The sequence below is a fragment of the Parabacteroides sp. PF5-6 genome, assembly GCF_029504695.1.
Taxonomy (GTDB): domain Bacteria; phylum Bacteroidota; class Bacteroidia; order Bacteroidales; family Tannerellaceae; genus QVMG01.
Genome location: NZ_JAQFIN010000002.1, coordinates 230,687 through 288,357, shown reverse-complemented (window position 1 = coordinate 288,357; position 57,671 = coordinate 230,687). Strand labels below are relative to the sequence as shown.

Sequence of the window (57,671 nt, the reverse complement as noted above, 5' to 3'; positions counted from 1 at the left end):
TCCACTTTGCCATTTTGTGTTGCTTCGAATGGAACTCGGGCAATACAGGGAATATCATCGTTTAATATAGAACACCTATCTAAAAGCATCTCCAGAACTTGCTTTTCCATTTCATTACACTCTCTAAAAAAACTCAAATCATGGCGTTTGCTTATCAAGAAAGCGGTAAACTTATCGTAGATATCAAGTTTGTTTTTGTGGGTTATTTCAAATTGTGCAAATCCCCTATACTTTGCCAACAAAAAATCCAATGAATATATTAAATTGTTATAGTATAGAGTTATTTGTTTTATTGGAATACCTTCATTTACAATGCTTTGTATCTCCTTCTTCTTCCGAATCAATATGCTTATCGCAATAGCCAATGGAGAACCTTGAATTTGAGCCTCAATGCTCTTGATAAAATCACATCTTTTCTCGTCTAATATGAGGTAATGCTTCTCTAAAAAGCCATTTAGCGCATTAATCAGCAGCGCTCTATCCTCGTCATTTGTTGAGAAAAGCAAAGTAGACATTCGTTCAATTGGATATAACCCAAACAAATCAGATAAAAAATCAGATTCATTTTCCAATTCTCCTTTGGAAAAAAGAACAAGACTGCTCTTAATCGTTTCTTCAAATGAGGTATACTTCATAACTTATCCCAAGTATTTTCCATTTGCTTTTTTACTTCCTTTTCGGCTATTTTGACATAGCGATTAAATGAAGAATCTCGCTTATGTCCAGTTACGCTCTTCACAAAACGTTCACTCATTCCCAATATAAGAGAGACTGTCGCAAATGTTTTTCGTGCAGTATGACTTGTTATTAGCTCGTATTTAGGCAAAGTACTATCAACTCTCTGGCTACCGACATATCTTGTAGTTGTGACAGGAGTATCAAGTCCTATCTCTTTACAGCATTCTTTGATATACTTATTCAGCTTTTGTGAAGATATAGAGGGAATGGGTTCTAATGGAGTATCTTTATATTTATCAAGTATCCCTTTGCTGAATTTATTCAGAGGAACAACATGGTCTGTCTGTTTTGTTTTCTTGATGTGGAGCTTAATATAATCCTTATAGATATTTGACGGTTTTAAATTTTGAATATCGGAAAAGCGTAGTCCCGTAAAACAGCCAAAGCAATAGAAATCACGTACTTTAGACAGTCTTTCCGACTTAAAATCAAAATTATATAAAGTCATCAGTTCTTCTGTATTTAGAAAGATTACTTCTATTTCTTCTTCTGATGCTTTAAATTTAGAATATTGTGTATTGGCATGATAATTCCGTTCCTCAGCCCATGACATGAAACGTTTGATGATGGATACTATCTTTGAGAAATAATTGTTCCGGACTCCTTTCTCTTCAAAAGCGAATTCCCGCAGCTCTTCGTAAAACTGGTTGTTGATACTATCCAATATGATTTGAGTTCCTCGATGCTCCGCAAAGTCCTTTAAGAAGTTCAGTATGGTTACACGCCCTTTAGTCGTGTTTTGGGAAGATATAGGGCGGTTTGTCTCTATAAACTCATGGAAAGTATCGAAGAAGTCATGCTCTACATTAATTTTCTGTTTTTGCTCCAACTTATCAAGAATAAACTCTTTCGTCAACTCTATCTTATTAAGTAACGCATAGCGTTCTATATCTCTGATACGCTCTTCGAGTTCATCCAGTATCTGATTATATTCAACATGGAAATTATATTCTTCTGTTTTGTAGTTGGCACGTATCCGCATCTTCTTCTCTTTCCATTGCTCCGGCTTGACAGAAACACCCTTGATGGATTTCTTTATCAGCTGTCCGTTAAACGTAATATGTAACCGTATTGGAGCAAGACCACTCTTGTTTAACAGTTCTTTTCTCAAATAAAACGATGCTTCCATGTTCCCTTAAATTTTTTCAGGGATAAAAATAGGGATAATATTTCGATTATATACAATTAAAAGAGATGAAAATTAGTTTTCATAACAATCTGATATTGAGAATCAATGAATTAAAAGTGGTCAAAAATAGTTTTGATAATAATCCACTCCCGCTCCGAGTACTAGAAATTTCGAACGGTGACTGATTATCAATCGGTTATCGTTTTTTTTCTTTTTATGGCTGGCACCACATTTGCACAACTTCGGTTCGGGGTGATCCGTGATCCTGATCTTCGAAGTGACGGGTAATTCTGGTTTTCTAACCTGTTGGAAATGAGGTGTTAATATTTCCCTTAAAAACTACCGGTAGTTTGTCGACAAACTACCGGTAGTTCGTTGACAAAGTACCGGTATTTTGTGCGCAAACTACCGGTAGTTGAAAAAAGGGGGGTTGGATGAGGTTTAGCGCTCCCTTTCTCTACAGCTTTTTCTCCGGGTAAAGCGCTTCCCACCAGGCCGGATCGTCCTTCAGCCATTTGAAGAACCAGGCGTAGATCGTATGGTTCCAGCGAAGGCGTTTGTCGTAATCGAAGATCTGATGGTTTTCGCCGTCGACCTGCACCAGGGCGGTGGGTTTGCCTAATAGTTTCAGGGCGGTAAACATCTGGATACTCTCGCCGACCGGCACATTGGTATCTTCCGCGCCATGCAGGAACAGGATCGGTGTGTTGATTTTATCGGCATGGAACAATGGACTTTGCTCGACATAGATCTCCCGCGCGTTCCAGGGATATTTATCCGTTGTCGCCAGCGCGCTATAAGAATACCCCCAATAGCCTTCGCCCCAGTAGCTGGTGATATCGCTGATGCCGGCATGCGACATGGCGGCGGCGAAGATATCGGTCTTCGTCTGTAAGAGCATCGTGGTGAAACCGCCGTACGAAGCGCCCATACAGCCGATCTTTTCGCGGTTGACAAACGTATGTTCATCGCAGAACTTCTTCGTACCTTCGATAATCTCATCACAGGTCTGCATACCCCAGGTGTTCACATGACGGGCGGAGAACTCCTGTCCGAAACCGGTCGCCCCACTGGGCTGGATGATATAGACCACAAAGCCCAGACCGGCGTACACATGCGAAGGATAACGCCCTTCCAACACCCGTGCCGTCGGTGTGGTACCACCGTAGTAGTTCACGATCATCGGGTATTTCTTCGCCGGATCGAAATGGGGCGGCAGGTAATAGCGTCCGTAGATCGTATCGCCGGCGGCGGAGACGAAGCTCCAATCCTTCACCTCGCCCAGGGTAATATTCTTCAACACCTCTTCGCCCATATCCGCCAGGCAGACGGTCGTGCCTTTCTTCAGGTCGCGGCTGTAGAGGCGCTGGGAATTGGAATCGCTCAGTCCATAATAAAGCATCACCGGCGCAGCGGTTGCCAGACTCAGATCCGACACCACATCTTCTTCCGACGGGAGCTGACGGATGGCATGCTTCACCGGATCGATCGTGTACATCCGTACCCGGTCGCGGTCTTTGGCCAAGAGATAGATCTGATTGTCGTGCGCGTTCCACATTGCCCGGTCGACCGACGGGTCAAAATCTTTTGTCAGGGGAGTCACCTTCCGGTCTGCCGGATTATAGAGGAACAGCTGTCCGTCGCTCGAGTTCGACCATTGTCCCGGAAGGACTTTTAAGCCTACGCCCTCGAATGCCGCGCCGGAGCCGGAGAAAAGGATCTGTCGGCCGTCGGGCGAGAACTGTCCGCGGTTGACAAACTTCGCCTCTTCCAATATCGTTTCGACCTGCAAGGTTTGCATATCCATCCGGTAGAAGTTATTCCGGCTGAACGGCTGTTCGGTCAGTATGGGCCGGCTGATACTGAATAAGAGGTAACGCCCGTCACGGGAGATATCCTGCATCATCGTACTCTGCGTGCCATAGGTCAGTCGCTGCAGAAGTCCGGTGCGCAGGTCATAGCGGTGGATAAAGCTGCGGTTGCGCCATCCCGGCTGGCGGTCGTCGGGCACCAATACCTCGTAAACATCTTTGCGTTCCGTCGGACCTTTTTCCTGCATCATAAACAATAGGTAGTCTTCCGTGGGCGCGATGCGGAAAGGCCCCTCGGGCAACGATGAAGCCAACACCGTTTCTTCCCCTTTCGCCGGATCGAAGACCACCAGTTCACGGCCATCCATACCCTGACGGGTGTACCAGGCACGGCTCGTTTGCGGCATCCACTGCAGGCGATTCTTGCCGCTCTGTAACAGTTTGCCTGTCGCCCGTTCGGTCAGTTCCGTCCAACTGTCTTGTTTGCCTCCCGGATAAGTCATCGCGTATGATACAAGCATAAAACGTCCATCCGGAGAGACCGACGCCCCCTGGATCCGCTTGCCGTCGAACACATCCGCCAGCGTATAGGTGCGCTCGGCAGAGGCAGAGGCCGTCACTACGGCATCCCCTTCCGCTTTCCAGGCGATCTGCCAGGCGGGCGCTTCGGCGTCTTTGGTCAGGTATTTCACCACCACTTCATAACTGCGCGGTTCCAGGGTCAGGCTCGCTTTGCGTGCGTCTGCCTTCACCGGCTTACCGTCGACATAAAGCTCCGCCAGCTCCGGCATACCGTCCAGCGACAGCTTGCCTTTCACATAACGATCGCTATGCAGATAAAAAGAAATCAGATGTAAGTTATAACCCGAAGCGCCCACCGGCAACCCCGCCAGTTCGCGCACTTCCCCCGCTTCCCAGACCCGGGAAAAAGGAACAGACGTTTTTAACAGTTCTTTCTCACTGAAAGCCTTGCCTTCCACATTCAGGGGATCCCCCTGATATGGCTGCCCCACGGCATAAGGCCCGGCATAATTCACCTGCTTCACCACCACCTCTTCGGCAGCGAAACTCAACGATCCGCACAGGATCGACAAAACCAAGACATACAGTACTCTCATGGTGTATAGATTTAGTACGGGCAAAGATATAAAATACCCACAATTGGGTATTGTCTACAGTAAACAATTTGAGGAAATTTGAGGTTCTAATTAAAAAGAGAAAACATGAAACATATCGTTTTGCTCCGCCACGGTGAGAGCACCTGGAACAAAGAAAACCGGTTCACCGGATGGACCGATGTCGATCTGACTGAAAAAGGCATAGAAGAAGCCTATCAGGCAGGTGAGTACCTGAAAAAGGAAGGGTTCGCTTTCCAGAAAGCCTACACTTCCTACCTCAAACGGGCAGTCAAAACATTAAACAATGTATTGGATCGGCTGGATCAGGACTGGATCCCGGTAGAGAAATCCTGGCGCCTGAACGAGAAACATTACGGCGATCTGCAGGGCTTGAACAAGAGTGAGACTGCCGCGAAATACGGGGACGAACAGGTACTGATCTGGCGCCGCAGCTTCGACGTCGCCCCCAACGCGCTTGCCGAAGATGATCCGCGTAATCCCCGCCTCGATCCTCGCTATGCCGGCGTGCCCGACAACGAACTGCCCCGTACCGAATCCCTCAAAGATACGATCGATCGGATCCTGCCCTACTGGAAAGAGGTGATCTTCCCCAGCCTACACAGTGTTGACAATCTACTGGTCGTCGCCCATGGCAACAGCCTGCGCGGCATCATCAAATACCTGCGTGGCATCAGCGACGAAGACATCGTCAACCTCAACCTGCCGACAGCCGTGCCCTACGTCTTCGCCTTCGACGACAACCTCCGCCTGGTCGACAACTACTTCCTCGGCGACCCCGAAGAAATCAAAAAACTGATGGATGCCGTAGCCAATCAAGGAAAGAGAAAATAAAGTTTGAACCACAAAGTTTTGCGAAGTTTCACAAAGTTCTTTCTTTTTCGGTGGAGTTAAAGAAAATAGGTTTATCTTGTGCATCAATTAAATACAATTGAATCGCATCATGAAAAAACGCTTTACCTTATGGATCACTATCCTGTTTGTATTAACAGGATGCACCGAACGCAAAACATCCGAGATGCAAAGCGACGGCTTTATCACCATCGATGTAACAGCGAAGTACCCAAAAAAAGAACTGCTGCTTCAGGACTTAGCGGATGTCAGCTATGTGACCTTGCAAACCAAAGAAGAATATCTTTTCAATTATCCATCAGCAACAATAACAAATGATTTTATCATTGTGAAAAATGAGAACGGCCAAGGGTTTCTCTTTTTTGATAAATCAGGGAAGGCGATCAGCAAAGTAAATCGAAAAGGAGAAGGGCCGGAAGAGTATGTCAGAACAGAGCATTTTGTGTATGTCGATGAGGAAGATAAACTTTATATTACAGTATGGATCAATTCAAAGATAAAGGTTTACAATAAAGAAGGCCGGTTCGAAAAAGAGTATTCTACTCCAAAAGACATGCGAATAGAAGGCATGTACAACTATGACGACGAGCATCTTTTACTCTATTTCGCAGAACAACAGGTGCCTTTCGCCTTATTCTCCAAAGCGGATGGTAATATTTCTTTTCTCACGGATATTTTCATTGAAGAGCCAAAAGATATGCTGGTTAGATTTGATCAAATCCAGATGGCTGATGGTTCATTTATGCATAATGGGTTCTTCTATTTTCCAGGATATTATGTGGTAAAGAATGATAAGGATTTTTTACTCACCGAATATGGGTCGGACACTACTGCCTATCGGATAAGTCCGGATAAAACCCTTACGCCGGCATTGGTAAGAAAGCCTTCCTTTGAAGAGACAGATCCCAAAATTGCATTACACAGTTTTATAGAGACATCCAAATCTCTCTTTCTTTCGAGCGTTCGGTTGGAATATGACCAAAAGACTTTCAAGGCTCATCCCAAAACCGCATATATCATTGACAAAAAGGATAAACAGATCTATACGCAACACATCATAAACTCTGATTTTGAAGATAAAGAGTTCGTTATTGATCCTTCCACGGTAAACACCTTTGTTTCTCCTTATGCAGGTATAGTTCATTACTCGAAGGATGAATTGGCCCAGGCAGATAAACAGAACAAATTAAAAGGGGAGTTGAAAGAAGCTTTCGAGCAAATGGGTGATGAAGATGAATATCTGTTTATGCTATTTACAATAAACTAAAAACATTCACTACGTCAATAGAATCAAACTCGCCGCCATAATGCCCATGCCGGTGATCAAGCCGTAGATGGAGACATGGTGTTCGCCGTATTCGCGGGCGGCGGGTAATAATTCGTCGAGGGAGATAAAGACCATAATGCCGGCCACGGCGGCAAAGACACAGCCCATCATCGTGGGTGACAGGAAAGGCATCAGGACGGCCCAGGCCAAAAGGGCGCCGATCGGTTCGGCCAGGCCGGAGAGCAAAGAGTATAAAAAGGCCTTTTTACGGTTGCCGGTGGCGTAGTAGATCGGCACGGACACGGCGATGCCTTCGGGAATATTATGGATCGCGATAGCCACGGCAATAGCAATACCCAATGCCGGACTCTCCAAAGCAGCCATAAACGTGGCAATCCCTTCAGGGAAGTTATGGATACCGATCGCCAGGGCGGTCAGAATACCCATCCGGTGCAACCGGACATTGACCGACGCGGAAGGTTTCTCCTGCATACTTTCGACCGAACGTACCTCATGCGGGTTCTCGAACGACGGCACCAGACGGTCGATAATCGCAATGATCGCAATGCCCAGAAAGAAACTGAGTACCGTCACCACCCGACCGGGCGTATCGCCCCATTCCACCGTCAGTGTATCTTCCGCGCTGCGCAACAACTCCACAAAAGAAACATAGATCATCACGCCCGCCGATAGGCCCAGCGAAAAAGAAAGGAAACGCTTATTCGTCTGCTTGGCAAAGAAAGCGATCAAGCTACCGATCCCCGTTGCCAGACCGGCAAAGAGAGTGAATAGAAGAGGAATTAATATATTCTGATCGGTCATTTGATAATTATTTCTCTTGTATAAAAACAGTCGAATAAGAAGAAAAGTTTTGCGTCTTACTACTTTCCGCGCATACTGAATTCGCAGCCGCAATAGAGCTGGTTATAGAACTGATGTTCCTGCAATAGCTGCCGGCGGCGTTCGCTTAGGCCACCCTTGCGCCAGTTTTGCTCCCAGAAAGTGACATCAGGGTAAGGAGACACGGCATAACGTCCGGCGGCATTGATCTGCTCGAGACTTTTCCAGCGGGAGGAGGCCAGGGTCGTTGTAAACACTTTCAAGCCATTCTCCGACGCGTAACGGGCCGAAGCCATCAGCCGCAGCTTGAAACAACGCAGGCAACGGCCACCTCTTTCGGGTTCGTTTTCCATTCCCGCCATCTCCCGCAACCAACCGGCATGATCGTAATCACCATCGACAATCGTCAAACCCAACGACTGGGCATAACGCGTACATTCCGCCTTGCGGATCTCATATTCTTCCAACGGATAGATGTTCGGATTGAAATAATAGATCAACGGCCGTATCCCATTCTCCAGCAGACATTCAATGATTGCTGAAGAACAAGGCGCACAACAGGTATGCAACAAGATTTCTTTTGCTCTAACAGGAGGCTCTACATGCATTTTAATTATGAATTATGAATTATGAATTATGAGAGAAGAATTACGAGAAGGTGGGAGCCCCCCTGTTCTCATAATTCATAATTCATAATTCATAATTTTCTATTAATCATTACTTAACACCGCCCCACACCCCTCGTGGCAAGGAGCTGTTGGCAGTTCAAATTCAAGTGTCGCATGTTGCACGCCGACATGAACGAGGTGGTGTTTGATCTCTTCTTTGATTTCTTCCATACGGGAGAGATCCGAAAGCACGATATGGGCTGTCAATGCCGTTTCCGTCGTACTGATCGCCCAGACATGCAGGTGATGCACGCTCTCCACCCCATCGACCGTAGTCATCACCTCCTCGATCTCCGACAGATCGGTGCCCACCGGCACGCCATCCAGGGAGAGACGCAGACTGTCGCGCAACAAGCCCCAGGTGGAATATACGATCACCAGAGCAATCACGATGCCGATAACCGGGTCAATAACATACCAGCCGGTGTGCATAATGATAATGCCGGAGACGACTACCCCGACTGACACCAAGGCATCCGCCGCCATGTGCAGGTAAGCCCCCTTGACATTCAGATCTTTGTCCTTATCTTTCAGAAAGAGCCAGGCCGTAAAGCCATTGATCAACACCCCGATCCCGGCCACCCAGGCAATCGCTCCGCCTTCCACCGGCTGCGGATGAAGGAACTTCTCGATACTTTCCGCCAGGATAATGCCAACAGCAATCAACAAGATCACCGCGTTCAGCAGAGAGACCAAGACGGTACTCTTTTTCAAACCGTAGGTATATTTCGATGTCGGGCTGACCTTCGCCAGCCGGAAAGCCAGCATCGCCAGGATCAGGCTCGCCACATCGCTCAGGTTATGCCCCGCGTCGGAGAGCAAGCCCAGTGAGTTAAACCAAAAGCCGGCGCCGAACTCTGCCAATACGAAGCCGATATTCAACACAATCCCGATGATAAACGCCCGGTTCAACGAGCTGATCTGATGATGGTGATGATCATGATGCCCATGGCTATCCGCATGCGAATGTGTATGTCCCATATCACTAATTCCTTTTATGTTAGGACAAAGCTACGACTTTTTTCTATCGTTCTTTATCCCTATCAGTAGGTATTTTGCCTACCTTTGCCCCGTTTTAACGCGCCTATGAATACAGATATCCAACATATACGAATCGAAAATTACGACTATCCCCTGCCGGATGAGCGGATAGCCAAGTTTCCATTGGAGAAACGGGACGAGTCGAAGCTTTTGTTATACAAAGAGGGAGAGATCGGGGAGAGTCGGTTCAAACACCTGACAGAATACCTTCCGGAAGGGGCTCTGTTGGTCTTTAACAATACCCGCGTGATCCGGGCGCGCCTATTGTTTCACAAAGATACCGGCGCGCGGATCGAGATCTTCTGCCTCGAACCGGCCGAGCCGAGAGACTATGCGCAGATCTTCCAGCAAAGGGAACGCTGCAGTTGGATCTGTATGATCGGAAACCTGAAAAAATGGAAAGAAGGCAAGCTCACCCGAATGGTCGAAATAGCCGGTGAATCCGTCGTTTTTTGCGCTGAGAAGAAAGAGAGTTTCGGCGATACGCATCGGATCGAATTCAGCTGGGATCAGTCGAAATATACCTTCGCCGAGCTTATCGAAGCGGCAGGTGTGCTTCCTATCCCGCCTTATCTCCACCGGGAAACGGAAGAGAGCGACCTGCAAACCTACCAAACGGTTTATTCCAAAGTCAAAGGATCGGTTGCCGCTCCGACCGCCGGATTGCATTTTACCGATGACGTATTCAAGCAATTGAAAGAAAAAGGTTTCGAAACGGAAGAGCTGACACTGCATGTCGGTGCCGGTACGTTCAAGCCTGTCAAGAGCGAAACGATCGAAGGACATGAGATGCATACGGAATATATCTCCGTACCCCGTTCCGTGATCCGGCATATCCGGGAGAAAGCCGGGAATATCATTGCCGTGGGCACGACATCCGTCCGTACGCTGGAGAGCCTTTATTATATCGGTGTGCGGCTGGCGTCCACGCCTGATGCCTCTTCCGAAGAACTGGTGGTTGATCAATGGATGCCCTACCAGCCCGAGAACAACCGGCTGCCGGTAGAAGAAGCCTTGCAAAACATCCTGGATTACCTGGACCGTCACAACGCCGACCGTCTCTTGACCGCCACCCAGATCCTAATTGCCCCGGGTTATACCTTCAAAGTCGTGCGAGGTATCATCACTAATTTTCACCAGCCCAAGAGCACGTTGCTCCTATTGATCTCCGCCTTTGTCAAAGGCGGCTGGAGACCCCTATACGACTATGCCCTCGCCCATGATTTTCGCTTTCTGAGTTATGGGGATAGTTCGTTATTGCTCTGACACAAAAGAGAGATTCCGCTCATCGCGTGTCGTATGATCAACTTTGTCTTACCACATAAAAGTTTTCACCCCGGTCTTCACCTTTCACCCGGTCACCAGACCCTGTATTGATCAGCGTTTTGGGTGAAAGCTTGGGGAAGATCCGCGTGATCTGCGTATTTTATTATCATCAAAGATGGAGTCCTCCCAAAAGGCCGCCGGAGTTTTCCAAAAGGCCGGCAGGGTTTTCCAAAAGGCCGGCAGGGTTTTTTCAAAGGCCGGCGGCCTTTTTCGAGAAGCTTCCAGGTCTGTCGTTTTTTAAGATATTCCTTCACCCGAAATGCTGATCAATACAGGGATCTGGCGATCGGGTGGAAGGTGAAAGGGGGGTGTAAAACTTTTATGTGTAGGCTGCCCAAAATAAACATCGCACTTTGGTCGACCAAAGCGCAATGTTTTTTTTACCAAAGTGCAATGTTTTGTCGGCCAAAGCGCAATGTTTTGAAAAGGAGGCTGTGGCGGGGTTCAAATCGTGTGAATACTTTTTACCCAATAAAACAATAACGGCTGCCGGGCTACGTTATTATTCTGATGTTTGCTTTATATCAAAAGATGAGAACGCGTTACATTATATATATACTTTTTCTCTTTATAGCCACCGGGCTATTCTCTTCCTGCAAGTCGGCCAAGCTGAGTGATGCGGAAGAGAAGCAGCGGATCGGAGAATACTACGAAGCGGCGAATATCTACCGCAAAGTGTACCAGAAGACGCCGGCACAGAAAAGGGATCTGCGGGGATATATCGCTTTCCGCATGGCGGAATGCAGCCGGTTGATCAATAGTACGCCGCGTGCGACCGGTGCCTACATGAACGCGTTACGTTATAACTACCCCGACAGCATTGTCTACCTGCGTCTGGGGCAGACCTACCAGAAAGAAGGCAAATACAACGACGCCATCAGATACTACCGGGAGTACCTTACGACTTACCCCGACAACCTCCTGGCGGCAAACGGGCTGGCAGGCAGTGAGATGGCTGCTGAGATGAAAAACAACCCTACGCGGTATATCGTGCGCCGGATGGATAAGTTCAACTCCCGCAAAGGCGAGTTCAGCCCGATCTTGGGCGGCGAAGATTACAACCAGCTTTATTTCTCATCCTCCCGCACCAAAGACAAAGAGGCGAAGATCAGCGCCATCACCGGCCAGAACACCAACGATATCTACGTCGTCACCCAGGATGAAAACAAAAACTGGATCGCTCCGATCCTTGTCGACGGTGGCCTGAACACCGAATTCGACGAAGGCACGCCTTCTATCTCCGGCGACGGCTCCACGATGTATTATACCTACTGCGCCCAAGATCCGGAAGGCCCGCGCACGGCGGAGATCTACCGTTCGCGCCGCAGCAACGCCCAGTGGGGCAAAGGTGAAAAGGTGGCGATCGTCAAAGACTCGATCACCCCATTGGGCCATCCTTCGATCTCGCCGGATGGTAAATACCTCTATTTCGTATCCGATGCCGTGGGTGGCTTCGGCGGCAAGGATATTTTTCGCGCCCGTGCCGTAGGCAATGATTTCGGGCCGATGGAGAATCTGGGAGAAGCGATCAATACCGCGGGAGACGAGATGTTTCCGTACGCCCGCGACTCCGTCACCCTCTATTTCGCCTCCAACGGTCATCCGGGCATGGGCGGATTGGATATCTTCAAGGCAACGCTCGACAGTACCGGCCACTGGAACGTTGAAAATATGGGTGCGCCCATCAATTCCATGGGCGATGACTTCGGCATCACCTTTGCCGGCAGCCAGGAATGGGGCTTCTTCAGCTCCAACCGGAACGATGCCCGCGGCTACGACCACCTCTATTCCTTTGAATATCCGACTGTCAATATCTTTATCGAAGGCTTCGTGTCTGATCTGGATGAATACCCGATCGAAGAGGCGACGATCCGCATCGTCGGGCGCGATGGCTTGAACGTTAGGGTGCCCGTGCGCAAAGACGGGAGTTACCGCGTCGAGTTGGAGCGCGACATCAGCTACGTCATGATGGCCAGTGCCCGGGGATACCTCAACCAGAACTTCGAATTGAAGACCGGTCCCGAAGAGGCCAACGAGACCTACACGGTCGATTTCTTCCTCTCCCCGATCCATGAGCCGGTGGTGGTCGAGAATATCTTCTACGACTTCGACAAAGCGACCTTGCGTCCCGAATCCAAAGAAGCTTTGGATCAGATGATCAAGATGCTGAACGATAACCCGAACGTCACGATCGAACTGGGTGCCCATACCGACCGCAAAGGGACCGACGCATACAACGAACGCCTGGCCCAACGCCGTGCCCAGTCGGTGGTCGACTACCTGATCGCCGGCGGAATCGCCACCGATCGTCTCGAAGCCAAAGGCTATGGCGAGAGCGCACCTAAAGTGATCAACAAACGTATGGCCGAACGGATCGACTTCCTGAACGAGGGCGATGTGTTGACCGAAGCGTTTATCCTCGAATTGACCCCCGAGCAACAGGAGATTGCCGACCAGATCAACCGGCGAACAGAATTTAAAGTGTTACGAACGAATTATAATTTATTCTGACCTTGCCCGATTTCTTTTTTCTACCGAACTTGCGTCCCCAACAAAAGGATCACATGAGAAGATTTCTACTTTTTTTCTTCTTTATCTTCTTTCTTTCCGTCTCCCTCTTTGCCCGTGAAGAAGAGCCGAAGGATACGGTCACCCTGAAAAAGAAGAGCCCCACCTTCTTAGCGATCAATACCGCGGCCGGCTTGGTCCTTCCCACCAACGACTATATCCGGGAAGGTAAAAACATGCCTTTCTCTTCTTCCCTGACACTGAAATACGGGATCTACTCGCGCGGGGATACCTGGCAGGATGTCGCCTACGGGATGCCTTATTTCGGCGTGGGCCTCTATTCGGCCCGCTTCTTCAACAAAAAAGCATTGGGCTACCCATTCTCACTCTTTCTTTTTCAAGGAGCTGAGATCAAACGCATAAGCCATAGGACTTCCCTCTATTACGAATTGGATCTGGGCATGTCGTTCAACTGGAAACCCTATGATGTATTCGACAACCCCGACAATATCGCGTTGGGCTCTTCGGCGAATGTGCATGTCGGAGCAGTTATCTACTTCAGGACACCGCTATCCGACCGCTGGGATATCCACTACGGGCTGAATCTCTCGCATTTCTCCAACGGCGCGCAGCAACTGCCCAACAAAGGCATAAATATCGCTTCGCCTTTCATCGAATTGGTCTACAATTTCAACGGTAACCCCACCACCGCAGCGCATACCGACCTGCCTGTGGCCCCCCTATTGGAAGAACGGTTCGATTACGACCTGACTTTTACCAGCAGCACCCGCCAGATCCGGGTGGATACCGTCGGCACCGGCCTGCCCAGCCGCCTGTTGGATAAGAATTTCCGGGTGTTGGGCCTTAGCGCTTCCGCGATGCGGACGAAAGGTTACAAATACCGCTGGGGACCTAGCTTGGAACTGGTGTACGACGAGAGTTCGGGCGTCAAAGCCTGGCGCGAACGGCATCCGGAAGACGGCGAGTTCTACGATCGCGTCAAACTGGGCGACTTCCATCAGCGCTTCTCCCTCGGCCTCTCCGTCAAAGGGGAGATCACCTACCCGCATCATACCTTCTTCGCCCATATCGGCTACAACCTGATCCATGGCAACGACTACGATTACCGGTTGTACCAGATCATCGGGCTCAAAGCCTACCTCAAAGACAACCTTTTCGGCACATTCGGCATTCGCGCCGCCCGATTCAGCAAAGCCCAGTACCTCTACTGGAGCATCGGCTACACCATCCCCGGCAGACCTCTAAAGAAGAAAGCGAAGAACTAACTCTTCCTGCGCTATTTTTGTCTTTTCCCCGGTCAAAACAAACTAAAACGAGCGCATCCCGACTATAGTTTCCCTGTTTTATTCCTTATTAACACTATCTTTACATACTTTTACCTCCCATTTGTATCTATAAGGGAAAGAGAATTGTTTTAACAGTAAAGATTATACAAGTATGAAAACGAAAACGACCGTCAGGGGGATTGGCATTGCCTTCGGATTAGCACTGATCCTCAACGCGTGCGGTGCAGCCCACTCCCCAAAGGAACAGAAAGAAACGATGGATAATCCAATAAGTTATACCCAACCGGAAGAGATCAAAGCATTCATTACCCGGATGAAAAGTGAGTTGGAAACGGATACCGACCGGTTTGTCGACCTGATCGGCGAGGTGGAATCCAAAGTATCCGGCCTGCCGGAAGGTAGCGACCGGGCGGTCTTGTATTCCATGCTGGCGGAGATGTACGACCAATACCTGCAACAAAACCGTTGGCAGATCGGTCGGCGCACGGCCATTAGCGGATATACGCCTACCGACATCCGCGAATGGAGTACGAACCTCTTCGAAGAGAAGATCGAACAGCATCTCGCCGCCTCACTTCAGCCCGCCGGGATCTTGCAGGCCACGCCTATCGCCCATTACGAGGTGATTCTCGAGAAGGGTGAACCGGCTACAGCCTTACGCCCGACCTTATACGACTTCCTCGCCGGGCGGGCCACGACGATCCGCCCTTCGGAAGCCATCTATACCGACTGGGTTAACTTCCGCGACGGACAGGACAACAGGGAAGCGGCTTTGACTGTCAAGCTCGCCGCCTTACAATATAAATATATGTCCAACCGCTCGGACCTCGCCCGGCAGACCTATCAACAGGCATTGGAAGAACTCTTGAAAGCCTACAAAGACGAGGCGATCTCCACCCATATCCGCCTTGCACTGGTCGGCATTCTCGGACATACCCCCAGCTCCGAAAGCAACCCGGACTCAATCCGCACGATCAAATACAACCTCTTACAGGAAGGAATCCGTTTGTATCCGAACTACGGTGAAACAGCCGCATTGAAGAACCATCTGGCCGAGATGGAAGCCCCGTATATCCGGACCCAGCTCGCGCAGACGGCTTATCCGGGCAAAGAAATCGCCTTATCGGTTCATTATACGAATGTGAACGAGATCAACGTGCGCCTGTATGAGAGCTTACAGACCGCGGTCGACCTTACGCCGTATCAGACGGCCAAAGAGAAAGGCAAAGGGAAACTCGTTCGGGAGATTCGCTACGCGCTGACGACACCCAACACCTATACGTCACAGGACACGACGCTCTTTATCCCTGCGGCCGACCTGGGTTTGTACGAATGTGTGATCACCGTGCCCGGGAAAGAGATCCACAACGAGCATACGGTGGGCATCAGCCGGATCGCTTCCGTCTTCCGCCAGGTGGGCGGAACCCGCGAAATATTAGTCACCGATCGATCCAGCGGTAAACCCAGTCCGAACGCCACCGTCACGTACTACGGCGGGAAAAGACGGGCGTTGAAAGTATTGGGAACGGTCCGGACCGACAAAGACGGCCTGGCCATTCTTCCCGCCGCCAAGCAGTCTGAGATCCTGGCGTTCCAGGCTACGCTGCCCGGAGATACGGCCAGCCGACTGGCAACGCTCTATCCCGAATACAGTGCCGACCCCACCGAAAAGCAACCGACGGAGATCGCCCTCTTTACCGACAGGGGATTGTATCGTCCGGGACAAACCCTCTATTTCAAAGGCATTGCTTACCAACTGACGAAGACGCAACCCCAGGTCGTCCCCAACCAGACCTATACGGTCGTCTTACGGGATGCCAACTACAAAGAAATATCAACACAGAAGCTGAAGACCAACGCTTTCGGCTCGTTCAACGGCGAATTCGTCCTGCCCCGGCAGACACTGACCGGCAGTTTCTCACTCGCGGTCGAGAATGCCTCTACGCATTTCAACGTTGAAGAATACAAACGGCCGACCTTCGCCGTGGAGTTCCAGCCGATCAAAGAAGAGGTGGCTTTTGGCGACCGGGTCAGCATCCGTGGGAAGGCGCAGACCTTCTCCGGCGTAGCGCTGCAGGAGGGGAATGTGGAATGGCGCATCGTTCGCCGCCCGTATCTCCTGCGTACCTATTACGGTTCTTTCCGTGAGGAACAAGTAGCCGGTGGAACCACTGCGATAGCCAACGACGGTAGTTTCACGTTCTCTTTCCGACCGGAAAAGGTTGCTTCCTCTTTCTACCCGACCCAATACTACAATTATGAAGTGGTGGCAACGGTGACCGACAGCCGAGGCGAATCGCAAGAGGCGTACTTTGCCTTCCCGGTAGGCGATACCGGCATTCTGTTGCAGACCGATATCCCGGATAAGGCCGACAAATCGAAACTCAAAGCCATGCCGAGCGCCCAACTGTTGAACGGGGAGCCGACGCGCGCCACGGGGCATTATCGGATCGTCTCGTTGATCGACCAAAAAGAAGCGCAAGTGATTATTCCCACTTACACCGAAGATAAACAAATGGCTTCCGGTAGTTTCACCTCCGGCGAAGCCCTGCCCGACGGCCTCTTCAATAACTTGCCTTCGGGCGCTTACCGCATCTTTCTCGAAGCAAAAGACCAGAAAGGGCGGGAGATCAAACACCAGCAGGATTTTATCCTTTACGGGGAAGACGACAAACGCCCGCCGGTCTTCACGACCGAATGGCTGATCGCCGGAAAGACTTCTTGCCTGCCGGGCGAAGAGGCGGAATGGGTGTTCGGTACCTCGTTCGAGGATACCTATATATTATATGAAGTCTACCGGAACGACAAACAGATCACGCGCCAGCGCATCCGGTTGAACAATGAGAACCGGACGTTCTGCCTGCCTTTCAAAGAAGCGTATGGCGACGGGGTGATGGTCAGCTTTACCTATATTAAAGAGGGACGACTCTATGTTTCGCAGTTGCCCATCACCCGGAAACAGCCGGATCGGAAACTGACGATCCGCCCGGAGACCTTCCGCGACCGTTTGTTGCCGGGAGAAAAGGAGACCTGGAAGTTTCGCATCACCGATGCCGACTCGCTGGCCGTAAACGCGGAGGTTTTAGCCGGGTTGTACGATATGTCGCTCGACAAGATCTTACCGTTCAGTTGGTACTTCACGCCCGAACGGTCGATCTACGTGCAAGGCCCCCGTTTCGTGATGGGTGATGGCTTCGGGCAGACCAATCGCTTCGGGAAGGTCTATCCCCAGCACCTGAAAACGCAAGGATATACGTTCGATCAGCTCGATTGGCAGGGAGCCTTACAGCTCTTGTACGGACAGAATATGGTCTTCCATTCGCGGGCTGGTGGATCGGCGGATCAACGGATGATGAAGTCCGAAGCCTATGTCGAAGAGGCGGAAGATGCCGTATACGCTCCTACGCCCGAGATGAATCTCACGGGCTCGCTTGTCGAACAGGAGGTGGAGACCAACGGGGACACCGGCACCGGCACGGGACAAGACACGGCGCCTGCCGTACGGACCAACTTCAATGAGACCGCTTTCTTCTTCCCCGCCCTGCAGACCGATCGCGAGGGGAATCTGATCCTCAGCTTTACCCTGCCGGAAAGCACCACCACGTGGAAACTGCAACTGCTCGCGCATACGAAAGAGTTGAAATACGGACAAGATACCCGCGAGATGATCACCAGCAAACCGCTGATGGTCGTGCCCAACCTGCCGCGTTACCTGCGCCAGGGCGATAAAGTCACCTTATCGGCAGCCTTGATCAATCAATCGGAGAAAGCGATAACCGGGAAGGTACGCCTGGAATGGTTCGATCCGGCAACGGATAAACCCCTGACGGGTATGGACACACAAACGACCGCATTCAACCTGTCCGCCCAGGGGCAGACGACGGTGCAATGGGCCGTCGCCGTTCCCAACGGCAGAGAGCTTATGGGTTGCCGGATCGTTGCCGATGCCGATGCGGGCAGTGATGGCGAACAACATCTGCTGCCGGTACTCTCCGATCAGATCCTGGTCACCGAAAGTACGCCGTTCTACCTCTTGAACAGCGGAGAACATAAGATAGACCTCAAGCAGCCCAACGCCGGCCGGCCTTTCCGCCTGACATTCGAAGTGAGTGCCAATCCGGTTTGGTATGCCGTGCAGGCATTGCCGACATTGACTAATCCGGCAAACGACAATATCCTCTCGTGGTTTGCTTCCTACTACGGAAACACCCTGGCGACATCGATCGCCCGGAGCTATCCGCGCCTGCAAAAGGTGATCGACCAATGGATGATGCAGGGAGGAGATGCGACGACACTCTTGTCGAACCTGGAGAAGAACGAAGAGCTGAAGAACGTATTACTCGAAGAAACACCCTGGGTGATGGAAGCACAGAACGAAACGGAACGCAAACAGCGCCTGTCGCTCCTGTTCGATCTGAACCGGGCAGACAATATGCGGCAGACAGCCCTGCGTCAACTCCTGGATCAGCAGAAAGAAGACGGCGGATGGGGATGGTTCAAAGGCTTTTATCCCGATCGCACGATCACACTTTCGATCATGAAAGGAATGGCGCAGCTGGTGCAGTTGAGCGCGACGCAGTACGGACAGGAAGAGAAAGAGATGCAGATGCGCGCGCTTCGTTACCTGGACAGTACCATGCGGAAAGATTATGAAGCCTTGAAGAAGTCCAAAATGAATCCGGAAGAAACTGTTCCTTCGGTGGAACAGATTGAATTCCTCTACGTCCGTTCCTGGTACAGAGACATCCCGGAATTGGGAGAAGCCCGCGAAGCGATCCGCTTCTATACCCACCAGGCGGAAAAACACTGGGACAAACTTTCTTTATACGGCAAAGGACAGGTAGCGCTGTTGATGCACCGCAACGGAAAGAAAGAGGTGGCCGCGGAGATCCTGGCCTGGCTGCGCAAGACCGTAACGACCTCGGAAGAGATGGGCATGTATTGGGCAAACAACCGCAGAGGTTTCAACTTCTTCACTTCACCCATCGAGGTACATACCCAGTTGATGGCCGCCTTCCGCGAAATCGCGCCGGACAAAGACGATACCGACCGGATGAAGCAATGGCTATTGAACCAGAAACGAACACAGGACTGGGAATCGGTGCCGGCAACGCTTAACGCGATCCATGCACTGCTGCTGACCGGAAGCGATTGGCTGAATGAAGAGAACACGATCACCGTAACATGGGCCGGCAAGAGCTACCGTTCGGCCGACGGCGAAGTGGCAACCGGATATATCAAAGAGACCCTGACCGGCGACGCGATAAACACGCAGGCACAGACACTCACGATTCGCAAGGAAGGGGAAGCGCCCGCCTGGGGTGCGGTCTACCAGCAATACTTCGCGCCGATCGACCAGGTGACCGCCCATAAAGGAGTCTTGAATGTCGAAAAGAAACTCTTTGTGGAGACAAACAATGGCAAAGAGCGGCAAATCCGTCCGGTGACGGAAAGCAACCCCTTGAAGGTAGGTGATAAGGTGATCGTACGTCTGACCATCCGCTCCGACCGGGAGATGGATTACGTCTTCCTCAAAGACCTGCGCAGCGGAGCCTTCGAACCCGCCGGGCAGGTTTCGGGTGCGACCTACCGGGATGGTCTTTGGTTCTATCAGGCGCCTAAGGACGTATCGGAAAACTTCTACTTCCAACGCCTGCCCAAAGGCACGTTTGTGATCGAATACCCCGTATACGTTTCACGCAGCGGAGAATACGCCGGAGGAATCAGCACCATCCAATGCCTCTACGCCCCGGAATTCGTCTCCCATACGGAAGGAAGTAAGATAAATGTGAAATAATTTGTTATATTTGCAACATCTTTATTATAGAAAAGAAAAGATATGAAACAGATCCTTTTTATTTGTATAGCTATTTTGCTGGCTACCGGCTCGGCTTCGGCACAAGCGGTGATCGCGGCAGACCAAGCCACGCACGACTTCGGTGAGATAAAAGAAGTAGACGGGAAAGTATCCCATGCTTTCGTCATTAAGAATACAGGCGACCAACCTTTGGTGATCACTCGCGTGATCGCATCCTGCGGATGTACGACGCCGGAATGGACCAAAGAACCGATTGCCCCCGGAAAGACCGGTACGATTCAAGTCACATTCGATCCGGCTCACCGACCCGGCACCTTTGCCAAGACTATGTCGGTCTATAGCAACGGGAAGACCGGAAGTTTCATTCTCACCATCCGGGGAGACGTGAAGTAACGCTATCTGAATTCAAAAACCACCGGCGATGATCTTTAACCTGCAACGTTTTCTACTTCTTTGTTTCGGACTTGTATTGTTTACAACGGCCGGAGCACAGAACGGTGCGCAGTTGAAGGTCGACGAGATCACCTATAACTTCGGGAACATTAACGAAGCAGACGGACCGGCGACGCATACCTTTACCGTAAGCAATACCGGCACCGGCCCTTTGGTGATCACCCGCGTGACGGCTTCCTGCGGTTGCGCCAAGCCGGATTGGACCAAAGAACCGATCGCTCCGGGAGCAACCGGGGAATTGACAGTCACCTTCGACCCCAAAGGTCGTCCGGGTCCTTTCCACAAAACCGTTTCGATCTACAGCAACGGCAATAAAGGAAGCTACACCCTGGCGATCAAAGGCAATGTGAAACCCAAATCACTGCAACCGGTCTTCACCTATCCCTATTCGATCGGTGAATTGAAGTTACATTCGAAAACAATCCTGTACAGTACGATCCGCCCGGAAGAGACGCTGGGCGAACGCATCAACCTGTTGAACGACACACAGCAGGCGCTCACCGTGCACCTGGGGAAATTACCCCATTACTTCACGGCAGAGGTCAAACCGGCGACGCTTCAACCGGGCGAAACGGGTGAAATCACCATCCTATTGGACGGTAAAGCCGTGAAACGCAAAGGACGCATCACAGCCGAGCTGCCGGTGACCGTCGTCAGCAACGACCAGAAAGAGGTCAACGGACAGATCAAGATCGCCGCCAATATCATCGATAACTTCAACAAACTCTCCGCCTCCGAAAAGGCTCAGGCACCTGTTGCCCAGCTTTCCGGAACCCTTCTTGAGTTCGGACAGTTGCCGACCAAAGGCAGTATCATCCCATTGATCGGAGGCAAGACAAGTATTTCATTTGATATCACAAACACAGGGAAATCACCCCTATTGATCTATAGCGTAACCTGCGATGATGACCGATTGGATATCTCGGGCGGCCGTAGGGAACTCAAACCGGGAACGACAGCGACCTTCAAAGTATCCGTCCGTCCGAAAGACGTCAAAACCCGGATGGAATCCCTGATCAACGTCGTCTGCAACGACCCGAACGGGCCGGTTCGCCTGATCAAAGTGACAGCATACAAATAGAAATTATGAATTATGAGTTATGAATCGAAGATCGGCCTTAGCCAATTATGAGAAAAGGAAATAACATTCCTTCATAATTGGCTAAGGCCGATCTTCGATTCATAATTCATAATTCATAATTCATAATTTAAGAAGCCATGGAACATCCTGAAAACGATGAACTGTACAAAGGACTGAAAGTAAACAAAGGAATATCCGACGCGCCGACGGTCAATCCTTACCTGAAGAAACGCGCGCAACGCAAACACTATACGCCTGCTGAATTTGTGGAAGGGATCCGCAAAGGAGATATCACGATCCTCAGCCAGGCCGTCACCTTGGTAGAGAGTTCACTCTACGAACATCAACAGACTGCTCAGGAGATCATCGAGAAATGCCTGCCGCATGCCGGCAATGCGGTGCGTATCGGTATCACGGGTGTTCCCGGTGCCGGGAAAAGCACCTCGATCGATGCGTTCGGTATGCACCTGCTCGGGCAGGGGCGCAAACTGGCCGTCTTAGCCATCGATCCGAGCAGCGAGCGCACCAAAGGCAGTATCCTGGGCGACAAAACCCGGATGGAAGAGCTGTCGCGCCAGCAGAATGCTTTTATCCGCCCTTCTCCTTCGGCCGGTTCGCTGGGAGGCGTTGCCCGTAAGACCCGCGAAACCATTGTGCTTTGCGAAGCGGCCGGCTTCGATTCGATCTTTGTGGAGACGGTAGGCGTCGGACAGAGCGAGACGGCGGTACATTCGATGGTCGACTTCTTCCTGTTGATTCAGTTGGCAGGCACAGGCGACGAATTGCAAGGCATCAAACGAGGTATCATGGAGATGGCCGACGGCATCATCATCAACAAAGCGGACGGCGACAACGTAGAAAAGGCCAAACTGGCGGCTGCCCAGTTCAAGAACGCCCTGCACCTGTTCCCGCCCGCCGACTCCGGCTGGACCCCTCAGGTCTTGACCTACTCGGGCTACTACAATCTCGGCATCAAAGAGATCTGGGACATGGTCGATGCCTATGTCGCCTTCACCCGAAAGAACGGATTCTTCGATCATAAGCGCAATGAACAAGCCAAATACTGGATGTACGAATCGATCAACGAAGCCTTACGCGAAAGCTTCTATCACAACCCGGCTGTCGAGAACGAACTGACCCGGACCGAACACAAAGTGCTCCACAACGAGATCAGCTCATTCGTCGCCGCCAAACAGATGATGGATCTTTTTCTGGAAAATATCAGAAAGAATTAAAATTTACGTATATTTGCCCCACCTAAAGAACTGTTAGCTCAGTTGGTTCAGAGCACTGCCTTGACAGGGCAGGGGTCGCCGGTTCGAGTCCGGCACAGTTCACACTTTTTGCGTTATAGTGCTAAACCACCAAACTTAATTCCAGCAATGATACCTAAATGTAAATTTGTGCGGGCTGCCGGATTGGCCCTTCTTTGTTTATTCACGCATTCCGGATTCTCTTATGCAATCGAAGATCCGATGTATCCGTTTCATCCGAAGACAGCCTTGTCTGTGACCTCCTCCAATCTGCCTCTGGTCCTGATCACACTGGACGAACGGATGGCGGATAAGTCGGACGATAAACGGGTATCGGCCTCGATGAAGATCATTTGGGACAAAGACGGGGAAAGAAATCAAGTGTCAGATACGGAACATTACGACTACGACGGGAAGATCGGCATCAAATACCGGGGGAACTCGTCGTATTGGAATTCCGATAAGAAGCCTTTTGCCGTGCGCATACAGGATGAAGACGGAAAGAAGAAAAAAGCTTCGATCCTGGGCATGGGTGAAGACGAAGACTGGGCATTGCTGGCGCCTTATACCGATAAGAGTATGATCCGCGATGTATTATTGTTCGACCTCATGCGCGGTTCGTTCGAATATGTGCCCACGGGGAGGTACTGCGAAGTATTTCTCAACGGGATCTACCAGGGGGTTTACATTATGACCGCCCGGGTGCGCCAGGGGGCAAACCGGATTAACATAAAAAAGCCCACTGCGGATAGTGGCGACGGACTTACCGGCGGCTATCACCTGGAGATCGACCGCGACGACGATCCCGGCTTCTGGGGTGTGGTTCGTCCGATGGACGCCTGGGGTGTTCATGCGGCCAAAGGCGCTTGCTATTACCAAATGAAATATCCGGACTGGGAAGACCTGACGGACGCACAGAAAAGATATATCAAAGAACGAGTCTGGGGTATGGAACGAAGCATTGCGGGTGAGGATTTCAAAAATCCGAAAACCGGCTATCGCGCCTATCTCGATACCTTATCCCTGGCCGATTTCTATATCGCCCAGGAATTGGCCAAGAATATAGACGGCTACCGCCTAAGTACGCCGTTCTATAAAGATAAAGACAGCGTCGACCCGCGTTTCAAGTTCTCGATCTGGGACTTCAATATCTCCATGGGCAATGCCGACTACTACGACGGCTGGAGTACGGAGGGCTGGGTATGGAACAATACCCGGTTTGGCGACGATGTCAATCAGATTCCCGCCATGTTTAAACGCATACTCGAAGATGAAACGTTCCGCGAAGGCCTGAAGAAGCGTTGGAACGATCACCGGGAAACTCGCCTTTCGAATGAAGAAGTAAAACAGAAGGCCGACTCGCTCATCACCTTATTGGGCGAAGCACAAGAGCGGAACTTCAAGGCATGGCCACGCTTCGGCCAATGGGTATGGCCCAACTACTACGTCGCCTCCTCCTGGGACAATGAAATCGCATACCTGAAATCCTGGTTGACCAAAAGAATCGATTGGATCGACAGCCAATGGGCGGTAGAGAAGGTGGAGAACCTGGTGCCCAACGGCCGCTTTGAATCCGCCGGAGACAGAGGCAATTCGAGCGAGATCAAACTATCGGAATGGAGCCAGTCCTCCGGCAACGCCTATATCGTGAACGACGAGGTCGCCTCTGGTGACTATGCCATGACCTTGTACCCCCAGACTTCCGCTTTCCAGGTGATCAGCGAATTGACACCGGGAACCTATAAGCTCTCGGCCAAAGTCAAGACAACCAACGAGCCGAATGCCTATATGTATATACGAACAACGCGCGGCAGTGAGATCCAGACCGAATACCGCCGGGATATCCAGGCCGACGCCGACTTCTACCAGATCATCTACGACGATCTGCCGATCGACAACAAAGCGATTGAGATCGGTTTTGTCACCGGCGCTTCCACCAATGCCCGCCTGTGGATCGACGATGTGGTATTGACGCGGAAAGACTTCTCCGTATCCAATACGCCTCTTGCGGAGCAGAAAGGAGAGGCCGACATCCGGGTAGACCGCAACCAGTTATTTCTTATCGTCGATGTGGCGGAAGATCAACGGGGTGAATCCTTGGAGATCTTTGAGATCACCGGCCGCAAACTCTTCGCCCGAAAGATCACCGAGCGGCAAACCATAGTTGGCAATATCTTCCAAGAGAATATGATTTATATTGTGCGCATTGGCAGCAAAGCGCAGAAGGTGATGTTTTAAGGAGTTAAGGGGCTTACTTCTTCAAAACCTTCAGCAACAACTCCGGCTCATCGGTCGTAATAAAATCAATGCCTTGCCGGATAAAGCCTTGCATCGGCTTCTCTTCATTGACAGTCCACACATTCGTGGTCAGCCCGATGCCTTTGGCTTTGGCTACCCAGGTGGGATTGTCGGTCAATACCTTATGGTTATAATCCAGGCCGGTCAATCCGATCTCTTTCAGGTCCTGGGGAGAGACATCGCCGTTCAGATACACCACCGTTGCCTCAGGCGCCAATTTCTTCAACTCTTTGCACACATTCATGCTGAATGCGATATAATCCACCCGGTCTTCCAATTCATATTTTTGAACCAGTTCGACACAGAGGCGCACCAGCCGGTCTTCGTTCACCACCCGCTTATGCGATTTGATTTCCAACACCAACTGCATACCTTCCAATTGCTTGCCCAAAGCCAGGTAAGCATCGACGGTCGGGATCTTCTCTCCGTTGGCAAGCGTGCCGGTCATCAGCTGATCGTAGGTAGAGGTTTCGATATCGAAGCCAAAAATAGAAGCATCATGGTTCACAATCGGAATACCATCGGCTGTCAGCCATACATCGAACTCGGAGCCATACACCCCTATTTCATGGGCTTTCTTTAATGCGGCTAACGAATTTTGCGCCGACCCTTCCGTTTTCCAGAAGCCGCGGTGAGCAATTACTTGGGTTTGCCCCCAACTCAGGGAGGCGACACAGATCAATAGATACAGGATAGTTCTTACTTTTTTCATGATTAGATTGTCTAATTATTTCGTCGGGTAAAGATAAGACGAACGAATTAAAAATACAACAAAGGCAGAAAGATGCTTTACGACCGGGGTCGTAAAGGTTTACCACCGGGGTCGTAAACGTTTAGCACCGGGGTGGTAAAGCTTTACTACCCCGGTGCTAAAGATAAAACTACCGTTCTTTTGATTTATTTCGTTCGTTCTTCCACCCAACGGCGTGCATTGACGAAGGCTTCCATCCACGGAGTGACTTCATCGCCTTTGCGGTCGGCAGGATAGTAGCCGCATTGCCAGGGGAAGACGGCCCGTTCGGGATGAGGCATGATCGCCAGGTGTCGACCGTCGGCCGAGCAGACGCCGGCAGTGGCCCACGGGGAACCGTTGGGGTTGGCCGGGTAACCGTCGTAGTTATACCGGGCAATGATATTGTACTTTTCTTCGCCGTAGGGGAAGTTGAATTTGCCTTCGCCGTGCGCCACCCAGGCACCGATCTTCGATCCGCTCAGGGAAGCGAACATCACCGAATGGTTACGGGGCACTTCGAGGGTAACAAACTCTGACTCGAACTTATGCGAGTCGTTGAATACCATCTTATGCTTCAATTCATGCTCCGGATAGAGCACTTCCAGTTCGGCCATCAGTTGGCAACCGTTACAGATCCCCATACTCAAGGTATCCTTGCGGGCGTAATAGTTATCGATCGCTTTCTTTGCTTTTTCATTGTAAAGGAATCCGCCGGCCCATCCTTTGGCCGAGCCCAATACGTCGGAGTTGGAGAAACCGCCGACAAAGACAATCATATTCACGTCTTCCAGGGTCTCACGGCCCGACGCCAGGTCGGTCATGTGCACGTCTTTCACATCGAAGCCGGCCAGGTATAAGGCATAAGCCGTTTCGCGCTCGCACTGTGAGCCTTTCTCCCGGATCACGGCAGCCCGCACGCCAGAGCGTTCCCGGCGGTCATGGGTCAATCCCATATCGGCCAGTTTTCCGGTGAAGTCTTTGTTGTATTTAAACTCCAGCGGTTGCATCTTATAGTTCTCGAAACGGTTACCCGCGCAGACGCTTCCGCTTTGTTTGATATCCAATTGATAAGAAGAAGAGTACCATACATCACGCATATAATCGATACCGAAATGATACTGGGCACCCGCTTTCGATACCAGGATATGCCGTTCGTCGGTCGGACGGGCGATCCGGGCAAAGCCGACACCGGCGTCGCTCATCAGTTTCTCAAACGCTTTCTTCTCTTTCACCTGCACCAGGATACCCGGATTCTCCGCGAAGAGAATTGGGATCAGATCGGCTTCCGAAAGCGTATCCAGATCGACCTCAAGCCCACCTTCCACATTGGCAAAACACATTTCCAACAGGGCGGTCAGCATCCCCCCGGCAGAGATGTCGTGTCCGGCAAGGATCAATCCTTGTTCGATCGCATCCTGCACCGCGTTGAAAGCATCGGCAAAGTATTCGGTATCTTTTACGGTCGGCACTTCATGTCCCAGCTTATTCAATGCCTGAGCAAATGCGGAACCGCCCAGTTTGAAGCTGTCAAAGGAGAAATCGATATAGTAAACGACTGAGTTCTTCTCTTTCGCCAAAACAGGGGAAACAATCTTTTTCACATCACTCACCTCGCCTGCGGCCGAAACAATCACCGTTCCCGGAGAAATCACTTTATCCTGTCCGTACTTCTGGGTCATCGACAACGAGTCTTTTCCGGTCGGGATATTGATGCCCAAAGCGATCGCAAAGTCGGAACAAGCCTGTACCGCTTTGTACAGACGTGCATCCTCACCGGCGTTGCGGCACGGCCACATCCAGTTCGCACTCAACGAAACACCGGCCAATTTGTCCGTCAACGGCGCAAACACCAGGTTGGTCAGCGATTCGGCAATCGCCATCACCGATCCGGCAGCCGGATCAACCATCGCAACCTGCGGCGCATGACCGATAGAAGTCGCGATACCTGCCTTCCCTTTGTAGTCCAAAGCAACGGCACCCAAGTCGCTCAACGGCAACTGGATCTCACCCTGGCATTGTTGGCGGGCTACCTTTCCGGTTACCGAACGGTCTACCTTATTGGTCAACCAATCCTTACAGGCTACGGCTTCCAGCTGCAACACGTTCTCCAGATAGTGATGGATTTCCGAAGTCTTGTAAACCACCGGCTGATAGGTCTCAGCCACTGTCTGGTCGACCATTACCGTGCGCGGCGGTTTGCCAAACATATATTCCAGTTTCAGGTCGATCGGTTTCTCACCGTCCGCCTGTTTGAATACCAATTTCATATCGTTGGTCGTTTCGCCCACCACATACATCGGCGCACGTTCGCGCTCGGCGATACGGCGAACCCGATCCACATCTTCCTCTTTCATCAATAGACCCATGCGTTCCTGGCTTTCATTGCCGATGATCTCTTTGGCCGACAACGTCTGGTCGCCGATTGGCAGTTTGTCCATCTCGATCACGCCTCCGGTGGCTTCAATCAACTCCGAAAGACAGTTCAAATGGCCTCCCGCGCCATGGTCGTGGATCGAGACAACCGGGTTTTCTTCCGACTCGGCAATCGTACGGATCACGTTCGCGGCGCGTTTCTGCATCTCCGGGTTGGCCCGTTGCACGGCATTCAGTTCAATGCCACTGGCATATTGCCCGGTATCCACGGAGGATACGGCTCCGCCACCCATACCGATCCGGTAGTTATCGCCACCGATCACCACCACTTTTTCGCCCGGCTCAGGATTGCCTTTCAGGGCATCCCGCTTATTGGCAAAGCCGACTCCGCCGGCAAGCATGATGACTTTATCGTATCCGTATTTCTTGTCGTTCTCTTCGTGTTCGAAAGTCAACAGCGAACCACAGATCAAGGGCTGACCGAAGTGGTTACCAAACTGCGAAGCGCCATTCGAAGCTTTGATCAGGATTTGTTCCGGCGTCTGATAGAGCCATTGACGCGGATCCATCACTTTCTCCCATTCGCGGGCGCCTTCCGTACGCGGATAAGAAGTCATATAGACTGCTGTCCCCGCCATCGGCAAGGAAGCTTTCCCACCGGCCAGGCGGTCGCGGATCTCTCCACCCGATCCCGTCGATGCCCCGTTGAACGGTTCGACGGTAGTGGGGAAGTTATGCGTTTCGGCCTTCAGCGAGATCACGGTATCGATCTCCCGGGTGGCATAATAATCGGGTTTGTCGCCGGAGAGCGGAGCAAACTGCGTCACCCGCGGCCCGGCATTGAAGGCGACATTATCTTTGTAGGCAGAAACCAATTTGTTCGGGTTCTCTGCCGAGGTTTTCTTGATCAGGTTGAAAAGGCTGCTTTCCATCTCCACCCCGTCGACGATGAAAGTACCACCGAAGATCTTGTGCCGGCAATGCTCCGAGTTCACCTGGGCAAAGCCATAGACTTCGCTGTCGGTCAGTTTCCGGTTGAGCTTCTCGCTGACTTCATTCAGGTAGCTCACCTCTTCGTCACTCAGGGCCAAGCCTTCCTGCACGTTATAGGCAGCAATATCGTCAATCGAAAGGATCGGATCCGGCTGTTTATGGATCGTAAAGATCTCCTGATCCAGGCCGTTGTAGATCCGTTGCAACATCGGATCGTGATCCGCCTCTTTGCATGCCACAGGATAGTATTCCTCAATCCGTTCAATGCCTTGAATCCCCATGTTCTGGGTGATTTCCACCGCATTGGTACTCCAGGGAGTAATCATTTCCCGGCGCGGTCCGACAAACCAACCGGCCAATGTTTCCCCTTCCAAAGGAGTGGCTTCACTAAATAACCATACTAATTTCTGAATGTCTTCGGGAGAGAATCTCTGTGCTGTTTCTACGGCCAGCACTGCGCTTGATGAAGATCTGAAGAATAGGATCATATTGCTGATAATATTGATTGTCTGAATTGGCGAGAACTATCTTCTGTTTCGCGCAGCAAAGATAAAGAGAATTAAGGAATAAACAGGACGAAAGAAGAGGGATTTTAGGAATCCAAATTGGCGGGACTATTTTTTCTTTTTCTAGGAGTATTTACTTGTTGATAATTGTCAACAAATGTGTTGACGGTTATCAACAAACAAATACTCCTGCGAACAGGCTCAAATACAGCCTCTTATAATTATCGGAAAAACCAGGGAGAAAATCGAGGGGGAATCGGAGCGAATCCGTAGGCTGATTATTTGCTTTATTAGTAAATAAGGTCTTATTTTGGTGGATCAATTTAAGAAGCGTATGAAAAAAACGATGGTATGGGGGTTGGGGACTACTCTTTTGGTTTCTTGCTCCGGCACGGCTAAGCAGCAGAGTGAAGAAAAAAGTAATCCGAATGTGATCATTATCCTGGCCGATGATATCGGTTATGGGGATTTGAGTTGCAATGGAGAACCGACGATCCATACGCCGAATGTAGACCGGCTGGCGAAAAGCGGGGTTCGTTTTACGGATGCACACGCCGTGGCGGCAACCAGTACACCGTCGCGCTATTCGCTCCTGACCGGGCAGTATGCCTGGAGAAGGAATGATACGGGCATTGCGACAGGGGATGCCGGCATGGTGATCCGCCCGGAGCAAACCACGATTGCCGATATGTTTCGCCAGGCAGGTTACGCGACCGGAGCCGTAGGCAAATGGCATCTGGGACTGGGGGATACGCAGGGATCGCAGGATTGGAACGGTTTTATCACACCGGGGCCGACCGATATCGGCTTTGACTACTCGTATATCATGGCGGCGACAGGCGACCGTGTGCCCTGTGTCTATGTGGAAAACCAACGGGTCGTAAACCTGGATCCGAACGATCCGATTGCCGTCAGCTACAAAGAACCCTTTCCCGGTGAACCGCTGGGCAAAGACCATCCCGAAATGCTCTATGTATTGAAACCCAGCCTGAATCACGGGCACGACCAGGCGATCGTCAACGGCGTTTCCCGCATCGGCTATATGAAAGGAGGCAAACAGGCCTTATGGGTCGATGAGAATATAGCCGACAGCATCACGCGTAACGCCGTGAAGTTTATCGAGGAACATCACGATCGACCGTTCTTCCTCTACTTTGCAACCAATGATATCCATGTGCCCCGCGTCCCTCATCCGCGTTTTGCGGGGAAGAGCGGCATGGGTCCGCGTGGTGATGCGATCCTGGAATTCGACTGGAGCGTGGGACAAATCATGACGGCATTGGAGAAACAGGGCATAGCTGAGAATACCCTGATCATTCTTTCCAGCGATAACGGCCCGGTAGTGGACGACGGTTATCAGGATCAGGCTGTTGAATTGTTGGGTGATCATCGTCCCTGGGGACCCTTTCGCGGGGGAAAGTACAGTATCTTTGAAGCTGGCACCCGGGTGCCGTTTGTGGTAAGCTGGCCGGCCCAGGTGAAACAGGCCGTATCCGATGCTTTGGTTTCGCAAATCGACCTGTTCGCCTCATTATGCAAACTGATCGGGCAGGATATTCCGGCAGGAAGCGCACCGGATAGTCGCGACCAGTTAAACACACTATTGGGGAAAGACCGGAAAGGACGGGAATATATTGTCGAGCAAGCCGGCTCTCTCTCGGTCTCAAACGGCGAATGGAAATATATCGCCCCGAGCAACGGAGCGGCATATAACCGATTGACCAACACGGAGCTGGGTAATCACAAAGAAGAACAACTCTACAATCTCCACAAAGACATCGGGGAGAAAGAAAATCTGGCGTTGCACCATCCGGAGATTGTCAAGCAATTCCAAGAGATCCTGGAATCGGAACGATCGCGGTAAACAAAGAAAACAAGCGTTAAGGGGAAACCTCCCCTTAATGTTTGGTGGTAATAATAATCACGCCGTTCGCACCCCGTACGCCATAACCGGCGCCACTCTTATTGGCTTCGACCGTCGCGATATCGTGCACGTTGATCGCACCTTCGGCGGAACTATATTCCATTTCTACTCCATCGACAACGACCAGCGCAGCATTACTGGCGTAGAATGAGGATGCCCCCCGGAAGCAAGGCGCTCCGTCGATAAACGGCACGTTAGGCATAAACTGGCGGATGACCTCAGTCAATGAAGTGACACTGCTTTTCGCAATCATCTCGGCCGTGATGACGCCCGCCCGACGCTGCGCTTTCTGCGGAACCGCGTTTAATACATACATCTCATCTCGGCCCTCTTCCGTCAAGACACGGATCCGGCTATCCAGGACATCGATCCGTACCCGCTGATTGCCATTCAACGGGAAGACCGCCACCCGTTTCTTTTCGATGATGACTTCAATCTGGTCGTCTGCCTGCACTCTTTTCAATACGAACTCCCCATTCTTATTGGTCTTCGTCGATTGCGTATTATTCAACACGGCAATGACCACTTTCTTGAGCGGCTCGCCTTTGGGGGTCTGAACGACTCCGGTCAGGCTCATCGTCGACTGTTGGGCCGACAAACCGGATACGATCAACAACAGGGCAAATAGGTATAAACTCTTTTTCATATACATCGTAGATTTACAGGGTGAAACACAACTTGTCAAATATAGAGAATCTATTTCAATATCTATTGCGGGGAGCTGTTTTTTTAAGATTTCACCTTTTTTATCAAAGAATGAATGCAAATGACCGTATCTTTGCCCTTTCGGAACAGAAGGCCCTTCGCTAAATGGTAGAATTAATTGTAAAAGGATTATTGATAGGTGTATTGGTTTCGGCTCCTATGGGCCCTATCGGGATGCTCATCATCCGGCGTACACTATACAAAGGGCGCTGGCATGGCTTTGTTTCCGGGTTAGGCGCGGCCTTATCGGATGTATTTTATGCCGCACTTACGGGGTTGGCGATCGGTTTTGTTGTCAATTTCGTGGAGTCCAACCAGACCTTCCTCCAGCTGTTCGGCAGCGGTATTCTGGCCATATTCGGTTTTTATATCTTCCGTTCGAATCCGACCCGTCAGCTCCGGAAACAGAAAGCGATCCGCAAGATCTCGTATGCGCAGGATTTCATCTCCGCCTTTATTCTGACCTTCAGCAATGTTTTAATCGTATTCCTTTATATCGCGCTATATGCCCGTTTCGGGTTTGTCCGCGCCGAATATTCCGCCGGGATGATTCTGGGCGGCGTCGTGTCGGTTGGGATCGGTGCCATTCTTTGGTGGTTAATCATAACATATATTGTATCTAAAATGAGAAAATGGTTTAATATCAGAGGTCTTTGGTTGATGAACCGGGTGGTGGGAGGTATCATTCTCGCGGTTTCCGTGATTGGCTTTGTCTCCGCCATCGTTCCTTCGGCTACTGCTTCTGTATTTAATGTCAGTAATTCAAAATCAATCAGTCAAATGAAAAAGCTCAAAGTTCCTTATCTACCGACACTCGATGTGTTGGATTTATCTTCCGTCGGCCTCATTATGGAGAACAAAGCCCGGCGAGAGTACATTGAAGTAATCAATTGGGAAATATATCCTTACAAACCTGTTGTAGCCTTCGATATTGCCCGCACGGACAAGAACCTGTATATCCGTTACTTTGTCCGGGGAAATTCGCTGAAAGCATTATACGAGAAAGACGGTTCGCCGGTCTATACCGACAGTTGCGTGGAGTTCTTTATGAAGAAAGAGAATGAGAGCGGGTATATCAATTTTGAATTCAATTGCATCGGTTGTTGTGATGCTTCCCGCCGGCAGTCGCGTGCCGAGAGTGAATCCATTACACCGGAAGAATATCAGTCGATCCGCCGTTACTCTTCGCTGGAGAAGAAAACTTTCACAGAGAAAAAAGGCATCCACTCCTGGGAATTGATCGTCAGCATTCCTTTCTCGGTGATGGGATTGGATCCGGAGAATCTGCCGGAGAAGATCTTGGGCAACTTCTATAAATGCGCCGATGATACGGAATATCCTCACTTTGTAAGCTGGAGCCCGATTGGGACTGAACAGCCGGATTTCCATCGGCCGGAGTATTTTGGGGAGATTTGGTTTTAGGAGTTTTAGGTCTTTTAGGTCATTTAGGTCATTTAGGTCTTTTACGACTTAAAAGACCTAAATGACCTAAATGACCTAAACTCTTATTTCTTCTTCGCCAAATTCATCTCCACCACAAAAGCAACCAACAAACCAATCCCGCCGAACAATAAGACAGACGCACCATACACCACACTGGCATACTCCCGGTGCCCCCAACCATTGCTGGGCATCCCTCCATTATTTTCGACACCCAGGCTGATAAAGAAAGCCACCAACAATCCCAGTCCGATACCGGCCATCATACTGCCGATCTTCAACGCGCTGAAAGAGAAATTGCGCATATAACTCGGCAGCCCCAATTTGCCTTCGAAGGCAGAAGCCTCCAATCGATCGCCGATCTTTTCAATAATAGCCAGACGTTCTTTGCGGCGGGCAAACAATTCGAATAAACCGTAAATCCCTGCGGTGATAATACCAACGACTAATGGGATAAGAATAAAATCCATCATAATCTATACGTTTTTAAATGAGTAATTGATTTCGTTTGCTCTTTTGACGCAATAGTTTTCCATCGGTTACACTCTTTCGATAAAAAATATTTTTATTTTTGTTCCGGTTAGGTGTAACCAGTCCGCCTGGCATGCGTCCATATAAACAAATGGAGTTGTATACCGATCTATATTATGTGAAACGAATACAGGAAGGTGATCTGAGTTGTTTCGCTTGCCTACTCGACAAATACAGCCGCCAGGTTCATTCCTTGATCCTGAAGGTCGTATGCAGCCGGGAAGATGCGGAAGAGCTGACGCAGGATGTATTTATGAAGGTGTACAAAAACATTGCTTCGTTCAAGGGAGATAGCAGCTTTTCCACCTGGATCTACCGGATCGCTTACAACACGGCCATCTCGGCTACCCGGAGACGCAGAATGGAATACCTGGCCATCGAAGAGTCGACGATCAATAATGTATCCGAAGAAGAAGTCGCCCGGATGATGGGACAAACAGACCCTTCGGAGCAGATCGAGCAACTGGAAAAAGCAATCGGACGCCTATCGCCCGATGAACGAGGTATGATTTTATTATATTATATGCAGGAAAAGACGATCGACGACCTGGTGGAGATCACCGGACTCACGGTTTCAAATGTCAAAACCAAGCTGTTTCGTATCCGGAAAAAGTTGTTTGTCTTATTAAAAGAAATGGAGGAGAAGTAATGAATACAAATAGAGAAGAAGATTATCTGCAAGGCTTATTCCGTCAGTTGCCGGTGGAGCCGCTACCCGTTGATTTCCGGATGCAGCTCATGCAACAGATACAGGAAGAAGCCCTGCGGGTGAAGAAGCGCAACGAACGCCTGTCGTGGGCTGCCCTGATCATTGCCTCATTGGTGATACTCACCCTGGGGGTATTGGCCGTGATCCGCCTGGGCATACCCAAAATCTCTATCGATATCTCTATGGAAGCGATGCAAACGATCCCCTTCTACCTCTACATCGCCGGGCTCGCCGGCCTCTTACTCTTTGCCGATCATTATTTCCGGAAGAGATACCGGGCCAAACATAAAGATGATATGATAATACACTGAGAGGTTACGGTCGCTTAATGCGAAACCGTCTCCAACGTATTGATCAGATCCGGATTGATCTTTTTGATATTCTTGATTGCTTTGGAGAAAGGCACATAGACGATATTGTCGTTTTGCACACCAATCATCACATTGCGCTGATCGTCCTGAATGGCATCGATAGCGGCAACGCCCATGCGGGTAGCCAGGATACGGTCCTGCGCCGTGGGAGATCCCCCGCGTTGCAGGTGCCCCAGGATCGAAACCCGTACATCAAACTGGGGGTACTCTATCTTCATGCGTTCGGCAATGCCCATGGCTCCGCCGGTAATATCACCTTCGGTCACCAGAACGATACTGCTACTCTTTGATTTCCGGAAGCCCGTCTCGATCATTTCCGCCAACTGGTCTTTCTCCATCGATATTTCAGGAACAATAGCGGCTTCTGCTCCGGAAGCGATCGCTCCGTTCAAGGCCAGGAAGCCGGCCTCACGCCCCATCACCTCGATAAAGAACAGGCGATCGTGCGAGGTTGCAGTATCGCGGATCTTGTCGACACACTCCATGATGGTGTTCAATGCCGTATCGAAACCGATCGTGGTATCCGTGCCGTAGAGGTCATTGTCGATTGTTCCGGGCAGGCCGACAATCGGATAATTATATTCCTGCGCAAAGATGCGGGCGCCGGTAAGCGTCCCGTCGCCGCCGATCGTAACCAAGGCGTCGATGCCATGTTCCATCAAACGATCATACGCTGTCTTCCGACCTTCCGGTGTACGGAATTCTTCGCTGCGCGCGGTCTTCAGGATCGTACCGCCCCTTTGGATTATATTACTTACACTTTGATTATTGAAGTCTTCTATTTCATTCGTGATCAAGCCTTTGTATCCACGATAGATACCCTTGACTGCTATCCCTCTAAACAAGGCGGTTCGAGTGACCGCGCGGATGGCAGCGTTCATTCCGGGTGCATCACCTCCGGAGGTTAAAATGCCAATACACTTTACCATAGTCATCGTATAAAGGTTTATTATGACGCAGCAAAAATACGATTTATAGTTGAGAGTAGATTCGCCGAGGGGCAAAAGTTCTTCTTTTGTAACAGTATTGTCACATTATAAACCAGCGGCTGGTACGGTGTTTATCTCCCGAATCCGCCCGGCCACTTCTTCCATCAGCCATTTAGGGGTCGAAGTAGCGCCGCAAACGCCTACCCGCTCAATACCAACAGGCAGAGGTGTATTGATTTCTTTGGCTTCAGAGATAAAAAAGGTATGGGGATTGGCCTTCAGGCATTCTTCGAACAATACCCGCCCATTCGAGCTTTTCTTGCCAGCAACGAAATACACCCAGTCGTGACGGGAGGCGAAGCCTTTAATATGCGGCAGACGATTGGCCACCTGCCGGCAGATCGTATCGTAATAATCAAAACGAGTATGCTCGGACCGGCGTCGTTCGATCTCTTCGACAATTTCACGGAAACCATCCAGGGACTTGGTCGTCTGCGAGAAGAGAATAATATCCCGGTTGAAATCCAGACGGTCCAGATCCTCGATCTTCTCGATCACAATCGCCGTGCCGTCGGTCTGGCCCACCAGGCCATTGACTTCCGCATGGCCTTTCTTGCCGTAAATAACCAGCTGGGTCTGCTTCGACCGGGTTTCTTCATAACATTTATGGATCCGTCGCTGCAGGCGCAGCACCACCGGGCAGGTGGCATCCACGATCGTGATCTGGTTTTCTTTTGCCGTCAGATAAGTAGAAGGCGGCTCGCCATGAGCGCGTAGCAGGACTTTCTTCCCTTTCAAATCTGCCAGATCTTTATGCTCGATGGTCCGCAGTCCTTGCGATCGTAGCCGCTCCACTTCTAAGTTATTGTGCACGATATCCCCCAGACAATACAGCGTATCCGTCTCTTTCAGCTCCCGCTCGGCACTCTCGATAGCCGTCACCACACCAAAGCAAAAACCGGAATCGTTATCGATCTCTACGCTCAGCATCTGTTTACTCTTTCGTTGTACCACTGCAAAAGCAACGCTTTCTGCTCTTCGACGGTCATATCCGAATTGTCCAGCACCCGGGCATCGTCGGCCTGCCGGAGCGGACTCTCTTCGCGGGTCGAGTCGATATGGTCGCGGCTCAGCACATTTTCCAACACATCGGCGTAAGAGGCAGGCTGCCCTTTCGCTTTCAACTCGTCGACGCGCCGCTGGGCCCTGATCTCGGGCGATGCGGTCACGAAAATCTTCAGTTCCGCATCCGGAAAGACCACCGTTCCGATATCCCGTCCGTCCATCACGACCCCTTTGTCGCGCCCCATCTCCTGTTGCTGGGCGACCATCGCGCGACGCACAAAACCCAGGGTCGCAATGCGGCTCACCCGATTGGCCACCTCCATCCCGCGGATCTCTTTCTCCACCTTTTCGCCATTCAGATACGTATCCGGCCGGCCGGTCTCGGGGTTTAACCGGAAACTGATCCGTATCCGGTCGATCTGCTGCTCGAGCTGTTCCTCATCCAATGCATCACCGGCAAACAATCCTTGCTGCAAAGCATAAAGAGTCACCGCCCGGTACATCGCACCCGAATCGATATAGGTATAACCAATCTCCCGTGCCAGATCTTTCGCCATCGTGCTTTTCCCACTCGAAGAATGTCCGTCTATCGCTATTGTTATTCGTTTCATTTGATTTTTCTTTGTCCTTTGCAAAAGTAACGAATCAGGCAATACCATCCAAACCGGCAAAAAGAGAGCCATATCCGAAAAAAAAAACACTGCACATTCAAATACATGAAAACAATCGTCACAATTATGAACAGCTTTATTATTTACACAGTCTATATTTGCTCTCGCAAAAAAATAGATCCTTATTTGCCCTAAATATTACTTTCGCAAAAAAAGATGATATAACAGAATCGTTAAATAATAAAAGGTATACGATTGCAAACCCTATAAGTGCAGGTTCCTGTGAAGGTGCGTGTACAAAGAATAATTTTTTATTCTTTTGTCAATATTACTTGCAATCAAGATAGAGTAATTTTTAAAAAACGGTTACAATCAGAAGGCGTCGGGAGATGGTTTCTGATTTTTTTTATGCCTACTATTTCACGCGCGTGGCGCGCTTTTCAATAGTTTGAGATGTGAAGATTTACGATATCAGTATCCAGGCTCCTCTTCTTAGACAAGAAGAGGGGGACCACGGCTTGCCGTGGTGGAGCAGTTTGATCTTCTGACAAATGATAAATACCTATCTCATACAAAATTAGGATCAAACTACCCCACCATCGCCTACGGCTCTGGTCCACCCCCTTCTTTTCTAAGAAGGGGAGCCTGGATAGTTCACTTGCTATTATCCTGCATCTTCACATTTCCTTCTATTCACCGCTCCGCGCCTACCAACTACTAACTACCAACTACTAACTACCGAAGAAAATCTTCACATTCTCTTCGATGCGAATAAATTTTGTGTGTTTATAAACCACTGAAAATGAAGCATTAATATTTTCTTCGGAAACTACCGGTAGTTTGCGCGCAAACTACCGGTAGTTTGTCGACAAAGTATTAGTAGTTTGTGCGCAAAGTACTGGTAGTTTGAAAAAGGGGGGTCTGGCGGGTTTCAAATCGTCTCTTCTTACGGGCGGAAATCGGAAAGTGTAGTGGAGATGCTGACCATCATAGCCATGGCGGAGGGGTGGTATTTGGCGACGGAGACGCCGACATCAAACATCTTTATTTTTACTCCGGCACCGGCGGAGAAGCCTCCCAATTTATTCCCGTTTTCTACTTTCAGGTCCATGTTTCGTTTGGGGTTGAATCCCAGGCCGACCCAAAAGTTCTCGGAGGGAACAAAATCGACCCCGATGACCAGGTGCTTGGCAAAGGTCTGAAAGAAACTATCCTTATCGGCCGCTCCGGTCTGGTCGATGGTATCGAACTTCCAACGGTTCAGATACATCGCCGTCAGGGATAAGCGGATCGGGGCATGGTTCATCTTTTTGGTTATACCCAATTGAATATCCCAGGGCAAAGGGTAACGCTCGTCGTCGTACGTCTTGAGTTGTGCCCCCATATTCTTCAGGGTGAAACCGAAAGAGAAGGCTTTTTCTTCATTATAATAACTGAGTCCCGCATCGACGGCTAATCCGAACGAAGAGAACTCGGCGAAACTCGAATAGAGAAATTTCATCGTCACCCCACCGCGCCAGCGGTTCGACAGGTCGTAAGCATAGAAACCCTGCAGGCCGACGTCGTTCGCCGTAAAGTCGCCCACCGCAATATTCTCGGGCAGGTATTCTTTTATATTACCATAATTAATAAAGGTAGCACCGATTCCCCAGGCTCCCCGTTCCTTATGCGCTTTGGTATAGAGTGCGCTCCCGACATTGATATCCGAGATATAATTCATATAGTTCAGGTTGACCATACCGTCCATCTCTCCACCCAGCAGTCCCGGGTTATGAAAGACGAGGGAAGGGTCGCGCTCGATCAACGCAACCGTATGCCCACCCAAAGCGTTTGCCCGGGCGGATGTGGGGAAACGAAGAAAACGAAAGACATGATCATCGTCCTGCGCCACAAGCGTCAACGGGATAAACAACAGGAAAAGCAGATATATTTTATTTCTCATATTTTTCAAGAAAAACACTACAAAGATATATTAATTCGAAAAAAATGTCTTTACTTTACGCCCGCTAAAGCGAAAACGGAAGAGACATTCACATATTCAGAAACGTGAAAAACACGAAAAAGGTATATTAAGCCTTGCTTTTTTCTTTCGTACGAAAAAAAATACTTAAAAACAGGTGTTTTTTCTACGAAGATTTCCGAATATCTTGATTATTTTCTATTTTTGCCTTTTGAAGAACACGAAGAACACATTTTTATTTTAAATATAATTAGAAAGTATGGAAATTAAAAAATCACCAAAAGCGGACTTGGAAGGAACCAAGACAATGAGCATCCTGATGGGATTGGTTATTGCAATGGCTGCCCTTTTTGTCGGATTCGAATGGGGATCCTACGACGTCCAGGTAGTGACTGCGAGTGAAGGCGTTGCCGACATCATCGTAGAGGAAGAAATCGAGATAACAAGGCCGGACGACACGCCTCCGCCTCCCCCACCACCCCCTGCTCCTGTTATTGCAGAAGAGCTGAATGTTGTTGAAGACGACGTTGAGCTGGAACAACAGGAAATCCTGACTACTGAAGACGATGCTTCAAGTGCTCAGGTACAACAATACGTAGCACCGGCCGTAGTGGAAGAAGAAGAGGAAGCTGAAAACCATATCTTTACGGTAGTAGAAAAGATGCCTCAATTCCCGGGAGGAGACGCTGCATTGCTGAAATATATCAGTACGCAGATCAAATATCCGGTTATTGCACAGGAAAATGGTATCCAGGGACGTGTAGTTGTTTCTTTCGTTGTTAACCGGGACGGTTCTGTAGTAGATGCAGAAGTGGTTCGTGGGGTTGACCCGTCATTAGACAAAGAAGCTTTGCGCGTGATCGGTACGCTGCCGAAATGGGCTCCGGGTGAACAGCGCGGTAAACCGGTACGTGTGAAATATACGGTTCCGGTACAGTTCAGATTACAGTAATCTCATCGACACATAAATAAAAAGGCTGCTATGTGCAGCCTTTTTTTATTGCTTTACGCTCCGCTAAGCGATCATAATTCATAATTCATAATTCGTAATTACCATGTTATCTTTCGAAGAAATCCTGCAAGAAGTAGAAACAGAAATAAAAAACATCCCTTTAGACTATCCCCCCAAAGGTCTTTTTGATCCGATAGAGTATATCCTCTCCTTAGGCGGGAAACGCATACGGCCAGCTTTGGCATTGATGGCCTGCAACATCTACAATGACAACATAGAAAAGAGCATAAAGCCGGCCCTGGGCATGGAAGTATTCCATAACTTCACGCTCTTGCACGACGACCTGATGGACGAGGCCGATAAGCGGCGCAACAAACCCACGGTCCATAAGGTATGGGATGCCAATACGGCCATACTATCAGGCGATGCCATGCTGATCATCGCCTATCAACTGATCGGGCAGACCGACCCCGCCTACCTGAAAGCAATCTTCGATCTCTTCACCCAAACGGCGCTCGAGATCTGTTGCGGCCAGCAATACGATATGGAGTTCGAAAACCGCACCCATGTCACCGAAGCGGAATACTTGGAGATGATCCGCCTGAAAACAGCCGTGCTTCTGGCCTGCTGCCTGAAATCCGGAGCGATCCTGGGTGGCGCTTCGGCGCAGGACGCCCAACACCTTTATGATTTCGGGATCAATATCGGTCTGGCCTTCCAACTGCAGGACGACCTGTTGGATGTATATGGAGATACCAAGACCTTCGGAAAGAACATCGGGGGAGACATCACGGTCAACAAAAAAACATTCCTGTTGATCAACGCCCTTGAGCGGGCATCGGAAAATCAACGGGAGATCCTGTCGAACTGGATTGCCCAAGAAGAGTTCGACGCCGACGAAAAGATCGCCATATTCACCCATATATATAATGAGTTGAACATACGCAGCCTGACAGAGGCAAAGATGAAAGAATATTATGCCACCGGACTGCAGCATCTGGATGCCTTAAAGGCTCCGGCAGAACGTTTGGACATTCTGAAAGAAGTATGCAATAAACTGATGTACCGCAAACTCTAAACGATGAGACTGATCGACACCCATTGCCATCTATACCTGGACGATTTCGACCCGGAGCAGGACGCCTTGATCGCAGAAGCGCGGGCATCGGGCATCGAAGCCCTGTTGCTTCCGAATGTAGATACGGAGACGATCGACCGGATGCATCAGTTATGCGATAAATACCCCGACTATGCCTATCCGATGATGGGATTGCATCCGACCAGTGTCAAGGGAGACTATGTCGAACGGCTGAAAACAATCGAATCCTGTCTATCCGTTCGTCCATATATCGCGATCGGAGAGATCGGCATCGATCTCTATTGGGATAAAACATGGATACGCGAGCAAAAGATCGTATTCGAAGAACAATTGCGCTGGAGCCTGGAGATGCATCTGCCGGTGGCCATCCATACACGCGATGCCTTTCCGGAAGTATTCGACAGTATTCATAAGGTGGATCCGCAGAATCTGACCGGTGTTTTCCATAGCTTCGGCGGGACAGTGGACGACCTGAAAGAAATCGAGAAACTCCCCAATTTCATGATCGGGATAAACGGAGTGATCACGTTTAAAAACTCCAAACTGGCGGAAACGATTCAGCACACGTCGATCGAAAAGATCCTGTTGGAAACCGACGCCCCATACCTGGCGCCTGTCCCCTATCGGGGGAAGAGAAACAACCCGGTTTACCTCTGGAAAACGGCGGAAAAAGTGGCAGAGAGCTACCATTTATCCTTGGAGGAGACAGTTGAAACGACGCGGAAAAACGCGCTAAAACTGTTTAGTAACATGAATTGGAATGCATAGTTGTATTTTTTACGATATATTCAGGATTTTATTTGCCGGATATTAGGTTTATGTCGGTTAAAAACTTTAGATTTGTGCGCTGAAACGTTTGCAAATACGAAAAAATTTGTAATTTGCGCTCGTTTTAAGAGAGAAGAGAGTCCTTGGAGAGATGCTCGAGTGGTTGAAGAGGCACGCCTGGAAAGCGTGTATACGCCTAAAGTGTATCGCGGGTTCGAATCCCGCTCTCTCCGCTTTGGCGCCAGGCAAAAAAAGAGACAATTAGTAATAAACAAATAAAATAAAAAGAGAATTATTAATCTTAAAAATTGAACACACAATGAAAAAGTTATTTGCAAAAGCATTCTTGGGTTTGTGCGCCCTTGGAACCTCTACTACCGTAGCATTCGCGCAGGAAGCTGTAATTGAAGGTGGTTTTCATCAGGAATTAAAAAGATACTTTATCGAAGGTAGTGCCAACTTTATGAGTTTGGTATCTGTCGCTTTAGTCCTTGGTTTGGCTTTCTGTCTGGAAAGAATCATCTATCTGAATTTGGCTGATATTGATCCGACCAAATTATTGCAGGGTATCGACGAAGCATTGGAAAAAGGGGATGTAGAAGGTGCAAAAGCAATCGCTCGCGACACAAGAGGTCCGATCGCTTCTATTGCTTACCAAGGTTTGATGAGACTTGACCAAGGTATCGACATCGTAGAAAAATCAATCGTTTCTTATGGTGGTGTACAAAGCGGTTTGCTTGAAAAGAACTTATCTTGGATCACATTATTTATCGCAATGTCTCCTTCATTAGGGTTCATGGGAACAGTAGTAGGGATGATCATGGCATTCGACAAAATCGAACAAGTGGGTGATATCAGCCCGACGGTTGTTGCCGGTGGTATGAAAGTGGCTTTGATTACAACTGTATTCGGTTTGATCGTTGCATTGATCCTTCAGGTATTTTATAACTATCTGTTAAGTAAACTGGAAGGTATTTTAAATAAAATGGAAGATGCTTCTATTACATTAGTTGATACAGCGATCAAATATTATGTAAAATTCAAAAAATAATAAGAGATTATGGCTGTAACTAAAATAAGAAAATTCTCAGGCTGGGTTCTGGTCCTTTGTTCAATCATTACTGTGGTTGTATTAGGATTGTTCTTCTTCGGAGGAGACAACGAACCTTATAAGGGAGAAATGTGGTATCCCAAACATGTAGATACATTAATTTACTGGCAATACGTCCTGTTTGGGCTCACAGCATTATCAACTGTAGTGTTGGGTATCTATCAATTCGCATCCTCCTTCAAGAACAATCCGAAAGGTGGCATGATGGGGCTGATCGTTATTGTGTTATTTTTTGGTTTGTTATTCATTACCTATACATTAGGCGATTCCACTCCTTTGAATATCTTGAACACAGATGCGCAAGTATTCAATACACCTTTCTGGTTGAAGATGACGGATATGTGGTTGCATTCCACCTACATCCTGACCGGATTGGTTATTCTGGCTATTGTCGCCGGCAGTATTAAAAAGATCTTAGACAAGTAAAAAGAAAAGCAATATGGGTAAAAAAAGAAAAGCACCAGCGGTTAACGCGACTTCTTCTGCCGACATCGCTTTCATGTTGCTCCTTTTCTTCCTGTTGACCTCTTCAATGGATACTGACCGCGGTTTGGCAAGACGATTGCCTCAACCGGTTCCCAAAGATCAGAAAAAGGAAGACGTTGACATTAAAAAGAGAAATCTGATGGTTGTGCTTATCAATAGCTCGAATCAGATCCTTGCTAATGGTCAATATGTTGAGCTGAAAGACCTGAAAGGGATAGTAAGAGAGTTCGTAGAGAATCCTTACAACGATGAGAGTAAACCCGAAAAGGTAGAAGTAGATGTTCCTTACTATGGCACCATGCTGGTGACCAAACACCACCTGATCTCATTGCAAAATGACCGGGGTACGGAATATCAGGCTTATATCAATGTTCAGAATGAACTGGCTTCAGTTTACAATGAACTTAGGGATGAAATGGCTAAAAAGAAATTCGGTAAAGCATTCATGGATATAGATGAAGAACAACAAAAAGCTGTTCAAATGATTTATCCGCAGAAGATCTCTGAAGCTGAGCCTAAAAATTATGGAGGTAAATAAGAATGGGAAAATTTAATAAAGCGGGTGGCCGTGAGATGCCCGAACTGAATACATCGTCATTGCCTGACTTGGTATTTGCTTTCCTGTTCTTTATCATGATGGTAACTACCATGCGTGAGGTAACGCTGAAAGTTGTTTTCAGAGCTCCTCAGGCAACTGAACTCCAAAAGCTGGAGAAGAAATCATTGGTTACATTTATCTATGTAGGGGAACCGATGCAGGAATTCCGTGCACAGATGGGTACTTCAACCCGTATCCAATTGAACGACCAGTTTGCTGAAGTTTCTGAAATCCAGGATTACATCGCTCAGGAAAAGTCAAGTATGAAAGAAGAAGACGCTCCGTTTATGACCGTATCGATTAAGGCCGACAGGGAAACCCCGATGGGTATTATCACGGACATCAAACAAGCACTTCGTGAAGCTTACGCACTTAAGATCAGCTACTCTGCCCAACCTCGGGTGAACTAGTTCGATTAACATATCACAGAAAAGGCGGTTTCTACTCGAAACCGCCTTTTTTTATTGTCATATCCCCTAAAAAGAAGGGCAGAAATGGGAAAATTCATGGGCAGGAATTGTGAAATTCATGGGCAGAATTGGAGGAATTCAAGGGCACTTTTGACAAAAAGAAGGGCACTTTTTGCGAAAAGAAGGGCACTTTTCAGGAAAGGCTGCCGAACAGAGCAGATCGACAGCCCGTTTCTTATGCATTCATACCGTAAACCTGCCGGTAGATCCGTTGTTTGATGGTCTCGAACTCCTTCTTGAGATCCAGATTCCCATACGTCATCAAGCGCATATCGAGCCAGGATTCACCCGGACGATAAGGCGGTTGCCGGTAGGCATGTTCATCCAGGACAAAGCCTAAGCGCTGATAAAAGCCGATACGGCGGCGACTCATCTCGTCGGTAGGCATTTCCACCTCCAATACAACGGGCACAGGCAGGCGCTCGAGAAATAGCGTCAGCGCCTCCCGGCCAATTCCCCCGTTGCGTGCCGACTCATCGATCGCAAAATGTTCTACATACATAAAATCATGCCATTGCCACGCGGTAATAAATCCGGCATACTGTGCCTCGCGCAACAGGACATACACCTGAAACACCTCCGTCACCATCAAATCGCGCACCAAAGCGAAGTCCCTGCGCTCGCCCGGGGGAAAAGAATTGACATAGGTTTGCTCTACCCGCTCCAACAGGGGATCCGTTTGGCTCGCCACAGGCAAGCACTCTATTTTCTGCTTCATATTTCTGTAATTCCATTCAAATTTAACGTGAAGATACTGAATTTTAACGACTCCAAAGAAATCTCCGATTTGCGCGAACTTATAATTTTCCATAAACAAGCCGTGGTTATAGGTTGATTATAAGATATTTCCTATTTTTGCATACAGATCTGAAAGAAAAAGAACGAAAATAGAATAAATATATAATTGATATGGCACAACATCAACTGGACGAATTGGATGAAAAAATCCTGAAGCTTATCATTGGCAATGCCCGTATGCCATTTCTTGAGGTCGCACGCGAATGTAATGTCTCCGGCGCGGCGATCCACCAACGCATACAGAAATTAACCACCATGGGGGTGATCAAAGGCTCCGAGTTTATTGTCGACAATACGAAGGTAGGCTTTGAGACCTGTGCCTATATGGGTTTGTTCCTGCAGTCGCCCGGACAGTTTACGACCGTCACGGAGGCCTTGAAAGAGATCCCCGAGGTCGTAGAATGCCATTACACCACCGGCCAGTACGACCTCTTTATCAAGATCTACGCCAAGAACAACCAGCATCTCTTGAAGATCATTCATCAGAAGCTGCAACCGCTCGGATTGGCCCGTACCGAATCCCTCATCTCCTTTAGAGAAGCCTTCAAACGGCAGATCCCGATTGACTTTAATGAAAATGAAGAATGAGGAATGAAGACTGAAGAATAAAAAGAGGCGACCCCTGATGGAGTCGCCTCTTTTATATTCTTAGTCCCGGAAGATGTTCTAAAAGTAGTCAGATACAAGGCGCCTGAGTTGCAGGCCGAAGGAGCGTACTTTCGTACGTGACTGAAAGACTGAAACGAAGCAACGCAGTAGATGGCTATTTTTAGGATATCTTCTTAGAACTCGGCGTTGTTCGGTGTACGTGGGAATGGTATAACATCCCGAATATTCGCCATACCGGTCACGAAGAGCAATAAACGCTCGAAGCCCAGTCCGAATCCGGAGTGCGGAGCCGTACCGAACCGGCGTGTATCCAGGTACCACCAGATATCTTTCACGGGCACACCCATCTCATCGGCACGTCGTTGCAGTTTATCGAAATCTTCCTCACGCTGCGAACCGCCGATAATCTCGCCGATCTTCGGGAACAAGACATCCATCGCGCGCACGGTCTTCCCGTCGTCGTTCTGCTTCATGTAGAACGATTTGATTTCTTTCGGATAGTCGGTCAGGATCACCGGACATTTGAAATGGTTCTCCACCAGATACCGTTCGTGTTCCGAAGCCAGGTCGGCACCCCAGTAGACCGGGAATTCGAACTTATGCCCGTCGGCCACTGCCTTTTCCAGGATCTCGATCCCCGCGGTATAGGTCAGGCGGATGAATTCATTATCCAGGACAAAGCGCAGGCGCTCGACCAGATCGTCCATATCCTCGTTTTTGTAGAGATGCTTCCGTGCCCCGTTGAGGAACTGAATATCATCCATGCAATTATCTAAAGCCCATTGGAGACAGTATTTGATAAAGTCTTCCGCCAGTTGCATATTTTCCGTAATCTCGTTGAACGCCACTTCCGGTTCGATCATCCAGAACTCGGCCAGGTGACGGGGCGTATTGGAGTTTTCGGCACGGAATGTCGGGCCGAACGTATAGATCGCGCCCAAGGCCATTGCCGCCAGTTCGCCTTCCAACTGCCCGGATACGGTCAGGCTGGTCTCTTTGCCGAAGAAATCCTGCGCATAATCAATATCTCCGTCTTCCGTACGCGCGGGGTTATTGGGATTCAGGGTAGTCACCTGAAACATCTGCCCGGCGCCTTCACAGTCGGAGCCCGTAATGATCGGGGTATGGAAATAAAAGAATCCTCTTTCGTGAAAGAATTTATGGATCGCGATCGCCATGTGATGGCGGATGCGGAACACGGCGCTGAACGCGTTCGTGCGCGGCCGCAGATGCGCGATCTCACGCAGGAATTCCACCGAGTGTCCTTTCTTCTGCAACGGATAAGTTGCCGGATCGGCCGTCCCGTAGATCTCGATCTCCGTCGCTTGTATCTCGGCGTTCTGTCCCTGTCCCTGCGATTGCACCAACAGTCCGTTCACATTGATACAGGCTCCGGTCGTAATCGGTTTGAGATACTCTTCGCCAAACTTATCCACGTCGACAACAATCTGAACATTATTGATTGTAGATCCGTCATTCAGCGCAATAAAATTGACTTGTTTACTACCTCTGCGGGTTCTCACCCATCCTTTCACATTCACGGTCGTACCGAAAGCTTCACTTTGCAGTACATCTACAATTTTTGTTCTACTAATTGTTTCCATTTTATTATTATTTAAAAGCCCCTCCAACCTCCCCCGAAGGGGAGGCTAAAAAGGCTAAAGATATTTTAAGACCAAGACAACCTCTCCACCACCGCAAGCGGCGGTCCCCCTCTCCTGTCCAGGAGAGGAGCCGAAGATAGTCATCTTGAGTATTTATTCGAATGCTCCCATGCGAAGCGCATTCACTTCCCTTTCATTCAGATAACGCCACTTGCCCCGACCGAGGTTCTTCTTAGTCAAGCCGGCGAAATAGACGCGGTCCAGCTTCACCACGTGGTAACCCAAAGATTCGAAAATGCGGCGCACGATACGGTTACGGCCCGAATGGATCTCGATACCTACCTGGCTCTTGTCCATCTCGTTGGCGTAGCTGATCGCATCGGCGTGGATTTCACCGTCTTCCAATTCCAGTCCGTTCGCAATCTTTTCCATGTCTTCGATCGCCACGTTCTTGTCTAACCAAACATGGTAGATCTTTTTCTTCTTGTAGGAAGGATGGGTCAGCTTAGACGCCAGGTCACCGTCATTGGTCAACAGCAATACACCGGTGGTATTGCGGTCGAGACGTCCAACCGGGTAGATGCGTTCCGTACAAGCATTCTTCACCAGATCCATCACCGTCAAACGATCCTGCGGGTCTTCGGATGTCGTCACGCAGTTCTTCGGTTTGTTCAGGATGATGTACAATTTGCTTTCGATCTGTACCGGTTGTCCGTTGAATTCCACCTTGTCCTGACGGGTAATCTTGGTTCCCAGTTCGGTGATCACCACATCGTTGACTTTCACTGCGCCGTTCTGGATAAATTCATCGGCTTCGCGGCGAGAACATACGCCGGCGTTCGACAAGAATTTGTTCAGACGGATCGGTTCGTTCGGATCGGTCAATACTTCTTTGTACTTCAATTGCTTCTGTACGCCGTATTTCGCGTTCGGATCGTAATCTCCCGAGCGACGTTGCATCGGACGGCGATTGTTATTGCCGTATCCGCCACCGCCACCCTGGCGATATCCACCACCGCCTCCGCGGTTGTTTCCGTAAGAAGGACGGCCACCGCCGCCTCCACGATTGTCGTAAGAGCTCACACGGGTATCCCCCACGCGTGGTCTTCTTTTCTTTTCATCGCCTCCCTGGCCACCTTCCGGTGATGCCGAATAGACACGGCCGCCTCCGTCACGATTGTCGTAAGGACGCTGCGGACGGTTGTACGATGAGCGCTGATCGTTTCCGTAAGAAGGACGATTGCCGTATGAAGGACGATTTCCATAACCTCCGCCGTCACGGTTCTGGCCATAGCCTCCGCCGTCACGATTTTGGTTGCCATAGCCCCGGTTGTTCCCATACGAAGGGCGATTGTAGTTGCCTCCGTCGCGGTTGTAACCGCCGCCGTCCCGGTTGTCGTAAGGACGGGGTCTGTTCTGACGTTCTCCATAGGATGGCCGGTCTCCGTAAGAAGAGCGGTTGTCACCATACGACCGGTTGCCATAACCACCCCGGTCGTTCGAGGGGTTGTTGTACGGCCGACGTTCATAGTTGTTGTTACCGTAAGGTCTTCTATCACCTTCCATGTCTGTGTTTTCCCGACGGATACTTGGTATCACTTTTCTTGGGCGCGGTTGAGATTCATCTCTTTCTTCTGTACTCATTTTTTTGTAAAATAATTTAGTTAACTAAAAAAGTAGCCTCCCGGTTACTCACATTGATAAACACTAAATACCTGTATAATTATGCGGCGTAATCGCCTTTAATTCCGTTTTAACTTCTTTACTAACGTCTAATGTCTCAATAAACTCCTGAATAGATTTTTCCGTTATACCTTCATTTGTTCTTGTCAAAGCTTTCAACGCTTCATAAGGTTTCGGATAGCCTTCTCTACGCAGAATGGTCTGGATCCCTTCAGCCACAACGGCCCAGCATTGCTCCAGATCTTCTTGCAGCGCACTTTCGTTTAATAACAATTTATTCAAGCCTTTTGTTAAACTCTTGAATGCGATTTCGATATGGGCCAAAGGCACACCGATATTGCGCAAAACCGTCGAGTCGGTCAGGTCGCGCTGCAAGCGCGAGATCGGCAGTTTCCCCGACAGGTGGTCCAACAGGGCGTTCGCAATGCCCAGATTTCCTTCTGCATTTTCAAAATCAATGGGATTCACCTTATGAGGCATAGCAGAAGAACCGACTTCACCGGCTTTGATCTTCTGTTTGAAATATTCCATTGAGATGTATTGCCAGAAATCGCGGTTCAGGTCGATCAAGATGGTATTGATGCGTTTCAATCCGTCGAATATTGCGGAGAAATTGTCATAGTTAGAGATCTGCGTGGTCCACTCTTCCCTTTTCAATCCTAACACTTCACCGACAAAATGGTTTCCAAACGCTTTCCAGTCGTACGCCGGATAGGCCACATGGTGTGCATTGAAGTTACCCGTAGCGCCTCCAAACTTGGCAGAGACCGGAACGGCTTTCAACAATGCCATCTGCTGCTCCAGGCGGTAGACAAACACCATCACCTCTTTCCCCAAACGGGTCGGCGACGCCGGTTGTCCATGCGTTTTCGCCAGCATCGGAATAGCCATCCAGGCTTCGGCTTTTTCTTTCAGGAACGCAATCACTTCTTCCAACCCGGGATAATACACCTGCTCCAACGCTTCCTTCAACGAAAGGGGCACGGAGGTATTGTTGATATCCTGCGAAGTCAGACCGAAATGGATAAACTCATGATAGGCTGATGACAACAACTGATCGGTCTTTTCTTTAATAAAATACTCCACCGCTTTCACATCATGGTTGGTCGTATTCTCTATCTCCTTCACCCGTTGGGCGTCGCTTTCCGAGAAAGACAGATAAATACGGCGCAACTCATCTTTCACTTCCGCCCGATTCAATTCAGATAATTGAGGCAGAAATTCAGACAAGGCGATCAGGTATTCAATTTCAACACGCACACGATATTTGATCAGGGCATATTCAGAAAAGTAACCAGCCAGGTTTTCAGCTTTATTCCGGTATCGCCCATCCACGGGCGAAATAGCAGTCAGTGTCGTTAGTAACATACAAGTTCAATCAATAGTCTATAACATCATAGAGTTCAGTCCAATTGGAAGTGCAAAGTTAACACTTTCTACGAAAAAACGCATGAGTTAAGCTTTTTTAATTAAGGCAAGGCCTGAAAGAGACCCCCTTTTCAAACTACCAGTAGTTTGTGCACAAACTACTAATATTTTGTCGACAAACTACCGGTAGTTTATTCGCAAACTACCGGTACTTTTTGAAGGGGATACTGATGGCTTATTTTCAGGTAGTTACAAGGCCGGCATTAAACCGCCCAATCTTATAAAATAAACTATGTGTCACCAGCAAAACTTCGTGGTTAAATAAACACAGTCCGATGGGGAATATATTTTTTTCGTATATTTAATGCCGATTTTGTGAATCGAAAGAGAGAGATATATTAATTTAATACAAGGTATTTTTATGAAAATGTTATCCTTATTCGCCACTGTACTGTTGTCGTGCTTGTTTTGCACAAACCTGACGGCGCAAGAATCCGTGTTCCAACGTCCACCCAAAGTTATCGAAGACATTGTCCTGGCCAAACAATCCCCTACGACCCGGGTAAGTGAAAATAATCAATGGGCGATCCAACTGGAACGCTCCTACTACCGGTCGCTGCGGAAGCTTGCCGAACCGGAATTGAAACTCGCCGGTATGCGTATCAACCCGAACACCTTCGGAGCCAGCCGCCAGGCGGAATATACCGGAGTATCACTGATGCATATCGCAACGCAGAAAGTGACGCCTGTCAGCGGCATTCCCGCCGGGGCAGTAGTCAAACATGCCGAATTCTCACCCAAAGACACGGAAGTGATTCTTTTCGTTGAAGAGAACGACGGGAATTATCTTTACCGGTTTACCACCGAAGAGCCTGTCGCCCGTCGCCTGAGCGACCGGAAAGTGAATATGACTTCCGGTGGAGAGATCGAGTGGATCGACGATCATACGTTCCTGACCCTGTTGGTTCCCGTCGGCATAGGACAACCGCCGGCCGAGCCGGTCGTACCCTCCGGACCGGTTATCCAGGAAAGCACCGGGAAAAGCGCTCCGGCACGTACCTACCAGGACTTATTGAAGAATCCGTACGATGAAGACCTGTTCGATTATTACTTCACGACTCAGTTGGCTGCCATCAATACCGACGGAGTACGCGAAATTGGCCGGCCGGCAATCTACGGACGCCTTTCGGCTTCGCCGGACAAAAGTTTGTTGTTGTACACCACCATCCAACGTCCTTACTCTTATCAGGTGCCGATGTATTATTTCCCGCAACGCACAGCGGTGATGGATATGGACGGTAAAGAGGTGAAAGAGCTGGTGAGCACTCCGGTGAATATCTTGCCGATGGGATACGATACGGCTTCTCCTTACCCGCGTGCCCATGCCTGGCGCGCCGATAAACCGGCCACACTCTACTGGGCAGAAGCACAAGACGGAGGCGATCCCCGCAAAAACAAAGTGGAATATATGGATATCGTCTACCAATCGGCCTATCCTTTCGATGCACCCAAGCAGGAGGTGACACGCACAGTGAAACGTTTCGCCTATATCCTCTGGAACGATGACAGCTTCGCCCTGATGACCGAATATACACGTGCCGACAACCGCATGAAGACCTGGCAGATCAAACCCGGATCCAAAGAAGAAGCGAAACTGTTGATCGACCTGTCGATGGACGACCGCTACAACAACCCGGGCTCGCCGGTGACGGTTAAGAATGAGTTCGGGGAACAGATTGTCTATACCAATAAAAACAAGACCGAGCTTCTGATGACTTCCACCGGCGCATCACCGGAAGGGGATATGCCGTTTATCAGCCAGTTCTCGTTGAAAGATAAATCGAACAAAATCATCTGGCGCTCGCAGGCTCCTTATTATGAAACGATCATGCGCGTGACCGATCCGGCCAGACTGCAACTGATCACTTCACGCCAGTCGGTGACCGAGCCCGCCAACCTGTTTATACGCGACCTGAAACGCAAGAAAGCGACTCAGATCACCCATTTCGGCAATCCTTATCCGGGCATGGAAGGGGTTAGTAAAGAAAAGATCTTCTACAAACGCGCCGACGGGGTCGACCTGACGGCTACCGTGTACCTGCCCGCTGGTTACGACAAAGCGAAAGACGGCCCACTGCCGGTATTGATGTGGGCCTATCCGCGGGAATTTCGTTCGGCAGCCGATGCTGCACAGGTGCGCGGATCGCAATATACCTTTACCAACATCAACTACGGCTCGCCCGTGTTCTGGGTACTGAGAGGATACTGCGTGATGGAGAATGTAGAGATGCCGATCGTCAGCACCTCGGAAGATGCCGAGCCGAACGATAACTTCGTCGAACAGTTGACCATGAACGCCGAAGCCGCCATCAAGGTGATCTCCGAGATGGGTGTCGGCGATGCCAACCGGGTAGCGGTCGGTGGCCATTCGTATGGCGCCTTTATGACGGCCAACCTGCTTTCGCACACGAAGCTGTTCAAAGCCGGTATCGCCCGCAGCGGCGCGTACAACCGTACCCTGACCCCGTTCGGTTTCCAGGCCGAGACGCGGACCTACTGGGAGGCGCCGGAAGTGTACTACACCATGTCGCCCTTCTCGTATGCCAACCGCCTCAACGGGGCTATCCTGTTGATCCACGGTGAGATGGATAACAACTCCGGAACATTCCCCGTCCAGTCCGAACGTTACTTCCAGGCCTTGAAAGGACATGGGGCAACGACCAAATATGTCGTCCTGCCTTACGAAAGCCATGGATATGCCGCAGAAGAAAACATCCTGCACATGCTTTATGAGACGGATGCGTGGCTGGAGAAATACGTGAAGTAATTATGAATTATGAGTTATGAATTATGAGAAATAAAGCACTTAGCTTTCTCATAATTCATAATTCATAATTCTAATAAAACTTGGTTATGAAAAAAAAGTTAGTTGTATTGACCGGTGCCGGAATGAGTGCGGAGAGTGGGATTGCTACTTTCCGCGATGCCGACGGGTTATGGAATAAATATCGGGTGGAAGATGTGGCTACGCCGGAGGCTTTCGAGAAAGACCCGGAATTGGTACTCGACTTTTACAATTACCGGCGACGGGAATTGATCAACGCCCAACCCAATGCCGGACATACCGGACTGGTCGAGCTGGAGAAAGATTTCGAGGTACACATCATCACTCAGAACATCGACAACCTGCACGAAAGGGCCGGCAGCAGCTCGGTCATGCACCTGCATGGCGAACTGATGAAGGCCTGCTCGATCCATAATCTCAACAAAACATACGACCTTCCACCTGATAATCCGGATATCCACCTGGGCGATACCGATCCGGAGGGATACCAACTGCGACCTTTCGTGGTCTGGTTCGGAGAGGCGGTGCCGATGATCGAACCGGCCATCGAGTGGGTAATGCAAGCGGATATCCTGGTGGTGATCGGTACCTCACTGAATGTTTACCCCGCTGCCGGGCTGTTGAACTACGCCCGCAAAGGCGTACCGGTCTATCTGATCGACCCCAAAGATGTACATACCCACCGCAACGATATTCATCATATCCGTATGGGGGCTTCCGAAGGAGTGAAAAAACTGTCCAAGGTTTTGTTTTTATAAAAAAAGCATTTATCTTTGCAGCCCGAATTGTAATATAGAATATAACAATAAAACATATAGGAAAATGAGCAAGAGAACATTTCAGCCTTCGAACCGGAAAAGAAAGAACAAGCACGGCTTCCGTTCCAGAATGGCAACAGCTAACGGCCGCAGAGTCTTGGCTTCCCGTCGTGCAAAAGGAAGAGCTAAATTAACTGTATCCGACGAGTACAACGGATAACCGGTCGATTTTACGATTTGATAAAGAAAGTAAAGGTTTTACTAAAAAGCCTTTACTTTCTTTGTTTTTGAGGCTTTTTTCCTACTTTTGAACCAACTATCAGGAAGAGGATAAAATGAAGAACTTTTTTATCAAAGTGTTGAAGAACCCATACGTCATCAATCTAATCATAATGGCAGTGGTTTCAGGTGCCGTGATCTACGGGGTACTGAAGTGGCTGGATCATTACACATTGCACAATAAAGCGGTGATCGTTCCCGATATCAAAGGACTATCGATCGATGAAGCCGCGATCTTCATTCAGAACAACGGCCTGCGCTACAACGTGATCGACTCCGTCTTTTCCAAGAACGTAGCGCCCGGAGCAATCGTTGAGATTATTCCCGGCGTCGGTGCGAAGGTGAAAGAAGGGCGCATCCTTTTTTTAACAATCAACGCCACCACTTCCCAGATGGCCGACATCCCCGAGGTGGCCGACCTCTCTTTCCGTCAGGCCTATGCCTTGCTTAAATCCCGTGGTTTTGTAAATATCGAAACCGAATATGTTCCCGGCGACTATAAAGACCTGGCGATCGAAGTCGAAGCCAATGGCCGCGTACTGCTACCGGGAGAAAAGACCTTGCTCACCGCTCCGCTTATCCTGAAGGTGAGCAGCGGCGAAGCGGAAATGCCTAACGACTCCCTTTCGGTCGATATCGAACCGATTACCCCCTTAGACAGTGATGTTGAAACCTGGTTTTAATCATGAACGCGTTTTACGAGGACATAGATGACGAGCAGGAAGAAGGCCTGTTTTTCCCCGACGAAGGAGAAGAAACCGGGTCGACTCCGATGTACGAACACTTCCGTTTTGTAGCCGACAAAGGACAAGCCCTCTTGCGGGTCGATAAATTCCTGGTCGACCGGATGATGGGTGCTACGCGCAACCGGATTCAACTGGCCGCCGATGCCGGATGTATCCGGGTGAACGACAAGCCGGTCAAAAGCAACTACCGCGTCAAACCGCAGGATGTGGTGACGATCGTACTCGATCGTCCCCGGCGTGAACTCGAAATCATTCCCGAAGATATTCCCCTGAACATCGTTTACGAAGACGAAGAACTGATGATCATCAACAAACCGGCCGGTCTGGTGGTGCACCCCGGGCATGGAAACTATACCGGTACATTGGTCAACGCCCTCGCCTGGTACCTGAAGGATGATCCGCTGTACGATCCGGCAGACCCGCAGGTCGGGTTGGTTCACCGCATCGACAAAGATACCTCCGGCTTATTGGTGATCGCCAAAAGACCGGAAGCCAAGACGAACCTGAGCTTGCAGTTCTTCAACAAAACCACCCAACGCAAATACCTCGCACTGGTCTGGGGCATCGTCAAAGAAGACGAAGGACGGATCGAAGGGAATATCGCCCGCGACCCGCGCGACCGGATGCAAATGACCGTATTCCCCGAAGGCGATCACGGTAAAACGGCAGTCACCCACTACCGCGTGATCGAACGATTGGGTTATACCACCTTGGTCGAATGCCGTCTGGAGACCGGACGCACGCACCAGATCCGGGTACACATGAAATATATCGGCCACACGCTCTTCAACGATGAGAGATACGGCGGACATGAGATACTGAAAGGAACACGATTCACCAAATACAAACAATTCGTTCAGAACTGTTTTGCCCTATGCCCGCGCCAGGCGCTTCATGCCAAGACATTGGGTTTCATACATCCGTCCACCGGAAAAGAAATGTTTTTCGATTCCGAACTGCCCGAAGACCTGTCGCAACTGATTGAGAAATGGCGTACGTATGCTCACTCTAAAGAAGTAGAAGAATGAAAAGAAATATCGCGATCATAGCCGGAGGATACTCCTCGGAAGTTGTCGTTTCTTTAAAAAGTGCCGATGGAATCTACTCTTTTCTTGACAAAG

46 protein-coding genes, 2 tRNA genes and 1 pseudogene (2 of these 49 running past the window's edge) are annotated in these 57,671 nt (G+C 49.6%); 31 read left to right on the top strand and 18 right to left on the bottom strand.

Annotation, left to right across the window (positions count from 1 at the left end):
- From M2133_RS03255 to M2133_RS03245, 3 genes are all read right to left on the bottom strand, one after another.
- Positions 1 to 635, bottom strand: the 5' portion of a protein-coding gene (locus M2133_RS03255) for a hypothetical protein (RefSeq protein ID WP_277464532.1). The gene continues 508 nt to the left of window position 1, outside the view; only the first 635 of its 1,143 coding nucleotides appear in the window; the start codon lies at positions 633 to 635; its stop codon lies beyond the left edge, outside the window.
- A complete protein-coding gene (locus tag M2133_RS03250; RefSeq protein WP_277464531.1) occupies positions 632 to 1,867 on the bottom strand; it encodes a site-specific integrase in 1,236 nt (411 codons plus the stop codon). The genes M2133_RS03255 and M2133_RS03250 overlap by 4 nt, the downstream gene beginning before the upstream one ends.
- 457 nt (positions 1,868 to 2,324) lie before the next feature.
- Entirely contained in the window at positions 2,325 to 4,796 is a 2,472-nt protein-coding gene (locus M2133_RS03245) for a prolyl oligopeptidase family serine peptidase (RefSeq protein ID WP_277464530.1), read from the bottom strand.
- 105 nt (positions 4,797 to 4,901) lie between these two features.
- Between M2133_RS03245 and gpmA the strand changes: the two genes are divergently transcribed.
- Positions 4,902 to 5,648: a 2,3-diphosphoglycerate-dependent phosphoglycerate mutase gene (gene gpmA / locus M2133_RS03240; RefSeq protein ID WP_277464529.1), complete on the top strand. Its 747-nt coding sequence runs from the start codon at positions 4,902 to 4,904 to the stop codon at positions 5,646 to 5,648.
- 109 nt (positions 5,649 to 5,757) lie between these two features.
- Entirely contained in the window at positions 5,758 to 6,933 is a 1,176-nt protein-coding gene (locus M2133_RS03235) for a 6-bladed beta-propeller (RefSeq protein WP_277464528.1), read from the top strand.
- A gap of 9 nt (positions 6,934 to 6,942) precedes the next feature.
- On the opposite strand, the gene zupT is transcribed toward M2133_RS03235, so the two are convergent.
- From zupT to M2133_RS03220, 3 genes are all read right to left on the bottom strand, one after another.
- Positions 6,943 to 7,755, bottom strand: a complete 813-nt coding sequence (zupT, locus tag M2133_RS03230) for a zinc transporter ZupT (protein WP_277464527.1) — start codon at positions 7,753 to 7,755, stop codon at positions 6,943 to 6,945.
- A 59-nt stretch (positions 7,756 to 7,814) separates the two neighbouring features.
- Positions 7,815 to 8,381, bottom strand: coding sequence for an epoxyqueuosine reductase QueH (locus M2133_RS03225; RefSeq protein WP_277464526.1), 567 nt, complete (start codon positions 8,379 to 8,381; stop codon positions 7,815 to 7,817).
- A gap of 102 nt (positions 8,382 to 8,483) precedes the next feature.
- Positions 8,484 to 9,422 (bottom strand): cation diffusion facilitator family transporter, encoded by a 939-nt coding sequence (locus M2133_RS03220; RefSeq protein ID WP_277464525.1) that lies wholly within the window; start codon positions 9,420 to 9,422, stop codon positions 8,484 to 8,486.
- Positions 9,423 to 9,527: 105 nt separating this feature from the next.
- On the opposite strand from M2133_RS03220, the gene M2133_RS03215 reads away from it, so the two are divergent.
- The 9 genes from M2133_RS03215 to M2133_RS03175 all read left to right on the top strand — a co-directional run bounded on the left by M2133_RS03215 (position 9,528) and on the right by M2133_RS03175 (position 25,466).
- Positions 9,528 to 10,748: an S-adenosylmethionine:tRNA ribosyltransferase-isomerase gene (locus M2133_RS03215; RefSeq protein WP_277464524.1), complete on the top strand. Its 1,221-nt coding sequence runs from the start codon at positions 9,528 to 9,530 to the stop codon at positions 10,746 to 10,748.
- Between the two features lie 591 nt (positions 10,749 to 11,339).
- Positions 11,340 to 13,319, top strand: coding sequence for an OmpA family protein (locus tag M2133_RS03210; protein ID WP_277464523.1), 1,980 nt, complete (start codon positions 11,340 to 11,342; stop codon positions 13,317 to 13,319).
- A 53-nt stretch (positions 13,320 to 13,372) separates the two neighbouring features.
- Positions 13,373 to 14,602: an acyloxyacyl hydrolase gene (locus tag M2133_RS03205; protein ID WP_277464521.1), complete on the top strand. Its 1,230-nt coding sequence runs from the start codon at positions 13,373 to 13,375 to the stop codon at positions 14,600 to 14,602.
- 172 nt (positions 14,603 to 14,774) lie between these two features.
- Positions 14,775 to 20,420 (top strand): alpha-2-macroglobulin family protein, encoded by a 5,646-nt coding sequence (locus M2133_RS03200; protein ID WP_277464520.1) that lies wholly within the window; start codon positions 14,775 to 14,777, stop codon positions 20,418 to 20,420.
- Between the two features lie 42 nt (positions 20,421 to 20,462).
- Positions 20,463 to 20,834, top strand: a complete 372-nt coding sequence (locus tag M2133_RS03195; protein ID WP_277464519.1) for a DUF1573 domain-containing protein — start codon at positions 20,463 to 20,465, stop codon at positions 20,832 to 20,834.
- Positions 20,835 to 20,865: 31 nt separating this feature from the next.
- A complete protein-coding gene (locus tag M2133_RS03190; RefSeq protein WP_346843227.1) occupies positions 20,866 to 21,975 on the top strand; it encodes a DUF1573 domain-containing protein in 1,110 nt (369 codons plus the stop codon).
- A 137-nt stretch (positions 21,976 to 22,112) separates the two neighbouring features.
- On the top strand, positions 22,113 to 23,210 hold the full coding sequence (gene meaB, locus M2133_RS03185) for a methylmalonyl Co-A mutase-associated GTPase MeaB (protein ID WP_277464517.1): 1,098 nt from the start codon (positions 22,113 to 22,115) through the stop codon (positions 23,208 to 23,210).
- Between the two features lie 27 nt (positions 23,211 to 23,237).
- Positions 23,238 to 23,312: transfer RNA gene (locus M2133_RS03180), tRNA-Val, on the top strand.
- A 45-nt stretch (positions 23,313 to 23,357) separates the two neighbouring features.
- On the top strand, positions 23,358 to 25,466 hold the full coding sequence (locus M2133_RS03175; RefSeq protein WP_277464516.1) for a CotH kinase family protein: 2,109 nt from the start codon (positions 23,358 to 23,360) through the stop codon (positions 25,464 to 25,466).
- A gap of 13 nt (positions 25,467 to 25,479) precedes the next feature.
- Here the strand turns inward: M2133_RS03175 and M2133_RS03170 are convergent, their stop codons facing one another.
- Both M2133_RS03170 and purL read right to left on the bottom strand, forming a co-directional pair.
- A complete protein-coding gene (locus M2133_RS03170; RefSeq protein ID WP_277464515.1) occupies positions 25,480 to 26,238 on the bottom strand; it encodes a glycerophosphodiester phosphodiesterase family protein in 759 nt (252 codons plus the stop codon).
- Between the two features lie 185 nt (positions 26,239 to 26,423).
- Positions 26,424 to 30,113: a phosphoribosylformylglycinamidine synthase gene (gene purL / locus M2133_RS03165; RefSeq protein WP_277464514.1), complete on the bottom strand. Its 3,690-nt coding sequence runs from the start codon at positions 30,111 to 30,113 to the stop codon at positions 26,424 to 26,426.
- Positions 30,114 to 30,465: 352 nt separating this feature from the next.
- Between purL and M2133_RS03160 the strand changes: the two genes are divergently transcribed.
- The gene (locus M2133_RS03160) at positions 30,466 to 31,995 is read left to right on the top strand and encodes an arylsulfatase (RefSeq protein WP_277464513.1); all 1,530 of its coding nucleotides are present in this window, start codon (positions 30,466 to 30,468) and stop codon (positions 31,993 to 31,995) included.
- Positions 31,996 to 32,029: 34 nt separating this feature from the next.
- Here M2133_RS03160 and M2133_RS03155 read toward each other — a convergent pair whose 3' ends face one another.
- A complete protein-coding gene (locus M2133_RS03155; protein ID WP_277464512.1) occupies positions 32,030 to 32,701 on the bottom strand; it encodes a TonB-dependent receptor plug domain-containing protein in 672 nt (223 codons plus the stop codon).
- Positions 32,702 to 32,865: 164 nt separating this feature from the next.
- On the opposite strand from M2133_RS03155, the pseudogene M2133_RS03150 reads away from it, so the two are divergent.
- Both M2133_RS03150 and M2133_RS03145 read left to right on the top strand, forming a co-directional pair.
- Positions 32,866 to 33,492: pseudogene (locus tag M2133_RS03150) on the top strand (LysE family transporter); the annotation flags it as partial.
- 48 nt (positions 33,493 to 33,540) lie between these two features.
- Positions 33,541 to 34,182 (top strand): carbohydrate-binding family 9-like protein, encoded by a 642-nt coding sequence (locus tag M2133_RS03145; RefSeq protein WP_277464725.1) that lies wholly within the window; start codon positions 33,541 to 33,543, stop codon positions 34,180 to 34,182.
- An 83-nt stretch (positions 34,183 to 34,265) separates the two neighbouring features.
- Here the strand turns inward: M2133_RS03145 and M2133_RS03140 are convergent, their stop codons facing one another.
- Positions 34,266 to 34,673 (bottom strand): DUF6249 domain-containing protein, encoded by a 408-nt coding sequence (locus M2133_RS03140; protein WP_277464511.1) that lies wholly within the window; start codon positions 34,671 to 34,673, stop codon positions 34,266 to 34,268.
- A 149-nt stretch (positions 34,674 to 34,822) separates the two neighbouring features.
- Here M2133_RS03140 and M2133_RS03135 point away from each other — a divergent pair, with 149 nt between their 5' ends.
- The gene (locus M2133_RS03135) at positions 34,823 to 35,380 is read left to right on the top strand and encodes an RNA polymerase sigma factor (protein WP_277464723.1); all 558 of its coding nucleotides are present in this window, start codon (positions 34,823 to 34,825) and stop codon (positions 35,378 to 35,380) included.
- Positions 35,380 to 35,751: a hypothetical protein gene (locus M2133_RS03130; protein ID WP_277464510.1), complete on the top strand. Its 372-nt coding sequence runs from the start codon at positions 35,380 to 35,382 to the stop codon at positions 35,749 to 35,751. Before M2133_RS03135 ends, M2133_RS03130 begins: the two co-directional genes overlap by 1 nt.
- 14 nt (positions 35,752 to 35,765) lie before the next feature.
- On the opposite strand, the gene pfkA is transcribed toward M2133_RS03130, so the two are convergent.
- The 4 genes from pfkA to porQ form a co-directional block, all read right to left on the bottom strand.
- Positions 35,766 to 36,746 (bottom strand): 6-phosphofructokinase, encoded by a 981-nt coding sequence (pfkA, locus tag M2133_RS03125; RefSeq protein WP_277464509.1) that lies wholly within the window; start codon positions 36,744 to 36,746, stop codon positions 35,766 to 35,768.
- A gap of 99 nt (positions 36,747 to 36,845) precedes the next feature.
- Positions 36,846 to 37,730 carry a 4-hydroxy-3-methylbut-2-enyl diphosphate reductase gene (locus M2133_RS03120; RefSeq protein WP_277464722.1) on the bottom strand — a complete coding sequence of 295 codons (885 nt, stop codon included), beginning with the start codon at positions 37,728 to 37,730 and terminating at the stop codon, positions 36,846 to 36,848.
- Positions 37,724 to 38,416, bottom strand: a complete 693-nt coding sequence (gene cmk, locus M2133_RS03115) for a (d)CMP kinase (RefSeq protein WP_277464508.1) — start codon at positions 38,414 to 38,416, stop codon at positions 37,724 to 37,726. The genes M2133_RS03120 and cmk overlap by 7 nt, the downstream gene beginning before the upstream one ends.
- 946 nt (positions 38,417 to 39,362) lie before the next feature.
- Positions 39,363 to 40,358: a type IX secretion system protein PorQ gene (gene porQ / locus M2133_RS03110; protein WP_277464507.1), complete on the bottom strand. Its 996-nt coding sequence runs from the start codon at positions 40,356 to 40,358 to the stop codon at positions 39,363 to 39,365.
- A 277-nt stretch (positions 40,359 to 40,635) separates the two neighbouring features.
- Between porQ and M2133_RS03105 the strand changes: the two genes are divergently transcribed.
- From M2133_RS03105 to M2133_RS03070, 8 genes are all read left to right on the top strand, one after another.
- A complete protein-coding gene (locus tag M2133_RS03105; RefSeq protein ID WP_277464506.1) occupies positions 40,636 to 41,328 on the top strand; it encodes an energy transducer TonB in 693 nt (230 codons plus the stop codon).
- A 103-nt stretch (positions 41,329 to 41,431) separates the two neighbouring features.
- Complete coding sequence (locus tag M2133_RS03100; RefSeq protein ID WP_277464505.1) at positions 41,432 to 42,406, top strand: polyprenyl synthetase family protein; 975 nt, start codon at positions 41,432 to 41,434, stop codon at positions 42,404 to 42,406.
- 3 nt (positions 42,407 to 42,409) lie between these two features.
- Positions 42,410 to 43,195, top strand: coding sequence for a TatD family hydrolase (locus M2133_RS03095; RefSeq protein ID WP_277464504.1), 786 nt, complete (start codon positions 42,410 to 42,412; stop codon positions 43,193 to 43,195).
- A 145-nt stretch (positions 43,196 to 43,340) separates the two neighbouring features.
- Positions 43,341 to 43,428: transfer RNA gene (locus M2133_RS03090), tRNA-Ser, on the top strand.
- 86 nt (positions 43,429 to 43,514) lie between these two features.
- Positions 43,515 to 44,246, top strand: a complete 732-nt coding sequence (locus tag M2133_RS03085) for a MotA/TolQ/ExbB proton channel family protein (RefSeq protein WP_277464503.1) — start codon at positions 43,515 to 43,517, stop codon at positions 44,244 to 44,246.
- A 9-nt stretch (positions 44,247 to 44,255) separates the two neighbouring features.
- Positions 44,256 to 44,732, top strand: coding sequence for a hypothetical protein (locus M2133_RS03080; RefSeq protein WP_277464502.1), 477 nt, complete (start codon positions 44,256 to 44,258; stop codon positions 44,730 to 44,732).
- Positions 44,733 to 44,745: 13 nt separating this feature from the next.
- Positions 44,746 to 45,330 (top strand): biopolymer transporter ExbD, encoded by a 585-nt coding sequence (locus M2133_RS03075; RefSeq protein ID WP_277464501.1) that lies wholly within the window; start codon positions 44,746 to 44,748, stop codon positions 45,328 to 45,330.
- A gap of 2 nt (positions 45,331 to 45,332) precedes the next feature.
- A complete protein-coding gene (locus tag M2133_RS03070) occupies positions 45,333 to 45,800 on the top strand; it encodes a biopolymer transporter ExbD (protein ID WP_277464500.1) in 468 nt (155 codons plus the stop codon).
- A 235-nt stretch (positions 45,801 to 46,035) separates the two neighbouring features.
- On the opposite strand, the gene M2133_RS03065 is transcribed toward M2133_RS03070, so the two are convergent.
- Positions 46,036 to 46,578 carry a GNAT family N-acetyltransferase gene (locus M2133_RS03065; RefSeq protein ID WP_277464499.1) on the bottom strand — a complete coding sequence of 181 codons (543 nt, stop codon included), beginning with the start codon at positions 46,576 to 46,578 and terminating at the stop codon, positions 46,036 to 46,038.
- A 191-nt stretch (positions 46,579 to 46,769) separates the two neighbouring features.
- On the opposite strand from M2133_RS03065, the gene M2133_RS03060 reads away from it, so the two are divergent.
- Positions 46,770 to 47,246, top strand: a complete 477-nt coding sequence (locus M2133_RS03060; protein WP_277464498.1) for an Lrp/AsnC ligand binding domain-containing protein — start codon at positions 46,770 to 46,772, stop codon at positions 47,244 to 47,246.
- A gap of 194 nt (positions 47,247 to 47,440) precedes the next feature.
- Here the strand turns inward: M2133_RS03060 and asnS are convergent, their stop codons facing one another.
- From asnS to purB, 3 genes are all read right to left on the bottom strand, one after another.
- Positions 47,441 to 48,871 carry an asparagine--tRNA ligase gene (asnS, locus tag M2133_RS03055; protein ID WP_277464497.1) on the bottom strand — a complete coding sequence of 477 codons (1,431 nt, stop codon included), beginning with the start codon at positions 48,869 to 48,871 and terminating at the stop codon, positions 47,441 to 47,443.
- 153 nt (positions 48,872 to 49,024) lie between these two features.
- Entirely contained in the window at positions 49,025 to 50,515 is a 1,491-nt protein-coding gene (locus tag M2133_RS03050; protein ID WP_277464496.1) for a pseudouridine synthase, read from the bottom strand.
- A gap of 63 nt (positions 50,516 to 50,578) precedes the next feature.
- On the bottom strand, positions 50,579 to 51,922 hold the full coding sequence (gene purB / locus M2133_RS03045; RefSeq protein ID WP_277464495.1) for an adenylosuccinate lyase: 1,344 nt from the start codon (positions 51,920 to 51,922) through the stop codon (positions 50,579 to 50,581).
- A gap of 421 nt (positions 51,923 to 52,343) precedes the next feature.
- Here purB and M2133_RS03040 point away from each other — a divergent pair, with 421 nt between their 5' ends.
- From M2133_RS03040 to M2133_RS03015, 6 genes are all read left to right on the top strand, one after another.
- The gene (locus tag M2133_RS03040; protein WP_277464494.1) at positions 52,344 to 54,749 is read left to right on the top strand and encodes a prolyl oligopeptidase family serine peptidase; all 2,406 of its coding nucleotides are present in this window, start codon (positions 52,344 to 52,346) and stop codon (positions 54,747 to 54,749) included.
- 86 nt (positions 54,750 to 54,835) lie between these two features.
- A complete protein-coding gene (locus M2133_RS03035; protein WP_277464493.1) occupies positions 54,836 to 55,525 on the top strand; it encodes an NAD-dependent deacylase in 690 nt (229 codons plus the stop codon).
- Between the two features lie 64 nt (positions 55,526 to 55,589).
- Entirely contained in the window at positions 55,590 to 55,745 is a 156-nt protein-coding gene (rpmH, locus tag M2133_RS03030; protein ID WP_277464492.1) for a 50S ribosomal protein L34, read from the top strand.
- Between the two features lie 172 nt (positions 55,746 to 55,917).
- A complete protein-coding gene (locus M2133_RS03025; protein WP_277464491.1) occupies positions 55,918 to 56,487 on the top strand; it encodes a PASTA domain-containing protein in 570 nt (189 codons plus the stop codon).
- A 2-nt stretch (positions 56,488 to 56,489) separates the two neighbouring features.
- On the top strand, positions 56,490 to 57,578 hold the full coding sequence (locus tag M2133_RS03020) for an RluA family pseudouridine synthase (protein ID WP_277464490.1): 1,089 nt from the start codon (positions 56,490 to 56,492) through the stop codon (positions 57,576 to 57,578).
- Positions 57,575 to 57,671: the beginning of a D-alanine--D-alanine ligase gene (locus M2133_RS03015; RefSeq protein ID WP_277464489.1), read on the top strand. It continues 887 nt past the right edge of the window; only the first 97 of its 984 coding nucleotides appear in the window; its start codon is at positions 57,575 to 57,577; its stop codon lies off the right edge, out of view. The genes M2133_RS03020 and M2133_RS03015 overlap by 4 nt, the downstream gene beginning before the upstream one ends.

Bases quoted from the DNA above. Each gene is read 5' to 3' on its own strand.
- zupT (WP_277464527.1), bottom strand. From the start codon at position 7,755: ATGACCGATCAGAATATATTAATTCCTCTTCTATTCACTCTCTTTGCC.
- M2133_RS03035 (WP_277464493.1), top strand. From the start codon at position 54,836: ATGAAAAAAAAGTTAGTTGTATTGACCGGTGCCGGAATGAGTGCGGAG.
- purL (WP_277464514.1), bottom strand. From the start codon at position 30,113: ATGATCCTATTCTTCAGATCTTCATCAAGCGCAGTGCTGGCCGTAGAA.
- M2133_RS03205 (WP_277464521.1), top strand. From the start codon at position 13,373: ATGAGAAGATTTCTACTTTTTTTCTTCTTTATCTTCTTTCTTTCCGTC.
- purB (WP_277464495.1), bottom strand. From the start codon at position 51,922: ATGTTACTAACGACACTGACTGCTATTTCGCCCGTGGATGGGCGATAC.
- porQ (WP_277464507.1), bottom strand. From the start codon at position 40,358: ATGAGAAATAAAATATATCTGCTTTTCCTGTTGTTTATCCCGTTGACG.
- M2133_RS03020 (WP_277464490.1), top strand. From the start codon at position 56,490: ATGAACGCGTTTTACGAGGACATAGATGACGAGCAGGAAGAAGGCCTG.
- M2133_RS03135 (WP_277464723.1), top strand. From the start codon at position 34,823: ATGGAGTTGTATACCGATCTATATTATGTGAAACGAATACAGGAAGGT.
- meaB (WP_277464517.1), top strand. From the start codon at position 22,113: ATGGAACATCCTGAAAACGATGAACTGTACAAAGGACTGAAAGTAAAC.
- M2133_RS03130 (WP_277464510.1), top strand. From the start codon at position 35,380: ATGAATACAAATAGAGAAGAAGATTATCTGCAAGGCTTATTCCGTCAG.
- M2133_RS03220 (WP_277464525.1), bottom strand. From the start codon at position 9,422: ATGGGACATACACATTCGCATGCGGATAGCCATGGGCATCATGATCAT.
- M2133_RS03170 (WP_277464515.1), bottom strand. From the start codon at position 26,238: ATGAAAAAAGTAAGAACTATCCTGTATCTATTGATCTGTGTCGCCTCC.
- M2133_RS03100 (WP_277464505.1), top strand. From the start codon at position 41,432: ATGTTATCTTTCGAAGAAATCCTGCAAGAAGTAGAAACAGAAATAAAA.
- M2133_RS03070 (WP_277464500.1), top strand. From the start codon at position 45,333: ATGGGAAAATTTAATAAAGCGGGTGGCCGTGAGATGCCCGAACTGAAT.
- M2133_RS03235 (WP_277464528.1), top strand. From the start codon at position 5,758: ATGAAAAAACGCTTTACCTTATGGATCACTATCCTGTTTGTATTAACA.
- M2133_RS03155 (WP_277464512.1), bottom strand. From the start codon at position 32,701: ATGAAAAAGAGTTTATACCTATTTGCCCTGTTGTTGATCGTATCCGGT.
- M2133_RS03160 (WP_277464513.1), top strand. From the start codon at position 30,466: ATGAAAAAAACGATGGTATGGGGGTTGGGGACTACTCTTTTGGTTTCT.
- M2133_RS03145 (WP_277464725.1), top strand. From the start codon at position 33,541: ATGAAAAAGCTCAAAGTTCCTTATCTACCGACACTCGATGTGTTGGAT.
- M2133_RS03105 (WP_277464506.1), top strand. From the start codon at position 40,636: ATGGAAATTAAAAAATCACCAAAAGCGGACTTGGAAGGAACCAAGACA.
- M2133_RS03250 (WP_277464531.1), bottom strand. From the start codon at position 1,867: ATGGAAGCATCGTTTTATTTGAGAAAAGAACTGTTAAACAAGAGTGGT.
- M2133_RS03075 (WP_277464501.1), top strand. From the start codon at position 44,746: ATGGGTAAAAAAAGAAAAGCACCAGCGGTTAACGCGACTTCTTCTGCC.
- M2133_RS03195 (WP_277464519.1), top strand. From the start codon at position 20,463: ATGAAACAGATCCTTTTTATTTGTATAGCTATTTTGCTGGCTACCGGC.
- M2133_RS03215 (WP_277464524.1), top strand. From the start codon at position 9,528: ATGAATACAGATATCCAACATATACGAATCGAAAATTACGACTATCCC.
- M2133_RS03140 (WP_277464511.1), bottom strand. From the start codon at position 34,673: ATGATGGATTTTATTCTTATCCCATTAGTCGTTGGTATTATCACCGCA.
- pfkA (WP_277464509.1), bottom strand. From the start codon at position 36,746: ATGACTATGGTAAAGTGTATTGGCATTTTAACCTCCGGAGGTGATGCA.
- cmk (WP_277464508.1), bottom strand. From the start codon at position 38,416: ATGAAACGAATAACAATAGCGATAGACGGACATTCTTCGAGTGGGAAA.
- M2133_RS03225 (WP_277464526.1), bottom strand. From the start codon at position 8,381: ATGCATGTAGAGCCTCCTGTTAGAGCAAAAGAAATCTTGTTGCATACC.
- M2133_RS03085 (WP_277464503.1), top strand. From the start codon at position 43,515: ATGAAAAAGTTATTTGCAAAAGCATTCTTGGGTTTGTGCGCCCTTGGA.
- M2133_RS03025 (WP_277464491.1), top strand. From the start codon at position 55,918: ATGGCAGTGGTTTCAGGTGCCGTGATCTACGGGGTACTGAAGTGGCTG.
- M2133_RS03120 (WP_277464722.1), bottom strand. From the start codon at position 37,730: ATGCTGAGCGTAGAGATCGATAACGATTCCGGTTTTTGCTTTGGTGTG.
- M2133_RS03210 (WP_277464523.1), top strand. From the start codon at position 11,340: ATGAGAACGCGTTACATTATATATATACTTTTTCTCTTTATAGCCACC.
- M2133_RS03040 (WP_277464494.1), top strand. From the start codon at position 52,344: ATGAAAATGTTATCCTTATTCGCCACTGTACTGTTGTCGTGCTTGTTT.
- gpmA (WP_277464529.1), top strand. From the start codon at position 4,902: ATGAAACATATCGTTTTGCTCCGCCACGGTGAGAGCACCTGGAACAAA.
- M2133_RS03050 (WP_277464496.1), bottom strand. From the start codon at position 50,515: ATGAGTACAGAAGAAAGAGATGAATCTCAACCGCGCCCAAGAAAAGTG.
- M2133_RS03065 (WP_277464499.1), bottom strand. From the start codon at position 46,578: ATGAAGCAGAAAATAGAGTGCTTGCCTGTGGCGAGCCAAACGGATCCC.
- asnS (WP_277464497.1), bottom strand. From the start codon at position 48,871: ATGGAAACAATTAGTAGAACAAAAATTGTAGATGTACTGCAAAGTGAA.
- M2133_RS03095 (WP_277464504.1), top strand. From the start codon at position 42,410: ATGAGACTGATCGACACCCATTGCCATCTATACCTGGACGATTTCGAC.
- M2133_RS03245 (WP_277464530.1), bottom strand. From the start codon at position 4,796: ATGAGAGTACTGTATGTCTTGGTTTTGTCGATCCTGTGCGGATCGTTG.
- M2133_RS03080 (WP_277464502.1), top strand. From the start codon at position 44,256: ATGGCTGTAACTAAAATAAGAAAATTCTCAGGCTGGGTTCTGGTCCTT.
- rpmH (WP_277464492.1), top strand. From the start codon at position 55,590: ATGAGCAAGAGAACATTTCAGCCTTCGAACCGGAAAAGAAAGAACAAG.
- M2133_RS03175 (WP_277464516.1), top strand. From the start codon at position 23,358: ATGATACCTAAATGTAAATTTGTGCGGGCTGCCGGATTGGCCCTTCTT.
- M2133_RS03060 (WP_277464498.1), top strand. From the start codon at position 46,770: ATGGCACAACATCAACTGGACGAATTGGATGAAAAAATCCTGAAGCTT.
- M2133_RS03200 (WP_277464520.1), top strand. From the start codon at position 14,775: ATGAAAACGAAAACGACCGTCAGGGGGATTGGCATTGCCTTCGGATTA.